The organism is Jiangella endophytica (genome assembly GCF_003427025.1).
Classification (GTDB): Bacteria; Actinomycetota; Actinomycetes; order Jiangellales; family Jiangellaceae; genus Jiangella; species Jiangella endophytica.
Genome location: NZ_QVAI01000025.1, coordinates 1 through 55,257, shown reverse-complemented (window position 1 = coordinate 55,257; position 55,257 = coordinate 1). Strand labels below are relative to the sequence as shown.

Genomic DNA, 55,257 nt, shown 5'->3' with positions numbered 1-55,257 from the left:
CGGCTCCCTCGGCGGGCTGCTGGGCGGCGGCAAGCGCTGACACCGTCGTAACCGCGCGTTCATCGACCCGGCCGACGCTGGACGGGTGAGTGGAATTCGACGGCACATCGCGCTCGTGGCGCACGACAACAAGAAGGTCGAGCTGCTGAGCTGGGCCGCGTTCAACCGCGACACGCTGGCCCGGCATCAGCTCTACGCGACCGGCACCACCGGCACCATGCTCGAGTATGAGCTCGGGCTGCCGGTGACGCGGTTCCTGTCCGGCCCGGTCGGCGGCGACCAGCAGATCGGCGCGAAGATCGCCGAGGGCGTCATCGACCTGCTGATCTTCTTCTGGGACCCGCTCGAGCCGCAGCCGCACGACCCGGACGTCCGGGCACTGCTCCGGCTGGCGGCGGTGTGGAACATCGGAGTGGCCTGCAACGTCACCAGCGCCGACCTGATGATCTCGTCGCCGCTGCTGTCCGGCTTCTACCAGCGGCACCGGCCCGACTTCGGCGACCGCGAGTGGCAGGCGGCGAAGGCCGGCTGACGGTTGGTCAGCCGGCCTCCGCCGCGAGCCCGGGCCGTCAGCCCGACGACCCGCGCGGCGCCGACGCGATCACCAACTGGCCGGTGGCGGTCAGCGACGTACCCGCGCCGACCCCGGTGACGGCGAGGTAGCGGCTGCCCACGATGGCGGGGACGGCGACGGGGTGGGCCACGGCCCCGGCTGCGTCGGCCACGACGTCGACGGGCGTCATGCCCTCGACAGTGATCGTCACCGCCTCGCCGGCCCGGAAGCCGGCCGCCGTGACCAGTGCCTCGGCACCCGGCCGGACGACGCCGCGGGCGCCGATGCGCACGCCCGCCTGCACCCGCGCCAGCTCGTCGCAGGCCGAGCCGGGGGTCCCGTACGACGGCAGCGACGCGCCGCCGTCGAGCACCCCGTCGTCCTCGCGCAGCCAGGTGAACCCGATGGCCCGGCTGCCCATCACCGCGCCGGACGTGTTGATCACGCTCGCCTTGACCTGGGTTCCCGCGCTCGCGCTCGGCGCGGTGTCGCCCTGCCGGGACGCGCTGACCACCTTGCAGGTCTCGCCCGGCCCGAACGTGACCTCCTGCATGGTCGCGCCCGCCCGGCTGGTGGCCGAGCCGAGCACGGAGACGTAGCCGGTCACCGGCACCGGCGACGGACGGTCGAGGTAGACCGCGACCTCGGTGCTGCCGGGGCCGTCGCCCTCGTCGGTGTTCGGCGCGTAGACGTCGATCGTCCGCCAGGTGCGCGCACGGGCCCGGCCGACCGCCGACGACTCGAACGCCAGGTCCGACACGTACGCCGCGCCGGGCGCCGTGCCCGTCAGCCGGATCGCGGCCAGCCGGGCGACATCCAGACCGGCGGCGGCCAGCTCCGCGATCGGCACGTCGACCTGCTGCAGCACGATCTTCTTCAGCGTGCTGGCGGCCGCGGCCGTGTCCGACGTCGGCATCCTCACCAGCGCGTACGGGTTCAGCTCGCCGACCGGCGCGGACCAGGCCGCGCCCGACCGGTCCGTCACCGACAGGACCAGATCGGTGCCGGCGGAGACGGTCTCGTCGGCCGCCAGCTTGACCGAGAGCCGCTCGAACCGGCTCGCGTCGCGCTGCGCGGCCGGCACCGCGACGGACAGCCCTTCACCGGCCGCGGCCCAGCTCAGCCGGGTGAGCGGCGTCGCAGGGACGTTGCCGCCGTTGGAAGCGGGCGTCCAGTGCGGGGCCACCGCGCTCGGCGTCGACGCGCACGGCGGCAGCTGCTGCGGCACGGTGCGCTCGCTGAGGCTGGCGCACACCTGCGCCGTCGCCCCGCCGACGGTCGTCACCAGCGGCGACGTCTCCTCGAAGGTCGCCAGCGTCGACCGCGACCCGGCCGGCGCCGTCGACACGCTGCGGACGTCGGCCCCGCCGAGCGACGCCGGCACCGCGCCGGACCCGTCGAACATCGGCAGGAACTGCTCCTCGCCGCCCATGGTGAGCCGGAACCAGGCCGACATGTAGGCGGTGCCGACGTCGTACTGCGCCGCGGGCGAGAGCCGGATCGAGGTGTCCGCGACCGACGGGTCGGTCCCGCACGTGGGCTCGACCCGGCGGGCCGCGCTGCCCCAGTCGTCGCTGACGCTGAACGAGAACAGGCCCGGCGTCCAGACGGTGTTGAAGAAGTTGTGGTTGGCGCCCATGACCCACACGCCGCTGCGCAGCACGTCGTCGTCGAACGCGTACCGCGAGTCGTCCAGCAGGTGCTGGCCCTGCTGGTTGGAGACGTCGCCGTCGCAGTACGGCAGGACCACGTTCATCGGGACGTCGGGCACGGTCATGCGGCCGAAGTCGACCGGCGCGAGCGGGAGGATCGACTCGATCGCCCACGGCTTCGGCAGCGCCTGGTTGAGCACGGCCGCCGACGTCACGCCCTCACCGCCGCGCGAGTGCCCCATCAGCCCGATGTGCCCGAGGTCGAACCGGCCGCGCAGGTCGGCGGCGGAGACGGTGTCGAGTTCGTCGACGCCGCCGGGGAAGGCGCCGGCACGCGCGGAGAGGGCTGCGGTCCCCGCCGCGAGTGCCTGGTTCAGGGTGACCTCGCGATCGGTCCAGGCGTCGTGGTAGGCCACCCGGCGGCCCTTCGTCGCCTGGTCCAGCATCGCCAGCGTGTCGAGGATCAGCCGGCCGCGCGCCTGGGCGCCCTGGTCGGCGGCGAGCTGGTTGTCGTTCGCGTTGACCGCGTTGGCCGAGATCGAGACGACCGCGTAGCCGTGGCTGGCCAGGGCCCGCGCGGTGCCGTCGTACCCGAGGTAGCTGGGGATCGACAACCGGGCCGGGCTCGCGTCCGGCGACGGCGCGCACGGCCAGCGGTTCGGGTTGGCCGCGCCGTCGCCGTAGCAGGAGCCGTGCCGGCCGTGCAGCAGGATCACCGTGGGCCGGGCGCCGCCGGTCGTGGGCAGGTAGAGCTTGCCCTCGAGCTCGCCGCGGAGGCCGCCGATGGCCGCGAGCGGGACGGCCTGGTCGCCGAACGCGTAGATCGACTCGCTCCAGTCGTACGGCCCCGGCTCCAGCGGGTTCGCCGCGATCTCCGCGGCGGACACGACCGGCACCTCGGTGGCTTCGGTGGCCACGGCCGGCGCCGCGGCGGACTCGCTGGACCAGCCGGGCTCGACGGTGCCGGCCGCCGCGACCGCGGGGTCGGCCGTGTAGACCGTGAGCGACTGGCCGTCGCCGGACTCGGTGGCGAGGCCGATCGACTCGCCGTCGACGACGATCGTCGGGGCGTCGCCGCGGATCGGCAGCGCCTCGTCCAGCTCGACGGTGACCTGGTACCCGCCGGGTGCGCGTTCGACGGACCAGTCCGGGCCGGACGCGACCTCGGCCGGCTCTTCCGGCCCGGGTGCCGCGGTGGCCGGGGACGGCCCCGTGACCAGCGCGGCGAGCAGCACGGACGACAGCACGGCCGTCGCCCCGGGGACGATGCCCCGGCGAGCGAATGTGCCCACAGATGGCTCCTCAGGAGTAGGGGAGCCACAGTCTGACCGCGCGAGCTTTCCGTCCCATTTCGGTGATTTCGCAGTGATATTTCGCCGTTCACCCGAGTCGGGCCAACTGCTCCTCGACGACCTCGTGCCGCAGCGGCTCGCCGGCGAGGAACCGGGCGATCTCCTCGGCGACGAGGCGGCCGCCGCGCACCCGCGCCTCCAGCGTGCCGCCGGCCTCGTGCGGCGTGAGCAGGACGTTCGGCAGCGACCGCAGCGGGTGGCCGACGGGCAGCGGCTGCTCGTCGTAGACGTCGATCGCCGCGTCGATCCGGCCGGTGCGCAGCTCGGCCAGCAGCGCGTCACCGTCGACGAGGGCGGACCGGGCCGTGTTGACCAGCAGTGCCCCGTCGGGCAGCAGGGCCAGCTCGCGCGCGCCGATCATCCGCCGCGTCCGCGGCAGCACCGGCGCATGCAGCGCCAGCACCCGCGAGGTCCGCAGAACGGTGTCGAGGTCGGCGACGGCGACCCCGAGCGCGTCGGCCTCGGCGGCCGGCAGGAACGGGTCGGCGACGGTGACGACGCCCCCGAGCGCGCGCACCAGCTCGACGTACGCCCGGCCGGTCCGCGACGCCCCGACGACGCCGACCGAGCTGCCGGCCAGCTCGTGCCGTGGCGGCGCCACCTTGGCCTCCGTCCACGGCGTGCCCGAGCGAAGGGCAAAGTCGAACCGGTGCACTCGATGCAGTAGGGCAAGTGTCAGGGCAACCGCCTGCTCCCCGACGGCACGGGCCATCGCGGCGCCGGCCTGCGTGACGCGGACGCCGCGGGCGAACGCGTCGGCGCCGATGTACGGCTTCACCGACGCTCCGGTGTGCGCGACCAGCCGCAGCCGCGGCGCCGCGTCGAGCACGGGGCCGGTGACGGACGCGCACGGCCAGCTGGTCACCAGCACGTCGGCCGGTCCGGCGAGCGCCGCCAGCCCCTCGGCGGAGCCCAGCGCGGCGCCGTCGGCCGCCACGCGCAGCTCCCCCAGGCCGCCGAGCGCGACGCCCGTCCCGTCCGGGAAGAACAGCGCCCGCAGGTCCGCGGGCACCGCGACCGCGATGACCACGCTCATCCCTTGACCCCGGTCATCGTGACGCCCTCGGTGAAGTACCGCTGCCCGACCAGGTAGGCCATGAAGATCGGCACGAACGCCACCACCGACCCGGCCAGCACGACGTTCAACGGCGCGTTCTCGGCGTTCAACGACGCCAGGCCGGTCGTCAGCGTGCGCATGTCGGTGCTCTGCCCCACGATCAGCGGCCAGAGGAAGTCGTTCCAGTGCCACAGGAACACGAACACGCCGAGCGTCGCCATGATCGGCTTGATCAGCGGCAGCACCATCGACACGTACATCCGCCACTCCGAGCAGCCGTCCAGCATGGCCGCCTCGAACAGCTCGTCGGGCAGCGACTTGATGAACTGCCGCATGAGGAAGACGGCCTGCGCGTTGGCCAGCGTCGGCAGGATCAGCCCCCAGTACGTGTTCACGCCGCCGGCCTCGGAGATGACGATGAAGCTGGGGATCAGCGTGACGTGGTAGGGCACCATGATCATCGCGATGAACGACCAGAACATCACCTCCTTGCCCGGGAACCGCTTGCGGGCGAACGCGTACCCGGCCAGCGACGCGAGGAACAACACCGCGACCACCGACACCACCGAGTAGACGGCCGTGTTGAAGGTCCAGCGCAGCACCGACTCCGCGCTCAGCACCCGCTCGTACGCCTCCGTCGAGATCGGCCACGGCAGCAGGCTGTCCGGCATGACGATCGCGCCCGCCGGCTTCAGCGACAACACGACCATCGCGTAGAACGGGAACAGCGTCACGACGGCGGCGAGGAACAGCAGCACCGCCCGCACCGCCGTCCCGGCCCGGCTGGGCTGCAGCGCCCGGTAGGGCCGGCGCCTCGGCGACCCGCCACCCGCGCCGGTGTCGGCGTCCAGTGCGGCCGGCGTGCTCAGCGCGGTCATCGGTCCCTCCCCAGGGTCAGCCGCTGGATCAGCGCGACCACCAGCGTCATCACGAACAGCGCCAGCCCGATCGCGCTCGCGTACCCGAAGTCGAAGTACCGGAACGCCTGGTCGTAGAGCTGGAAGACGAGCATGTAGCTGGACTGCGCCGGCCCGCCGCCGGTCATCACGTAGACCGTGTCGAACACCTGGAACGACACCGTCGTCTCGATGACCGCGAGGAAGAACAGCGCGGGCCGCAACTCCGGCAGCACGATGTAGCGGAACCGGTGCCAGGCGCCGGCGCCGTCGGTGAGCGCCGCCTCCTCCAGCTCGCGCGGGATGTCCTGCAGCCGCGCCAGCAGGATCAGCATGCCGAACCCGAACCGCGTCCACACCGCGACGATGACCAGCGCCGGCACCACCAGCGCGGTGTCGGACAGCCACGACCGGTCCGGCAGGCCGACGGCGCCCAGGAGCGACGACCACGGCCCGCCCTGGGAGAAGATCCAGGTGAACACGATGCCGGCCAGCACCAGGCTGGTCACGACCGGCAGGAAGAAGATCGACCGGAACAGCCGGACGCCGCGGAACGACCGCCGCACCAGCAGCGCCATGCCCAGGGCGGCCAGGATCGACAGCGGCACCGCGAGCACCGAGTAGACCAGCGTCGTGCGCAGCGCCCGCCAGAACAGCGGGTCGTCGACCATGCGCCGCAGGTTGTCCAGGCCGGTCCAGCTGGTCTCCGCGCCGATCGTGTAGTCGGTGAACGCGAGCACGCCGCCCGCGAGCGCCGGCCCGAACCGGAACGCGAGGAAGAACAGCAGGACCGGCAGGACGAACAGCAACCCGACGCGGGCCTCCCGCCGGCGCAGCGACCGGCGGGAGGCGACCGCGATGCCGCTCACCGTCATCCGAGGAGCGCGTTCGCCGCCGCGGCGGCGTCGTCGAGCGCCTGCCGCGGGTCCTTGTCGCCGACGAGGACCGCCTGGATCTCCGGCGCCAGCACGCCCATGACCTCGCGTGCGTGCGCGTTCAGCGGGCCGACGGTGGTCAGGCCGGCGTACTGCTCCAGCTCACCCAGGATCGGGTCGCCGTCGTAGAGCGTCCCGACCGACTCCTTCGTGGAGAAGAACCGGCCGGCGGTGTCGTACTCGGCGGCACGGTCGGCGGCGGTGACGAAGTCGATCCACGCACCGGCGGCGTCCTTGTTCTCCGACGTGCGCAGCATCGACAGCGAGCCGACGGTGCCGTACTGGATCTGCTCGGCGTCGCTCAGCGGCGGCCGGACGACGACGTTCTCGGCGCCCCAGAAGTCGACCAGGTACTGCGGCTCCATGTCCCAGATGCAGGCGACCTTGTTCTGCGCGATGCGGGTCTGCTCCAGCGGCGGCTCGGTGGTCAGCGGCGCCGAGTCGACGTAGCCGTCCTCGACCAGCTGCTGGACGAACTCCAGCGCGCGCACGCCCTCGTCGCTGTTGAACGCCACCTCGGTGCCGTCGTCGTTGAAGACGTCGCCGCCGGCCTGCCAGAGCAACGGGTAGAAGGACAGGTTGAGCGAGTTGGCGACGTCGCCCCGGTAGGCGGTCATGTCGTAGCCGGCCGCCTGGAACGCCGGCGCCATCGTCAGCAGGTCGTCCCACGTCTCCGGGTACTCCGTCTGCCCGACGGCGTCGAAGACCTGCTTGTTGCAGACCAGCGCGAGGACGCTCTGCAGGATCGGCGCGCCCATCATCTGCCCGTCGATGCTGACGGAGTCGACGACGTTCTGCCGGTAGTCGGCCTTCTCGTCCTCGCTGAGGTAGTCGTCGATCGGCTCGATGTTGCGTGCGTAGGCCGGCAGCTGGTCCGGGATCAGGTAGACGACGTCCGGGGCGCTGTTGCCGGCGATGGCCGTCGTCAGCGCCTGGTCGCGGTCGGCCCATGGGAAGATCTCGACCGTCACGTCGACGTCCGGGTACTCCTCGTTGAACGCCGCGATGGTGTCGTCCCAGAACGCCCGGTGGGTGGGCTCGTCGGCGATCGCCGGGTAGGTCCACATGGTGACCTCGCCCGAGACGCCGCCTTCGCCGCCCGCGTCGTCGGTGTCGTCGCCGCCGCAGGCGGTGGCGAGCAGTCCGATGCCCAGGGCGAGCACGGCTGCGGTCGGAGCGTTGCGGGTGCGCATCTCTCCGTCTCCTTCTCTGTCGCTGTCTTCGTGTGGGGTCAGAGCACGGCCGCGCCGTCGGCCAGCCGGTCCCGCAGGACCGCCGCGTCCAGCGCGCCGGCGGCACCGTCCGGTGCCAGTGCCGCCGCGGTGCCGGCCGCCTGTCCGAGCGCCATGCACTGGGCCATCGAGCGCACGGAGGCGTGCGCGTCGTGCGTGGCGGACAGGCAACGGCCGGCGACGGCCAGGTTGTCCAGTTCTCCAGGTAGCAGGCAGCGGTAGGGCACGCCGTAGGTGCGTCCGGACCGGTGCCCGCCGACGTACTCCCAGATGGTCGACTCCCCGCCGTCGTGGTCCTCGACGGGTGCGCCGCAGCGGGCGACGGCGTCCGGGAAGTCGCGTGCCTCCAGGACGTCGTCGCGGGTGAGCACGTACCGCCCGATCAGCCGGCGGGTCTCGCGCACGCCGATGCGCACCGACGTCGACAACAGGTAGGCATCCTCGTACCCCGGCACCTCCTCGGTGAGGAAGCGGACGTACTCGGCCACCTGGGCCCGTCCCTCGGCCTCCGCCGCCGAGAGCTGCCACGGGTCGGTCGGATCCACTCCGCCGACCCGGGTCAGGTTCGTGTGCACGACGCCGGGCAGCACCGTCCGGTGCACCGAGCCCTCGCGCCGCGGCAGCCGGTAGCGACCGGACTCGGCCGCCTTCGCCAGCCGCTCGTGCAGCTCTTTCGTCGTGATGACGTTCGTGTCGACGCCGCCGAGCCGGAAGGTCGCGGTGAGCGGCTGCAGCTTCTGGTCGTCCGCCGGACGCTCGAGGGCGGCGCCGGCCCGCCACGCCACCTCGGCGTCGCCGCTGGCGTCGACGACGGTTCTCGCCGTGACGGTGCGAGTGCCGGCCCTGGTGACGACGGTGAGGCCGTCGACCCGCCGGTCCTTGGTGGTGACACCGGTCAACGTGGTGTGGAGGAGGGTGGCGACGCCGGCCTCGTGCGTCAGGCGGTCCCAGGTGCGCTTGAGCGCCTCGGGCTCGTAGGTGACGCCGGTGCCGGCGCCGTAGCTGTTCGGCCGCTCGAACGCCTGCCCGTCCGCCAGCAGCGACGCGGCGACCTCCCAGCCGATGCCGCCGACCACCCGGCCCTTCGGGGCGTCGTCGCCGCCCGGTGCGTAGAAGCCGTAGAACGTGTCGAGGACCGCGGCGCCGGTGCCTCCGAGGAACCCGGCCGCCTCGATCAGCAGCGTGCTCGCTCCGGCTCGCGCCGCCGCCACCGCGGCGGCGCATCCCGCCGACCCGCCGCCGACCACGACGACATCGCCCTCCCACAGCGGCGGCGGCGCGCTCATCGCAGACTCCAGCCACCGTCGGCGGGCAGCACCGCGCCGGTCACCTGCGCCGACGCCGGCGAGAGCAGCCACGCGACCGCCACCGCGACGTCGTCCGGCGATCCGGCCCGGCCGCCGAGCGGCATGAGGTCCGGCAGCCGGCCGCCGATCGCCGGGTCCGTCAGAGCACGAGCCGCCATCGGGGTGTCCACCAGCCCGGGCGCCACGACGTTGACCCGGACGCCGTCGGGGGCGCCCTCGAAGGCGGCCGCCCGGACCAGCGTCTCGACGGCACTCTTGCTGGTCAGGTAGGCGGCGGTGAGGAAGTCGCGGTCCAGGGTCCGGGCCAGCGCCGACCCGATCACCACGGCCGAGCCGCCGCCGTCGTTGCCGCGCAGCACCGGCAGCGCCGCGCGGAGCAGCCAGAACACCGAGTCGAGGTTGACCCGGTGCACCTCGTGCCAGGCTTCGTCGGTGCACCCGCTCACCGGACCGTCGCCGAGCCGCCGGCCGGACCGGCCGACCGCGTGCACGACACCGTCCAGTCCGCCGAGCTCGTCGAGCGCCCGCGCGACCGCCTTCTCCGCGCCGCCGGGCCGGGTGATGTCGGCGGTGTCGCGGTCGGCGGCGACGACGTGCGCGCCGGCGGCGGTCAGGGTGGCGACGCACGCCGACCCGATGCCGCCGGAGCCGCCGCAGACCAGGACCCTCATGGCGTCCCCCGCAGGACCGCGGCGGCCCGGCGGCCGTGGTCGAGGTAGGCGGCCTCGAACCGGGCGGCCGACTCCTCCGGGCCGACCAGCGCCTTGCTGGTGAGCACCGGCGGCATCGTTCCGGCGGCCGTCAGCAGCTCGGCGACCCGCACCTTGATCTCGTTGACGATCGCGACCGCGGCCAGCGTGCTGCCCGGCCCGACCGGCACGTCCAGTCCGTCGACCCCGCACAGGGCGTCGCCGGGCGGGGTGCACAGATCGATGACGACGTCGGCGTGGTCGGCCAGCCGCGTGCCCGAGCTGTGCCGGGCCGGGGCGGAGCGGGACTCCGCGAGCGCCGTCACCGCGATGACCTTGAGGCCGGCCTTGCGGACCTGCTGGGCGATCTCGATCGGGACGGCGTTCAGGCCACTGGCGCTGAACACGATCATCGCGTCGGTCTCGCGCAGCGTGAAGTTGGCCAGAATCTGCTCGGCGAGCCCTTCGACCCGCTCGATGAACATCGCCTGCCGCTGCCCGTTCGCGCCCACGACCTGGGTGTGGAACGTCATCGACAGCTCGACGATCGGGTGGTAGCCGGGATACGAGCCGTAGCGCGGGAAGAGCTCCTCCACCGGGATGCGCGAGTGGCCGGTGCCGAAGGTGTGCACCACCCCGCCGCCGCCGATCGAGTCCGCGCAGAACCGGCTGGCCGTCTCGATGGCCTCGCCCTGCGTCCGCGCGATCGTGTCGAGCACCTCATGCGCTCGCCTGATCCAGCTCACGCGCACCTCCGTCCGTCGTGGTCGAATCCAGGGCTGCCAGGGCGGCGCCGACGGCTCCCGCGTCGGGTCCCAGCCCGGCCGCGACGACGTCGACCACGCCGATGAAGTCGCGTCGTTCGGCGAGTGCGGCCTCGATGGACGGGCGCAGCCGCGGCAGGCCGGCCGCCACTCCGCCGCCGACGACCAGCAGATCGGCCGGCAGGACCGCACACAGGCTGGCGACGGTCTCACCGATGGCCCGGCCCGCGGCGGCGACGGCCGTCTGGGCCCGCGGGTCGGCGGGCGCGAGGAAGACGTCGGCGGCGCTGATGCGGCCGGCGGCGCGGGCGATCGCCGTCGCGCTGGCGTAGGTCTCGAGGCAGCCGCGGTGGCCGCAGCCGCAGGGCGGGCCGCCGCGGTCGTAGACGAGGTGGCCGATCTCGCCCAGCCGGTCGTCCGGGCCGGTCAGCAGCGTGCCGCCGCTGACGACGCCGCCACCGACCCCCGTGCCGAGTGTCAGGAACAGCACGTCGTCGTAGCCGCGGGCCGCTCCCAGCCGCCATTCGGCGAGGCAGAACGCGCGGGCGTCGTTGACGACGGTGACCGGGCGGCCGGTGGCGCCGCGCAGGGTGGCGGCGAGCGGGAAGCCCGGCCAGTCGCCGGGAACGTTCGGCAGGAACCGGACGACGCCGGTCGCCCGGTCGACGTGGCCCGGCACGCCGACACCGATCGCCGAGATCCGGGCGCCGCGCGCCGCGTCCCCCGGCGCGTATCCGACGGCGGCATCGGCGGCGGCCAGTGCGGCGAGGTCGGCGGCGGCGGCCAGTGCGGAGAGGTCGGCGGCGACGGCCGCGGGGTCGCCGGCAGTCGGGATCGCACCCCGGACCAGCACCCGGCCGGTCCGCACGTCGAACACGACCCACTTGACCGTGGTGCCGCCGACGTCGATGCCCAGGACCCTCTCGTGCACGCCACTCCCTCGAAGAAAGCAACCTGACTGGCTGTCTAGATAGGCAGAGTATCTATACTGCTAGTGAGTTCGTCAACCACTCAAATGACGGGGACTGGATGAAGTCGACCACACCGCCCGCGTACGTGATCATCGAGAGCGAGCTGCGCAAGATGATCGCGAAGGCGCAGCCGGGCGACCCGCTGCCGTCCGACGCGGAGTTGTGCCGGCGCTTCGGCGTCAGCCGCATGACCGCGCGCCAGGCCGTCCAGCGGCTGGCCGCCGACGGACTGCTGTACCGGGTCTCCGGCCGCGGCACGTTCGTCGCGCAGACGCCGGTGCACCGGCGCATCAACACGCTGCTCTCGTTCACCGAGGAGATGCGCCGCCGCGGGCTGAAGGCGGGCTCGCGCCTGCTGCAGTCGGGCGTCCGGGCCGGCACCGACCACGAGGTCGTGGCGCTGCAGCTGCCGGTCGGCGGGCTGGTGGTCGCGATCCAGCGGCTCCGGCTGGCCGACGGCGTCCCGATGGCGGTCGAGAACGTCCGGCTGCCGGCCGTCTGCGCCGGCGTGCTCGAAGCGAACCTGGAGGAGACGTCGCTGTTCGTGGCGCTGGAGGCGATCGGGCGCACGCCCACCCGCGCGCACGGAACGCTCACCGCGGCCGCGGCGGACGTCCAGGAGGCGCAGTGGCTGAACGTTCCGCCCGGCGCGCCGCTGCTGATCGAGCAGCGCACGATCCACGACCAGGCCGACGCGCCGCTGGAGTTCACCGAGTCCCGCTACGTCGGCGGCCGCTACCTGTTCGACATCGAACTGCTCCGCCAACCCGGCTAGACGACCGCCCAGGTCAACGCCGACCACGCGTTCGCCCGCAGGATCGCGTCGACGGCGTCGTGTCCGACCTGGGCACGCAGCCGCGGGACGAACGTCTCCCCCAGCACCGCCATGCCAGGCCCGCCGCCGATCGCGCGCAGCTGCGAGCGCCGCCCGACGTCGGTCCCCAGCAGCACGCGATCGCCGTGGCCCGCGACGACCATCCGCTCGACGAGGTCGAGCAGCACGGAGTCGGGGCGGTACTTGATCCGCCCGACGGTGTCGTAGAGCAGGTACGCACCCCGCGACGCCAGCTCGGCGTGCAGCCCGGGGTCGGGGTTGCGGTCCAGGTGCGCCAGCAGCACCCGATGCGCCGGGACGCCGCCGGCCGCCAGCAGGTCGAGCAGCTCCGGCCCCAGCGTCCCGATCTCGCAATGGACGGCGACCGGCGCACCCGTGCGCCGCGCGGCCGCGGCACCCGCGCCCAGCCGGGTCCGCTCGGCCGCGGACGCCCGCTGGTAGGACGCGCCGAGCTTGACGATCCCGGCCCGGTGCTCGGTCGGCGCCGGCGTCGGGCCCTGCCAGTCGCGCGCGTCGACGCCGCCGGTCAGGTCCGCGACGAGCACCTCCTCCAGCACCGACGCCGGCTCGCGGTACACCCAGTGCCCGGCCGGGTAGTGCGCGTCGCGGTGGTAGCCCGTCGCGGCGACGACGTGCACACCGGTCCGCCGGCTCACCTCCGCCAGCCCCGGAACCGAGCGGCCGAGACCGACCGGGGTCAGGTCGACGATCGTGTCGATGCCGGCGGCCCGCACCGTCTCGACCTCGGCGACCATCGAGTCGACGTCGCCGAAGTCGTCGCCGGGCAGCGCCGGCGAGCACAGGAACAGATGCTCGTGCGCGTCGACGGCGCCCAGCCCGGCCGGGTCGGCCGGGCCGAGCACCGTCATGACGAACCCGCTCACGGCACCAGCCGATGCAGCACGGCGCCCTTGGACAGGTACAGCGCACCGTCGTCGCCGAGCACGACGGCCGACACCCCGGACGTCACGACGGAGACCGCACCAGCGGCGACGTCGGCGCGCAGCAGCTGCCCGCCGACGACGGCGTACACCGTGCCGTCGGGCAGCACCGCGAGCCGCTGCCCCTCGGACCAGACGTGGTCGACGTTCGTCCAGTCCTCCGCCGGGACGGAGATCTCGCGCACGACCTGCCGCGTCGACGGGTCAAGCTCGAACAGCCGCCCTTGGGTCAGCCCCCACAGAGTCCCGGACGGCGACACCGCCAGCTCCGTGACCGCGGGCAGGCCGGGGTACGGGACGACCTCCCAGAGCTTGGTCCGGGTCACCGGGTCGTACGCGAACACCCTGCCGTCGTCGCCGGGCGGGACGATGCCCAGGCCCGCCCACTTCGACGTGCTCGCGTAGACGACGTCGCCGATCGCGACCGCGGACACGACGCTGCCGCTCCCGGCCACCCCGCGATCCACCGCGACCGACCCGGTCGCCGGGTCGTAGACGCTGATCGCGCCGGCGAGCTGCCCGTAGTTCGGCACCGTCCCGATGACCAGGCGACCGGCCGCCCACGCCAGCGCCATCGGCCGATCCTGGCCCTGTGCGGACAGGTTCGCGACGGGGCCCGGGTTGCCGCCCCACGCGAACGGCGCGCCCGGGTCGTACCGCAGCACCGTCCCCGCGGGGTAGGTCCCGAGGTAGAGGTCGGAGCCGACGCGCAGCATCTCGTCGGTCTGCCCGACCGTCCCGCGCGGCACCTGCGCCATTCCACCGGTGGCCGGGTCGTACCACGAGAGCCCGCCGGAGCCGAGCCCGCCCGCCCAGATCCGGCCGTCCGGCCCGACACCCAGCGCCCGGATGTGCACCGGCTCGCCGGTGATCTCCAGCTGGTCGACCCGCGACTCGCCGGTGCGCGGGTTGTGCACCCACAGCCGGCCGATGTAGTCCGTCATGACCAGCGACTCGCCCGGGTAGCCGGGCTCGTCCAGGTCGATCCAGGCGAAGCCGCGCGAGGTGAACATCGACGGGAACGCGCCGGTCTCGCGGATGCGCCCGGTCAGCGTGCTGAACGCGTTCAGCCGGCCGTTGGTGCCGACGAAGTAGACCTCCTTGCGCATCGGCGCCACCGGCGAGACGTCCAGCCCGCCGGCCGGCCCGAGCGGTGCGAGCCACCGCTGCGCCCGCAGATCGTAGCGCAGCATCGTCCGCGACGCGGTCAGGTGCACGTAGGCGACGTCGCCGCGGACGGTGACCTGGTTGACCTCGTGCTCGGCGTCGTACGGCGCCGGCAGCGGGATCGGCGTGACGGCGCCGGAGGCGATGTCCACGCGGACGAGGCGCGCCCGCTGGGTGCCGAGGCCGGCGTAGACCGCGTCGCCCCAGACGACGGCGCTGCGCAGGTACTGCGAGTCCGGCGACAGGTTGCCGTAGTCGCGGAACGTGCCGTCGTCGGGGTCGTACGCGAACAGTTGCCCGGTCGGGTAGCCGCCGAAGAACACCGTCCCGTCCGGGTGGATGCCCAGCCCGTAGAGGTACGTGACGGCGCTCGACGGGCGGCCGAGGTCGGTCAGCGTATTCGTCGCGTAGTCGTAGGAGTAGAGGCGGCCCTGCTGGAACGTCGCGATGTACAGCGTGCCGTCCGGCGCGACGGCGAGGTCGCGCGAGCCGATGGCGCCGTCCAGCCGGACGGACCGGATCGACCGGCGTTCGCGCAGGTCGATGACGTGCAGGCTGGTGGTGCCGGAGCCGAGCAGCACCGTGTAGATGACCGGCGTGCCGTCGGGCAGCGTGCCGTAGGCGACCTTGTCGATGGCGACGTTCGTGATGGGCGTGCCGACCTCGGTGAGGTCGGCGACCGGTTCGGCAGGGGCACTCGCCGCGCCGCCGACCACGAGGGCGACGGCGGCGGCGAGGGTGGCGAGCCGGCTGGCGAGACGTGGCATGAGCGGGGTTCTCCTCGGACTCAGGTGAAGACGAAGTGCCGGCCCTCGAGCGACTCCGAGACGCCGACCTGGGCGATCACGTCGTTGGTGGCGACCGCCTCGGCGGTGGTCTTGAGGATGATCTGGGCGTTGCTGGGCTGAATGGCCGAACCCGCCGCGACGCCGGCGACGGTGGGCGCGCCGGACCCGGCGGCGGGGCACTCGATCAGCTTCACCGTGTACCGCTGGCTGCCGGCACCGGTCGCGATCAGCACGATCTCGACCTGCCAGGCGCCGGCCTGGTTCGGCGTCAGCGACTTCGTCATGACCAGCGCCGTGCCGACGTACACCCGCAGCGTCTTCGGGTTGGCGTTGTTCGTCGTCGCGCCGGTGAACGTCGTGCGGACGGCCGCGCCGGCGGTGTTCAGGTTGAACGCCGGGATCGCGTGGGTGTGCAGGTTGTCCTCGCCGGTGATGACGTTGCCGACGTCGGCCGTGGTGAACAGCGGCCGCAGCTGGTGGCCCTGGTTCTGGTAGAGCGCGACATTCGTGCCGCCCGTCCGCACCGGCGTCGTGCCCGCGGGCGCCCGGTTGTTGCGGGCGAAGCCGGACGCGTCGACGTTGAGCAGGTCGATGAAGACCGCCGCGTGCGTCGTGTTCTCCGGCACGAGCACGTTGTTCTCGATCCGCATCACCCGGAGCAGCGTGTTGTCGTCGATCTCCAGGTTGCTGAAGTTGTCGATCCGGGCGCAGCGCGGCTGCACCGACATCGCCCCCGGCGTACGGGTGTAGACCTTGTTGCCGGACAGCTCGAGGAAGTCCCTGGGTAATGAGCTGCCGCCCTGGAACCACAGTTCCGCCGGGTCCTCGATGGTGTTGCCGACGACGCGGTTGCGCTGGCCCTGCACGACGATCGCCCGGGAGAAGCCCTTGACGACGCAGTCGCGGATCTCGCTCTCGTTCTCCGACGGCGCGGCGAAGAAGCCCATCGTCTGGATGTCCTGCGCGGCGTGCGGCGGCTCGGGGTTGTTCCGGATCGCGTGCCGGCGCCCGCCGACGATCGTCGTGTTCTCGACGATCACCTTCCCGAGCGGCCCGACGGTGTGCGAGACGCCGACGACGTAGCCGGTCGCGTCGATGAAGCTGCCGGAGAGCCGGACGGTGCCGGCCAGCGAGCCGGCGAAGTCGACGCAGTTGAGGTTCTGCTCGCCGACGTCGGTGTCCGGGCCGGCCGCGACGAAGTCCGGGCCCGGGTAGCAGTGGATGTCGCGCAGGCTCCAGTTGCCGCCCTGGAACTTCATGCACCGGCGGGTCTGGCCGTTGTACAGGAAGTGGCAGCTCTCGAACGTGCCGTGCATCGTCGGCGTGGCCCGCTGGTCCAGCACGTGCACGAAGTCGTTGTCCTCCCCCTCGCCGCCCGACGCGGTGACGTTGCGCACCGTCACGCGCTCGCAGTCGAAGACGAACAGGTGGTTGACCTTGCCGGCCTGGTTGGCGAAGACGTCGTCCTTGCGCCCGACGAAGTCGCGGCCCACGTAGCCGTCGACGATCACCTCCTGGACGCCCTTGACGGTGATGCCGTACGTGCCCAGCGACGTCGAGTTGCCCGGCAGGTCGAGGAAGCCGAGGTTCGCCATCCGGGTGTCGTACATGCGCAGCTCGCCGCCGTCGGAGCGCCAGGCGCCCTCCGGGATGTTCTGCCCGTCGACGACCAGCCCGTACAGCCGGGTGTCGCAGTTCGTGGCCTGGAACCAGCGGCCGGCCGGGCCGACGGCGTGCAGGCTCGCGTCCGGCACCAGCAGCGCGCCCGGCATGAAGCGGACGTCGATCGTCGCACCGGTGATCGCCACCTGCCCGACGGTGTACGTCCCCGGCGGCACGACGATCTGCCGGCCGTCCGCCGCCGCGACGTCGGCCGCGAAGGCCGCCGCGTTGGCCGGGCCGGTGGCGGCCGGGTCCATGGTGCTCTCGACCTCGCCCGCGGAGAGCAGGCCCAGTTTCGGGCCGGCGGCGGCCGTCGCGGGGGTGAGGGCGGTGGCCGCGGCTCCGGCGGTGGCGGCGCTCGCCGCGGTGACCAGGGCGCGGCGGGTGAAGGTGCTCATCGTGCCTCCCGGTTGTCTAGCGGTATAGACAGATAGACACTTGTGGGCGCACAGTAGCCGCACGCCGGGAGACGGGTCAATGTCCGATTCGTCCGGCGATCACCGGGCCGCGTGCAGGGTCAGGCGGCGACGAGTGCCGCGACGGCGCGCACGATGACCGCGCGGCGGCGTTACGTGAACGCACCTTGGCGGCGTTGCTCTCGAGCACGATCTCCAGCGGCCGGGCGCCGGCCCACTCCAGCCGGAACCAGGTGGCCAGCCGCTGCGCCCAAGGGCCGCTCCCGGTAGGAGTCGAACAGGCCGTCCTTGCTGCCGAAGTAGTGGTAGATCTGCGCCTGTTGCTGGCTGGGCACGGGGTCCCGGCGGTAGTACCCGGTTATACTCGGGGTGTGAAGACCGCGATCTCGCTCCCCGACGCCACGTTCGAGCGCGCCACCCGCCGAGCCGCGGAGCTGGGCATGAGCCGCTCGGAGTTCTTCGCGCGCGCCGCCGAGCAGTACCTGCGCCAGCTCGACGACGCCTCGCTCACGGCCCAGATCGACCAGGTCCTCGACCGCACCGGCGACGACGACTCCGCGGGCGTCGCCGTGGCGGCCGGCCGGCACACGCTCGCCGCCGACGAGTCCGACTGGTGATCGCCCGGGGCGACCTCTACTGGGCCGACCTCGGCGCACCGCGCGGCAGCCGCCCGGCCAAGCGGCGCCCGGTGCTGATCGTCCAGGCCGACCCCTACAACGCCAGCCGCCTCGCCACCACGCTCGCCGTCGTCGTCACCTCGAACACCGCCCGGGCCGAACTGCCCGGCAACGTGTTCCTCCCGGCCGCCGCCACCGGCCTCCCCCGCGACTCCGTCGTCAACGTCACCGCCCTGGTGACGGTCGACAAGCGGGACCTGCGCGACCGCGCCGGCCGCGTCCCACCCCACCTCATGCCCGCCGTCGACGACGGCCTGCGCCGCATCCTCGGCCTCTGAATGCTCAGTCCGGTGCGATCAGCCGCAGCCGCGGGAAGTACGTGCGGTAGCGCGTCGTATCACGGGTGAGCAAACGATACGATCGCACGGCGGCGTGGGCGCCGACGAGCGCTCGCTCCAGCGCCTTCCCGGACCACTCCGCCCACTGCGGATCGGCGGTGGCGACGTCGAGCAGGACGCAGGAGTCGGCGACATCGGCCTCGTCCCCTTCGCGCCGGCCGAACTGCCGACGCAGCTCAGCGGGGACGGTGACCTGACCCTTGCTGTTGAGTCGCACGTCGCCTCCCTGTGACACCTAGTACGTGTACAACGTATCGCGCATGGGACCAGCGCTCCCGCCGTCAGCGGCGGTACAGCGACGCCCGGCCGGCCTGGCCGAACAGCACCATCCGCTCCTCCAGCAGCCGCTGCGCCGACTCGCGGCCCGCGGCGAGATAGGTCGCCGGGTCGACGGAGGCGGGGTCGGCGGCCAGCGCCTCTCGGACGCCGGCGGTGAAGGCGAGGTAGTGGTCCATCCCCTGGTTGATCTTGCGGACCCCCAGCTCGATGGCCGCCACCTTCTCCTCGTCCGCGACGCCCCAGGACGACGGCACCCGCCCGCCGGCGGCGTTCACGCGCGCACGCAGCGAGTCCGGCAGCGACGACGACCCGTGCAGGACGAGGTGGGTGGTGGGGACGAGCGCGGCGATCTCGGCGACGAGGTCCAGCCGCAGCACCGAGCCGTCCGGCGGGGTGTCGAACTTGTAGGCGCCGTGCGACGTGCCGATGGCGACGGCGAGCGCGTCGACCCCGGTGGACGAGACGAAGGCCGCGGCCTCCGCCGGGTCGGCCAGCACGATCTCGGCCCGCGCCGTCCCGTCCTTCGAGCCGCCGATCGTGCCCAGCTCCCCCTCGACCGACACCCCTCGCTCGTGCGCGTACGCGACGACCCGCCGCGTCACCTCGACGTTGCGCTCGAACGACGCCGGCCGGCCGGCCGCGTCCAGCGAGCCGTCGATCATCACGCTCGTGAACCCGGCCGAGATCGCCCGCACGCAGGTCTCGTACGACGGCCCGTGGTCGAGGTGCAGTGCGACGGGCACCTCCGGGTACTCCTCGATCAGCCGGAGCAACGCCGCCCAGAACACCGTGTCCGGCCCGTGCGGGTGGGCGCCGGCGAGGGTCTCGACGATCACCGGCGAGTCGGTCGCGCGGGCGGCGTCGAGGACGGCCTGGGCCATGGTGAGGTCAGCGACGTTGAAGGCGCCCACGCCGAATCCGGCGCCGGCGGCGACGTCGAGCAGGGTACGGTTCGTGACGAGCGTCATGGCAGCTCCGGTGGCATCATTCGGGAGAAGACGGGGGCGGTGCAGTGGACGGTCCGCACGTGACGGGAGCCGGCGGGCGCACCCTGCGCCTGGCCGACATCGCGACCCGCGCCGGCGTGTCCGTCAAGACGGTGTCGCGCGTCATCAACGCCGAGCCGCACGTCGCCGCCGCCACCCGGCAGGCGGTCGAGGACGCCATCGAAGAGCTCGGCGCCGGCGGCGAGGGCCGGCCGCGCGGACGCAAGCGGCGCACGGGCGTCGTCGGGCTGATCTTCCCGGACGTCCGCAACGACTACTTCGCCGCGGTCAGCCGGGCGTTGCAGGAGCGGCTGGCCACCGTCAGCCCGACGCTGGTGTCCAGCGACTCCGACGACGACCTGCACATCGAGGACGAGATCCTGCAGGCCTACCGCCGGCTCGAGGTCGACGGCCTGGTGATCTTCCCGACCGGAGCTCCGGGCCTGCCGGAGTTCGCCCAGCAGATCCCCACCGTCGTCGTCGACCGGACGGTGCCGTCGGTGCGCGGGCTGGTCGACCACGTGCTGCCGGACAGCCGCAGGGCGGCCGAGTCGCTGACCCTGCACATGATCGAGCAGCACCACGTGCAGCGGGTCTGCCTGGTGGCCGGCAACCTCGGGGTGTCGACGCTGCGCAACCGGCACACCGCGTTCCACCGGGTGGTCGGCCGCACGGGGACCGAGAACCACGTCCTGGCCGGCCTGACCACCGCCGAGGAGGCCGAGACCGCGGCGTACGCGCTGTTCCGCACGCTGGAGCCGCCGTTCGGGGTGCTGTCGACGAACAGCCTGATGTTCTGGGGCGTGCTGTCGGCGGCGCTCCGGCTCGGGCTGAAGATCCCGTCCGACATCGTGCTGACCACGTTCGACCAGATCCCCGGCGTCGGGACGACGGGCATCGTCCCGACCAACGCGGTGGCGCCGGCGACGACCCTGGCCGCGCGGGTGGTGCAGCTGCTCACCGAGCGCATCAACAACCCGGGTCTGCCGCCGCGGCTGCTCGAGATCGACTACGACATCGCCTACGGCACCACCTGTGGCTGCATCCCGCTCGACGCCGCCCGCAACGTGCTCGGCTGAGGGCGCCGCCGTCACAGGGTGTGGGTGATGCCGAGCGAGGCGTAGTCCAGCACGATCGGGTCGTCCGTGATCGCCCGGGCGTGCGTCAGCACCTTCGCCGCGCTCTCCACCGCGACCGTCGTCTTGAACGCGTCGCGCAGGTTCGGCCCGACGGTGAGCAGCCCGTGGTTGGCCCACACGACGGCGTTGCGGTCGGTCAGGTACTCCGCCATCCGGGCGCCGAACTCGGTGGAGTTGCTCAGCGCGAACGGCATGATCGGCACGTCGCCCTTGGTGTAGATCACCATGTTGACCAGTGCGCCGCGGATCGGCTCGCCGAGCACGCCGAAGACGTTGGCGAACGTCGGCTCGGTGTGCACGATCGCCTGCACGTCCGGCCGCGCGGCGTACACCGCCAGGTGCACCGTCACCTCCGACGACGGCTGCAGGCGTCCGTCGACGACGTTGGCGTCGGTGTCGACGACCACGAGGTCGTCCGGGCTCATCCGGTCGTACTCGAGGTCGGTCGGGGTGATGAGGAACGTCTCCGTCCCGGGGATGCGGATGCTGATGTTGCCCTGCGTGTTGAAGTTCAGGCCCAGCTGGACCGACTCCAGGCAGTAGGCGAGCACGCTCTCCCGGGCGGCCTGCAGGTCGAAGGTGTCGAGCGTGGTCATGCGGTGTCCTCCAGAGCAGTGAACGAATCGTTGACGGTCCGCAGCAGCGGGTAGAGGCTGCCGAAGGTCTCGCGCTGGCGGGTGTACCAGGCGGCGTGCTCGGGTTCGGGCCGGGCGTCGTGCAGGACGGGCGGCGCCGGCAGGGCGCCGACCCCCTCGTGGACACCCACGCCGACGGCGGCCAGCAGCGCGGCCCCGCGGCTGGACGCCTCCAAGGTGGCGGCGCGCAGCCGCAGGCCGGCGGCGTCGGCCCGGGCCTGCAGGGCGCTGGGATTGGCCGAGCCGCCACCGACGGCGTACACGTCGGTGCCGGCGATGCCGCGCTCGGCCAGCGCGGCCCGGATCTTCGCCAACTCGTACCCGGACGCCTCGACGAACGCCCGCGCGACCTGCGCCGTCGTCGTCTCCAGCGTGAGTCCGAGCAGGGCGCCCCGGGCCCGCGGGTCGTTGTCGAGCGTGCCGGACCCGGCCAGGTACGGCAGCACCAGCAGCGCCGGCGGAGGCGTGGCCGTCAGGTCGAACAGCGACGCCCACGGGTCGACGCGGTCGTGGTGCACCAGCGAGGCGAACCAGTCCAGCGCCCACCCGCCCGCCGCGGTCCCGGCCAGCGTCGCCCACAGGCCCGGCCCGACGGGGTACGTCGCGAGCCCGGTGCCCAGCAGCGTCTCCGGCCGTTCGACGGTCCCGACGGTGAGGCAGTCGCTGGAGCCGAAGGAGAACACCGACCGCTCCCCCGCCCGCCCACCGCCACCGAGGAACGCGGCGGCCTGGTCGTGCACCCCGGCGACGACCGGTACGCCGGCGCGCAGCCCGGTCGCTGCGGCCGCGTCGGCCGTGACCGTGCCGATCACCGTCCCGGCCGCGACCGGCTCGGACAGCAGCGCCGCGGGCACGTCCAGCGCGCCGAGGATCTCGTCGGACCACCGCCCGCCGCCCACGTCGTACGCGCCGGTCCGGGCCGCCATCGTCAGGTCGATCGCCGGCGCCGCGCCGAACCAGCCGGCGACGTGGTCGTCGACCGTCCGCACGGCAGCGGGAAGCGCGCCGCCGGGCAGCAGCTCGCGGACCTTGTGCACGGAGAACATCGGGTGCAGCGGCTGGCCGGTGAGCCGCTGCACGCGGTCCTCGCCGAGCGCGGCCGCCAGCTTCTCCGCCGAAGCCACGCCGCGCAGGTCCATGCTCAGCGGCGCCGGCCCGAGCGCGGCACCGTCCGGCCCGACCGGCACGACCGCCTCGCCCAGCGTGGAGAACGAGAGCGCCTCGACCGGGTCGGCGACGACCGCCGGGTGCGCGACGACCTCGCCGACCAGCCGGACCACGGCGGCCCGGACGGCGTCGGCGTCGATCTCCGCGCGGCCCTGCGCCGGCCGCACGACGGCCGTGCGCTGCGAGCGCGCCGCCAGCTCGTGCCCGTCCGCGTCGTACGCCGCGACCCGCGACCCGGTGGTGCCGAGGTCGATGCCCAGGAAGCTCACTTGACCGACCCCGCCAGCCCGTTGACCAGGTAGCGCTGCACCGACAGGTACACCACCACGATCGGCACGGAGATCAGCACCAGCACGGCGAACAGCGCGCCCGGCTGGCTCAGGTAGATGCCGCGGTAGGCCAGCGGCACCAGCGTGAGCGGCTTGAGGTCGTTGTCGCCGATCGCGACCAGCGGCAGCAGGAAGTCGTTCCAGCTCATCATCAGCTGCCACACCACGACGACGGCGGCGGCCGCCTTCCCGAGCGGGAAGTAGATGCGCCAGAAGATCGTCCACGTCGACGAGCCGTCCACCAGCGCCGCCTCGTACGTCTCGTCCGGGATGGCGAGGTAGGTGGTGCGGATCATGATGACGGCGAACGGCAGGCCCAGCGCGGTGTAGGCGAGCACGAGGCCGAACAGGTTGTCGTAGAGCCCCAGCCGCTGCAGGATCTTGAACATCGCCGTGACGACACCGGCCATCGGCAGCACCAGCGCGAGGATCAGCCCGACGAACACCACGCCCTTGAACGGCACCCGCAGCCGGGCCAGCGCGAACGCCGTCATCGACCCGAGCAGCAGCACCAGCACGATCGACGGCACCGACACCAGCAGGCTGTTCAGCAGATGCCGGCCGATCGGGTTGGTCTCGAAGATCGTCACGTAGTTGCGCAGCGTCGGCTCCTCGGGCACCAGCCCGAGCCCGGTCGTCGACGGGTTGGACGTCGGCAGCAGCGAGATGCCGATGACCATGACGACGGGGATCATCCACAGCACCGCGAGCGGGCCGAGCACCCAGTGCGCCCAGCGCGGCGGCGCGTCCACGTCCCGTATGCGCCGACTCATGACCGATCTCCCGTGATGAAGCCGGAGCCGAACGTGCGCAGCATCGCCAGCGACGAGCCGACCGCGACGACCAGCAGGACGACCGCGATGGTGGCTCCGTAGCCGAACGACTGCAGCTGGAACGCCTGCTTGAACAGGTACGTCGGCATCAGCTCGGACGCGTGGTTGGGGCCGCCCTCGGTGAGCACCCACACCAGCTCGAAGGTCTTCAGCGAGCCGATGATGCCGAGCAGCAGCAGCGCCAGGTGGGTCGGCTTGAGCAGCGGCAGCACGATCCGCCGGATCAGCTGCCAGCCGGTCGCGCCGTCGATGCGGGCCGCCTCGACGACGCTGTGGTCGACCAGCTGCAGCCCGGCGAGGTAGAAGAGCATCGAGAAGCCGGTCCACATCCAGACGTTGACCACGATCACCGCGAAGATCGCCGTCGACGGGTCGGACAGGTACGAGCGCGTCAGCACGTCGATGCCGGTGGCCCGGCCGAGCTGGGCGAGCACGCCGTTGAACGGGTCCAGCAGGCGCTGCCAGACGATGCCGACCACCACCGGCGACAGCACCGCCGGCAGGAAGAACAGCGTCCGGTACACCGTCCGGCCGCGCAGCCGGGTGTTGAGCAGCCAGGCCAGCGTGAAGCCGAGCGCGGCCTGCGGCACGATCGTCAGCACGATCCAGAACGCCGAGTTCCGCAGCGTCGTGTGGAACACCGGGTCGGAGAACAGCTCGCGGTAGTTGTCCAGGCCGACCGGGGTGCCGGCGCTGACCCCGTCCCAGTCGAGCAGGCTGGACTGGACGTTGAAGACGATGGGGTACACCACGAAGACGGCGAACAGCGCGACCGCCGGCGCGATGAAGCCCAGCGCGACCAGGCGCTCGCGGGTCAGCCGGCGGGCCGGGCGGCGCGGGCCGGTCCCGGCGACCCGGGTGTTCCGGGTCGCCGGGACGGGCGGGGTGAAGGCCGTCATCAGCCCTGCTGGTCCTGCACGGCCTGGACCGACTCGGCGGCCTGCTGCGGGGTGAGCTGACCGGCGGCGACACCCGCGAGCGCGTCGGCGACGGCGGTGTCGATCTCAGGGCTCAGGAAGTACCGCGACCACTGCACCTTCGGCATCCAGTCCTGGGTGAGCTGGTTCCAGATCTGCTCCTGCTTGTCGCTGGTGAACTCCTCCGGGTCCAGGCCGGTCACCGCGGGCAGGTCGTTGAACGTGTTGATCAGCACCTGGCCGCCGTCGCCGGCGATCCAGTCGGTGAGCACCTCGCAGGCGAGGTCCGGGTTGGCCGCGTCGGCGGAGATGCCCAGCGCGACGTCGATGCCGCCGACCAGCTGCGACTCGGCCGCGCCGCCGGGCAGCGTCGGGAACAGGAACGGCTCGTAGCCGGCCATGCCCTCGGACAGCGGCGCGATCTCCGTCTTCGACGGGTCGGACTGCTGGATCCACCAGGCGCCGAGCGGGATCATCGCGGCGTTGCCGGCCTCGAACTGGTTGACGCCGTTGGGGTACGCGTCGAGCGCCAGCGCGCCGTCCTGGGCGATGCCCTCCGTGAACAGCTTGCTCCAGTAGTCGAACGCCTCGACGATGCGCGCGTCCGTCCACGGGACCTCGCCGTTCTCGGCCTGGTAGACGCGGCCCGGCTCGAGGTTGTTGGCGATCTGCAGGAACACGACGTTGCGCAGCCAGGCGTCCTTCGCCGGCAGCAGGAACGGCGCCGCGTCACCGGCGTCGCCGAGCGTGGCGACCGCCGCCTGCAGGTCCGCCCAGGTGGCCGGCGGCTCGACCCCGGCCGCGTCGAGCAGCTCCGAGTTCGCCCACAGGTTCACCGTCTGCACCAGCAGCGGCAGCGCGTAGTAGTGCTCGTCGCCCTCGGGGTTGCCCATGCGGGCCTGCTCGAGGCCGACCGGGTGGAACTTGCTCTCCCAGTCGTCGCCCCAGGTATCGGCCGCGCACTGCTCCAGCGGCATCAGCTTCTCGCGGTACTGCTGGGTCAGCGCGCCCGGCTGCAGCCCGACGATGTCCGGCATCGTGCCCGACGACGCCCGCGTCTGCAGGTCGACGATGTACTCGGGGTAGTTGAAGATCGTCGAGTCGATCGTCACGTCCGGGTTGGACTCGGTGAACGAGTCGATCATCTGCCGGGTGGTCTGCTCGATCGGGCTCCAGGAGCGGAACGTGACGGTCTGCTCGTCCCCGCCTCCGCCGGCGGCGGACTCGTCGGGGTCGGCGCTGCCGGCGCAGGCCGCCAGCGTGGCGCCCAGGCAGAGCGCCAGGCCGGCCTGGATGCCGCGGCGGGCCGCGAGGCGGCGGGCCGTGGGTGGGAGCGTCATTGCTTCCGTCCTCTCTGTGGGTCTGCTCTGGGGCGGGCTGCTGTGGGGCGGCGAGCTGGCCGTCAGTAGAGGCCGGGCCGCTGACCAGTGTCAACGCCGCCCCTCACTGCTCGCCGCGGCGCTCGGATCGATGTCGGCCGATGTGCCGGCGGCGCGGGCGGACAGGGCCTGTCCGCTGTCGCGTTGATCGTTGTCCGATCGCTGACAACGCCGCGGGCCGTGTCAGACACGGCCGGGCCGGCACGCTGCGGCGGGCGCGGTTCGCAGGGCTCCGGCGGGCGCCTGACACCGCGGGCGGCCGCCGCTGTCCGGGACCGGCTCGCTGCCACGACGAGCACCGGCGAACGGCGCGGGACGGTCCGGTCACGATTTCGTTAATGTGAGCTGGCTCTCACCATGCGAGACGTTCTGTCCGGGCACGTCCCTACGCTCGCCGCCATCGGGCCCACGAGGAGGCAGTCGCCTTGAGACGTCACCCTCACACCAGGCGGCGTGCCGCCACGTCGCTCACCGCCGTCGTCTCGGCGGCGCTGCTCACGGCCGCCTGCACCGGGTCCGACGAGCCGACCGGGCCGATCGTCGCGCAGGGACGCGTCGTCGACGGTGACGGCGCCGCGGTCTCGGGTGCCCAGGTGCTGCTCGTGCTGTTGCCCAGCTCGGAGGAGTGGGAAGCGGCAGGTGACGTCATCGAGGTCAACACCGTCGCCCAGGCGGCCTCGGCCGAGGACGGACGGTTCGAGCTGCGGATCGCCGAGTCCGAACGCGACGAGCTGCCCTCGGATCCGTCGGCCGTCGTCGACTTCGAGATCCACGTGAACGCGCCCGAGGGCTGGATGTCGTACGCATGGTCGGCCCGGCCGGCGAGCGCCGACGCGCCGGGCGTGTTCGTCCGCGCCGATGCCGAGCCGCCGGCCGACCCCGCCGCGGCCGAACCGGTGACCGTCGAGCTCGACGTCACCGAGCACACCTACGACGACGGCAGCTGACCGGCCCGGTCAGCGGGGCGGCGTGAGCAGCCGGTCGAACAGCAGGGCCAGCCGGTCGGCGTCGATCGGCCGGTCGGAGAGCAGCGCCAGCAGACCGGCGCCGTCGAGGGCGCTGACGAACGCGTCGACCGCGACCGGGTCGTCGGTGTAGCGGCGGGCCAGCCGCGCCGTCCACCGCGACCACGCCAGCGCGGCCTCGCGCAGCGACGGCCGGCGCGCGGCGTGCAGCAGCAGCTCGTACGAGCCCAGCCACGCCTCGCGATCGGCGTTGAACGACGCCGCGAGGTAGCCGGCCAGTTCGGCGGGGGTCGCGGTGTCGGGCAGCGACTCCGCGAGGTCCTGGGCGTACTCCTCGGTGCACTCGACCAGGGCGGCCACCAGCAGCTCGTCGATGGTCGCGAAGTGGTACGTGGCCAGCGACTTCGCCACTCCCGCCTCGGCGGCGACCGCGCGGTGCGTCACGCCCTCCGGGCCGTCGCGGCCGACCACCCGCATGGCCGCGTCGAGCAGGCGACGCCGGGTCTGCTGTCCGCGCGTGCGCCGGCCGTCCGCCGTCGCACGCGCGGGCTCAGTGGGCACCGCCGAGCTCCAGCGCGAGGACTCCGCCGATGATCAGCACGATGCCGCCCACCTGCACCGTCGTCAGCGGCTCGCTGAGGAACGCCGCGCCGATCAGGGCCACCAGCGCCACCCCGGCCGCCGCCCACACGCCGTAGGCGACGCCGATGCGCATGCCGCGCTCGAGGGCGAACGACAGCATTGCGAACGCGGTGAGGTAGCCGACCACCAGCACGATGCTGGGCACCAGCTTGGTGAACCCCTCGGAGGCCCGCAGCGCGAGCGTCGCGGTCACCTCCGCCCCGATGGCCAGCGCCAGAAACACCCAGGTCATGCTGCACGTCCTCACGGCCAGAAACTATCTGGACGTTTGTCCAGATACTCATCGTAGCGCACTACACTCGACCGCATGGCGTACCGGACGCCCGTCGTCGTCGCGGCCGTGCTGCTCGCCGGTTGCTCCGGCGCGGAGCCCGGCGCGGAGCCCGCCGCCACGCCCGCTCCCCCACCCGCGCCCACATCCGCCGCCACGCTGCTGCCCGGCATCACGGACTCCGGGCAGCTCTCCGAGCCGGTCGTCGTCCAGGGCTGGGTCAGCCGCACCGACGGGACCGCGGTGGCCGACGCGCTGGTGCTGCTCGCCGCCCATCCCACCGGGGCGGACGTCGCCGCCACCGGCACCGGCGGCTCTCCGCTCACCCCGGTCGCCGCGGCCAGGTCCGGGCCGGACGGCCGCTACGAGTTGCGCATCGCCGCGCACCTGCGGGCGGAGCTGCCGGCCGACGAGGACGGCCTGGTCGGGTTCGTCGTCTCCGTCGACTCCCCCGACGGCCGCGACCAGCCCTCGTCCTCCTGGACCGCGCCGGCCGAGCCGACTCATCCGCACACCGTCGACCTCGACGTCTCGGCAGCCGGCTGATCGGTGTCGGGAACGGCGCCGCCCGTTCGACGACAGAGCGAGAGAATGACGACGGAGGGAGTCAGCATGCGTTTCATGTCGTTCATCCGGTCCGAGGAACCGAACCCGGCCGGCCCGCCGCCGCCGGAGCTGTTCGCGGCGGTCGGTGAGTTCGCCCAGGAGGTCGGCGTGTCCGGCGCGCTGGTCGACATGGGCGGGCTGCTGCCCAGCTCGGCCGGTGCCGTCGTGTCGCTGGTCGACGGCCGCATCAACGCGGTCGACGGGCCGTTCACCGAGGCCAAGGAGCTGATCGGCGGGTACGCCGTGCTCGAGGTGCGCTCCCGCGAAGAGGCCGTCGAGCTGGCCCGGCGACTGTTGCTGGTGCACCAGCGGCACTGGCCGGGCTGGCAGGGGTCGTGCGAGCTGCGCCAGCTCGAGGACGCCGACCATCCGCACCCGGACCTGCCCCGCCCCTAGCGATCGCGGGTTTGCCCGGCCGGGCCGCCGGTGGTCTCATCGACGAGTGAGCGACGAGACCACCCGGGCCGCGGTCGAGGCCGTCTGGCGGCTGGAGTCGACGCGGCTGGTGGCCGGGCTGGTGCGCATCGTGCGCGACGTCGGCCTGGCCGAGGACCTCGCGCAGGACGCCCTGGTCGCCGCGCTCGACACCTGGCCGCGGTCGGGCATCCCGGACCGACCGGCGGCGTGGCTGATGACGATCGCCAAACGGCGCGCCGTCGACCTCTACCGCCGGCACGAGCGCCGGGACGTGCTCTACGCGACCATCGCCCGCGACCACGGCCCCTACGTCGTCGAGCCGGACTTCGCCGTGGCGGTCGACCACGTCGAGGACGACGTGCTGCGGCTGATGTTCGTCTGCTGCCACCCGTCGCTGACGCCCGAGGCGCAGACGACGCTGACGCTCAAACTCGTCGGCGGGCTGAGCAGCCGCGAGATCGCCCGCGCCTACCTGACGTCGGAGGCGACCATCACCCAGCGCGTCGGCCGGGCCAAGCGGACGCTCACCGAGGCGCGCGCCGCCCTGGACGAACCGTCCGGCGCGGACCGCGCGACCCGGCTGACCACCGTCCTGGGCGTCGTGTACCTGCTGTTCAACGAGGGGTACTCGGCCACCGAGGGCACCGACTGGACGCGTCCCGACCTCTGCGCCGAGGCGGTCCGGCTGGGCCGCATCCTGGCGACCCTGGTGCCGGACGACGCCGAGGTGCACGGCCTGTCCGCGCTGATGGAGCTGCAGTCGTCACGGCTGCGCGCCCGGGTGGGACCGGACGGCGAGCCGGTGCTGCTGCTCGACCAGGACCGCGGCCGCTGGGACCACGCCCGCATCCGCCGCGGCCTCGCGGCGCTGGACCGGGCCGAGTCGCTGACGCCGGAGCCCGGGCCCTACGTGCTGCAGGCCGCGATCGCCGCCTGCCACGCCCGCGCCGTCCGGGCCGAGGACACCGACTGGGCCGCCATCGCCGCGCTGTACGAGCGGCTCGGCCGGGTCAACGGCACGGCAGTCGTCGAGCTGAACCGGGCCGTCGCGCTGAGCATGGCCTACGGGCCGAGGGCGGGACTGGAGCTGCTCGACCAGATCGCCGACGCCCCGGCCATGCGCGGCTACCACCTGCTCCCGAGCGTGCGCGGCGACCTGCTGGAACGGCTCGGCCGGCGCGACGAGGCGCGGGCGGAGTTCGAGCGGGCGGCCGAGCTGACCCGCAACGACCGCGAGCGCCGGCTGCTGCTCGACCGCGCCCGGCGACTCGGCGGCTGATCAGGCCCGGGACCGGTTGACGGCGTCGAGCTCGGCACGAGTGGGCGGGTTCGCGCCGGCCCGCGACACTGTGACGGCGGCGGCCAGCGTGGCCCGGCGCACGACCCGCTCGACGACGTCGGTGCGCACTGCGTGCAGCCGCGGCCGGGCGGCACCGCCGAGCAGGTCCTCGTCCCAGAGCCCGTCGAGCAGGCCGGCGGTGAACGAGTCGCCGGCGCCCACGGTGTCCGCGACGGTGACCGGCGCGGCCGGGACGTGCACCTCTCCTCCGGCGGTGACGGCGACGGCGCCGTCGCCGCCCAGCGTGACGACGACCAGCGCCGGGCCGAGCCGCAGCCAGTCGCGCGCGACGTCGATCGCGGCGCGGCCGGGCGCGAGCCACGCGGTGTCCTGGTCGCTGGCCTTGACGACGTCGCTGCCGGCGACCAACCGCTCGACCCGTGCCCGCGGGTCGCCGGCGCCGACCATGAGATCGGGCCGGATGTTGGGGTCGTAGCTGACGGTGCTGTCGCGGCGCACCTCGCCGACCAGCCGCTCGACCGCCGCCGCGCCCGGCGCGACCGTCGTCGCCAGCGAGCCGGTGTGCAGCACCAGCGGTGGCTCGGGCACCGCGACCGGGCCGAGACCCCAGGTCAGCTCGAACCGGTAGTCCGCCGACCCGTCCGACCCGATGCGGGCGATCGCCGACGACGTCCGCACGGCGGCGCCCTGGGTGCGGACCTCGACGCCGGCCAAGGCCAGATGTGCCCTGATCGCGTCGCCGTCGGCGTCGGCGCCCAGCTCGGTGACGAGGGCGGTCCGCCGGCCCAGCCGCCCGAGTCCGTACGCGACGTTCGCCGGGCTGCCGCCCGGGTGCCGGGCCTCGGCGCCGTCGCGCTCGACGATGACGTCGGTGAGCGCCTCGCCCACGACGACTGCCAGGCCGCCCGCGCCGCCGCCCGCCGTCACGGGCGCTCCGGCGCGATCTCGCCCGAGCCGCGCGGCACGGTCGTCGTCGGGAGCAGGAGTCGCCGCGGCCGGCCGCGCTCGCCGTCGAGGCGCTGGAACAGCAGCTCCGCGGCGGCCCGCCCCATCGCGGCCGGGTCCTGCGCGATGACGCTGACCCGCGGCTTGAGCAGATCGGCCAGCGGGAAGTCGTCGAATCCGATCAGCGCGACGCGGTTCTCCAGGCCGAGCTCCTGCAGCGCGGTGATGGCGCCGATGGTGACCAGGTTCTGGCTGGCGAACAGCGCCGTCGGCGCATCGGCGGAGCGCAGCAGCGCCGTCGTCGCGCGCGCGGCGTCGTCGACGGTGTGCAGGTCGTGGACGACGTGCGCGTGGTCCAGCGGCAGCCCGCGCTCGAGCAGCCCCCGCTGGTAGCCGGCGAAGCGCTGCCGGGCGGTCGGGATGAGGGCGAGGTCGCCGAGGTAGGCGATGCGCCGGTGGCCGACGTCGGCGAGCTGGTGCACCGCCTCGCGCGCGCCGGCCTCGTTGTCCGACAGCACGCAGTCGGCGAGCAGGCCCTGCGGCTGGCGGTCGACGAACACCAGCGGCGTACCGGCCTCCATCTCCGCGCGCAGGTAGCCCTGGTCCTCACCGACCGGCGCGATGATCAGGCCGTCGACCCGGCGCTCGGTGAACGCCCGGACCAGGGTCTGCTCGCGCTGCTGGTCCTCGTCGACGCTGCCGGCGAGGATGAGCACGCGCCGCTCGTTGGCGACGTCTTCGACGGCGCGCAGCAGGACGCTGGAGAACGGGTTGGCGAGGTCCTCGAGCACGGTGCCGATGGCGGCGGTGCGCCGGCTGGACCGGCGCAGCGCGCTGGCCGACAGGTTCGGCCGGTAGTCGAGCCGGCTGATCGCCAGCCGCACGGCGTCGACCTTCGGCGCCGTGACGCCGGCCTCGCCGTTGACCACCCGCGACACCGTCTTCATGCTGACGCCCGCCATGGCTGCGACGTCGCGCAGCGTCGCCCGCGGCCGGTACGGCGTGGTCACCGGATCGGCGTGTTCGGTCATGGACCCCCTCCGATCGACACACAGTACCGGCACGTACAGGTACGGCTCACCCGTGGCTCCGCCAGCCTCCCGACCGCGCTTGACAACATTGTCAGACCGTTCCGACGGGCGGAATCATCTCCCCGTAACACTGCAGAAAGCAAGTATTGACACGTACGCCATAAGCCTCCAAACTCCCCTGACAAGGTTGTCAGGCAGTCGATCGCGACGACCTCCATCTCCGGTTTCACGATCACTGGCAAGGGAGCTGGGACGTATGCGCAGGAGAGTGCGGACCGCCGTGGCGACGCTCGCCGCGGCCGCCGGCATCGCGGGAGTGATGGTCCAGTCCGGGTCAGCCGGGACCGTGCAGGACTACCCGGAGTTCCCCTACCCCGTCACCAACTACCAGGAGGACAACCGCGGCCAGTTCCACTTCAGCTCGCGCGGCGGCTGGATCAACGACGTCAACGCGCCGCTCTACTACGACGGCGAGTACCACCTCTACTACCAGCACAACCCGCACGGCCTGCAGTGGGACACCATGCACTGGGGACACGCGACGAGCACCGACCTGGTGCACTGGAAGCAGCAGCCGATCGCGCTGGAGCCCGGCGTCCATCCGGGCGACCTGTGGTCCGGCGGCGGCGTGGTCGACACCGCGAACGTCAGCGGGCTGAAGGACGGCGAGGACGACCCGATCGTCGTCTACTCCGGCACCAACGGCGTCCAGATCTTCTACTCCACCGACGGCGGGTACACGTTCCGGACCTATGACGGCGGCCGGAAGGTCGTCGTCCCGCAGGGCACCAGCCGCGACCCGAAGGTCTTCTGGGACGAGGAGTCCGGCACCTGGGGCATGGTCGTCTGGTCCGACGGCGGCGGCAACGGAGCGGACTTCTACACCTCGGACGACCTGCTGAACTGGACGTTCGCCTCGCGCTACGGCGCCGACTGGCTGTTCGAGTGCCCCGACTTCTTCGCCGTGCCGCTCGACGGCGACCCGGCGAACGTCAAGTGGGTGCTCAACGACGGCAGCGGCGAGTACGTCGTCGGCGACTGGGACGGCACGACGTTCACCGCCGACGACCCCGCGCCGCAGAAGTTCAACCAGGTCGAGACGTACGCCGGCAGCAGCTACTACGCGGGCCTGACGTTCGAGAACCTGCCCGACGACCGGATCGTCTCGATGGCGTGGCAGGGCCAGAACGCCGGCACGGTCTGGACCGGCAACCACACGTTCCCCGTCGAGATGCGCCTCGAGACCGTCGACGGCCGCCCGACGGTGCTGAGCACGCCGATCGACGAGATCGCCGGGCTGCGCACGTCGACGCAGACCTGGAAGGCGCGCATGCTCGACCCCGGGCGGGCCCGCGAGCTGCTGGCCGGCGTCGAGGCCGACACCGTCGAGATCGAGGCCGAGTTCGAGGTCGTCGGCCGGACACCGGCCCGGTTCGGCTTCCGCCTCGGCACCGGCGAGGACGGCTGGTTCGACCACGAGGTCGTCTACGACTCCGCCACCCAGACGCTGGACGGCGTGCCGCTGCCGCTGGAGGACGGGAAGGTCCGGCTGCGCCTGCTGGTCGACCGCGGCCAGCTGGAGATCTTCGGCAACGACGGCCGGCTCTACCGCAGCCTCAACGTCAACTTCGACAGCATGCCCGGCGACGACGCCATGGAGCTCTACGTCGAGGGACGGGTGCGGCTGACGAACCTGGCCGTGCACCAGCTCGGCTCGATCTGGGGCGGCGAGTCGACGCTGGCCTCGAACCTCGGCGGCAAGTGGTACACCGACTCCGGGGTCTGGTCCGACGCGTCCGGCGGCAAGCAGGGCACCAGCGGCGGCGACGCGTTCTACCTCAACACGACCTCCGGCACCGACTTCACCTACGAGGCCGACGTGACGCTGCGCTCCGGCGTCGCCGCGGCCCTCACGTTCCGTTCCAACCGCGACGCCAGCCGGCACTACACCGCCAACGTCGACGCGCACGCGAACGTGATCAAGCTCTGGCGGCCCGGCCGCGACATCGCCACCTACCCGCTCGACGTCGAGTACGGGCGCACCTATCACCTGAAAGTGGTGGCCGTGGGCCCGCGCATCCAGGTATACCTCGACGACGCCGCGGAGCCGGTCATCGACGCCGTCGACGACACCATCACCAGCGGCCAGTTCGGCCTGAACGTGTACAACGGCACCGCCGTGATCGACGACGTGCAGGTGAGCGAACCGTGAGCCGCGTCAGCCGCGCCACACAGGAGGACATCGTCATGACCGCATCCCGACCGCGCAGGCGCCGGTTCGCCGGTGCCGTCGCCCTCACCGCCGCCACTCTGCTCACGGCGAGTGCCTGTGGCGGCGACGACGACGGCAGCGCCACGGCCGGCGAGGGCGACACCGTCGCCGTCACGCTGATCACCAAGGACTCCATCAACCCGTTCTTCGTCGCCATGCAGGAGGGCGCGAAGGAGGTCGCCGAGGAGGAGAACGTCGACCTCACCATCGCGGCGGGTGCCGAGGACGGCGACGAGGAGGGCCAGATCCAGGCCATCGAGAACGCCATCGCCGCAGGCGAGCAGGGCATCCTCATCGTGCCGAACGGCCCGGGCGTGAACCCGGCGATCGAGCGGGCCCGCGACGCCGGCCTGTTCGTCATCGCGCTGGACACCCCGCCGGACCCGGCCGACATCGTCGACATCACCTTCGCCACCGACAATTTCGAGGCCGGCGAGCTGATCGGCCAGTGGGCCGCGGCGCAGCTGGGCGGGCAGCCGGCCACCATCGCGCTGCTCGACCTGTTCAACGACAAGATCGTCTCGGTCGACTACAACCGCGACCAGGGCTTCCTGTCCGGCATGGGCATCGAGCTCGGCGACGACAAGCGCAACGGCGACGAGGCGCCCACCGGCCAGTACTCCGGCGGGACGTACGAGATCGTCTGCAACGAGCCGACCGGCGGCGCGGAGGACGGCGGCCGTACGGCGATGGAGAACTGCCTGACCCGCAACCCGGACATCAACGTCGTCTACACGATCAACGAGCCGTCCGCGGCCGGGGCGCACGCCGCACTGGAGGCGGCCGGCGTCGCCGACGACGTGCTGATCGTCTCCGTCGACGGCGGCTGCGACGGCGTCCAGGCGGTGAAGGACGGCCGCATCGGCGCCACGTCGCAGCAGTACCCGCTGCTCATGGCCTCCGAGGGGGTCAAGGCGATCGCCGACATCGCGCGCGGCGGCGAGCCCCCCACGCCCAGCGACGGCCTCGACTTCTTCAACACCGGCGTCGCGCTGGTCACCGACACGGCGGCCGACGGCGTCGAGAGCATCGACACGACCGAGGGCACGGACAAGTGCTGGGGCTGACCACCGAACCGGGCGGGGCGGCGGCGGAGCTGGAGCGCCGCCGCCGCTCCCCCGCCCAACGCGTCCAGCACCTGCTGCACACCCACCCGGCGCTCAGCCCGGCGATCATCCTGCTGCTGACGTGTGTCGCGTTCACGCTGCTCAACGACCGGTTCGCCGCGCCCGCCGCGCTGTCGCTGCTGATCCAGCAGACGGCGATCGTGGCGGCGCTGGCGATCGGGCAGACGCTGATCATCCTGACCGCCGGCATCGACCTCTCGGTCGGCGCCATCGCGGTCCTCTCGTCCATGCTGGCGGCCATGCTCGCCGCCGAGCACGGGGTGCCGGCGCCGCTCGCGCTGGTCGTCGGCGTCGCGACGGGGCTGGCTGCGGGCAGTCTCAACGGGCTGCTCGTCACACGGGTAGGGCTGCCCCCGTTCATCGTCACGCTGGGCACGCTGAGCGTGTTCACCGCGATCGTGCTGATCTACACCGGCGGGCAGAGCGTGCCCGGCGCCGACCTGCCCGACTGGCTGACCTGGACCGGGACGACGTTCCCGCTGGGCGACTTCCGGCTCACCTACGGCGTGGTCCTCGTCGCGCTGATGTACCTGGTGGTCGGATGGGCGCTGAGCCAGACCGCGTGGGGCCGGCACGTGTACGCCGTCGGCGACGACGCCGACGCGTCGCGGCTGGCCGGCATCCGGGTGAACCGGGTGCTGTTCAGCGTGTACGCCGTCGCCGGGCTCATCTACGGGCTCGCGGCGTGGGTGCTGATCGGCCGGGCCGGCGCGGCCAGCCCGAACGCGATCGCCGACGCCAACCTGGAGTCGATCACGGCGGTCGTCATCGGCGGTACCAGCCTGTTCGGCGGCCGCGGCGGCATCCTCGGGACGCTGCTCGGCGCGCTGATCGTCCAGTCGTTCGCCGTCGGGCTGTCGCTGGCCGGCGTCGACGACCAGTACCGCCTGCTCGCCGTCGGCGTCCTCGTCATCGCCGCGGTGTCGGTGGACCAGTGGATCAGGAGGGTGCGGGCATGACGACGACGCGGACCCCGGTGCTCGCCGCGCGCGGGCTGGTGAAGACGTTCGGCCGGGTGGTCGGCCTCGACGGCGTCGACGTCGACGTGTACGCGGGTGAGGTGCTGGCCGTCATCGGCGACAACGGCGCCGGCAAGTCGACGCTGATCAAGTGCCTCACCGGCGCGTTGATCCCGGACGCCGGCACGATCAGCTGCGACGGCCGCGAGGTGGCGTTCCGACGACCGCAGGACGCCCGCGAGGCCGGCATCGAGACCGTGTACCAGACGCTGGCCGTCGCACCGGCCCTGGACGTCGCGAGCAATCTCTACCTCGGCCGCGAGGAGCGCCGCCCCGGCCCGCTCGGCACCGTGTTCCGGATGCTCGACAAGCAGGGCATGCGCAAGCGTGCCGCCGACGCCGTCCGCGACCTCGGCATCAGCACCATCCAGAACATCACCCAGCCGGTCGAGTCGCTGTCGGGCGGGCAGCGGCAGGCCGTCGCCGTCGCGCGGGCGGCGGCGTTCGGCAGTCGCATCGTCGTACTGGACGAGCCGACCGCCGCTCTCGGCGTCAAGGAGTCGAACCAGGTGCTCGCGCTGATCGAGCGGCTCCGGGAGAACGGCCTCGGCGTCCTGCTGATCAGCCACAACATGCCGCACGTATGGCAGGTGGCCGACCGCATCCACGTCCAGCGGCTCGGCCGCTCGGCCGGTGTCATCACCCCGCAATCGCACACCATGGCCGAGGGGGTGGCGATCATGACCGGCGCCGCGGCCGCCTGACCGACGGGCCGTCCGGCCGGGCCGTTCGGCCCTGCCGCCGCGGCCGCCGCGGAGGCAGGCTGGATCTCGGAGGGCACCGCGTCCCCGGGGGCGCCCTCCGGGAGGTGAGCACGATGGGCTGGCACGACCACGATCCCGGCGGCTGGGACTGGCTCGCGATGGCCGCGACGATGGCGCTGATCTGGGCACTCATCATCGCCGTCGGCGTCGTCGTGGTGCAGCGTCTGCTCGACCGTCCGGACCGGCACGACCACGGAGACCGGCCGGGACGGCATCGATGAGCGACCGCTGGACCGTCGCCGACGTGATGACCGCGCACGTCGTCACCGCCGGCGAGGACGACTCGTTCAAAGACGTCGCCGCCCTGCTGTCCGAGCATCGGGTGACCGCCGTGCCGGTCGTCGACCCGTCCGGACGTGTCGTCGGCGTCGTGTCGGTGACCGACCTGCTGTGCAAGGAACGGTTCCAGATGCCGTGGCAGTCGCGCCGGGTGCGGCGCGACGGCCGGACACCGGCCCGGGCCAAGGCCGCCGCGACGACGGCGCAGGAGCTCATGACGGCGCCCGCGGTCACCATCGGGCCGGGCGCGTCCCTGCCGGCCGCGGCGCGCAGCCTGTCGCGGCACCGGGTCTCCCGCCTGGTGGTGGTCGGCGACGACGGCCGCCCGGTCGGCGTCGTCAGCCAGAGCGACCTGCTGCGGGCGTTCCTCACGCCCGACGAGGAACTGGCCGAGCAGGTGCTGCGCCGGCTGGTCCACTTCGCGCTGTGGGACGACCCGTTCGCGGTCCGCGTCGAGGTCGAGGACGGCGTCGCCGTCCTGACCGGCGAGGTCGAGCGCCGGTCGCTGGCCGTGCTGGCGGCGCGGCTGGCCCGCTCGGTCGACGGCGTGGTCGACGTCGACGACCGGCTCGTCTACGCCGTCGACGACACCGCCCTGCCGCCGCGCGACCAGCCGGGCTGACCGGGCCCGAGTCTCGGCCCTGGTCACGGGAGCGCGCCCCGAGCCGGGCGCACCTTACACTCTGCTCCGTGATGGCGGAGTCGGGCGGCCGGCTGCGGCGCCTCGGCCCCAGGGCCCCGCGCCAGCACCTGACGCTGGCGGGGAGCGCTGCGGGCGCGGTGGCGCTGGCCGTGCTGGTCGCCGGTGGCTTCGACCCGCTCGAGAAGCCGGAGGCCGACGTCGCGCCGCTGGCTGCCGGCGAGGCCGTCGACCTCGGCCCGTTCACCGTCACCGTCGACCGCATGAGGGTCGTCGACGAACTGCCCGGCATCTCCGAGGGCGACGACGACACCCGGGTGCTGGCGCTGGTCGCGACCGTGACGGCGACCGGGACGACGACGCAGTACGGCGCGATGCTCTCGGAGAGCGTCGCGCTGGAGCAGCTGCCGGGTGTGGCCGGCGACGGCGACGGTCCGGTGCCCGCCGACGACGTCTACGTCATGGCCGACGGCACCCGCCTCGACGCCGTCCAGCCGGGTCTGGAGTACGAGGTCGCGCTGGTGTGGGAGCAGGACGCCCGGGCCGACGTCCCCTCCGACGCGCGGCTGGTGCTGGTCGGGCGGACGCTGCGGGAGAGCTCGATCGACCGGTCGATGGAATGGCTGGACCCGCTGCCCGTCGTCGCCGGCGTTCTCGAGGTGACGGCACCCGCCGAGGAGGAGTCCTGATGGGCGGCCGCCGCGTGGCGCGTCCGCCGTCGAGCCGGCTCACCGGGCTGCCGCGGCAGGCGGCGTTCGCGGTCCTGCTGGTCGCGGCGCTGGCGACCGGGCGCGCCGTCGAGACCCTGATGCCGGTCGGCGACGAGGTGGCCGCGCCGTTCGAGCGGACCGGCGGTGTCGGCGACCGCATCGAGGCGCGCTGGGGCGACGTCGAGGTGACCTCCGTCGCCGGTTCCACCCGCATCGAGGACCCGTACGGCGCCACGCACGTGACCGGCGGCGTGTACGTCGTCGTCGACTGGACGTACACGGCGGCCGGGGAGCCGCAGGTCCCCGCGTGGGTGGCGATCCGCGACACCGAGGGCCGGGTGTTCCGCACCAGCCTCGAGCGCAACCCGTACAGCTCCGGCGGCGCGGCGCAGCCGGGCATCCCCCGCCGGGTGGCGGCGGCGATCGAAGTGCCCGCCGACGCCGTGGCCGGGGCGGAGCTGGTCATCACGCTGGAGCCGAACCCCGAGAACCACCGCCGCGACGACGTCGCCGTCGTCGACCTCGGGCTGACGCAGGACGACGCCGACGCCTGGGCCGCGTCGGAGGAGCCGCTGGAGGTGGCCGAGCCGGCCGACGGCCCCGGGGCCATGTCGTGAGGCCGCCGGGCTGGTGGCGGCGCAACCGCTGGGGGCTGATCGCGCTGCCGGTGACCGTGGTGGCGGCGCTGGCGGCCAGCTCGTACCGCGTCGAGACCTACTGGTGGGTGGAGAAGCCGCGCGACCTCGTGCACGCCGAACGCGGCGAGTGGGTGACGTTCTCCGCCAGCCAGTACGACCGCACGGGCGACGTGCCGTTCACCGTGCGGGTGCGGCTCGACGACGTGCGCCCGGCCGACACGCCGTTCGGCGAGGACGCCCCGCTCGAACTGCCCGCCGGCGTGCAGGCGGTCGCCGTCGACCTCGCCCTGGCCGCCGCGCCGGACGTGCCGCTGACCAGCTGCGATCTCGTCGTCCGCGACGCGTCCGGCACCGAGTACGCCTACCAGTCCTCGTCGCCGTCGATCAGCCAGGCGACGTCACCGTGCGTGCCTCCGGACGCCCGCGGGCCGGAACTCGATCTGTTCGAAGGGCTCGACCCCGACACCGGGCCGCCCCGCCCGGGCGAGTGGACCGTCAGCCCGGTCGTCCTGCTCCCCGACGGCGTCGAGGTGGCCGAGGTGCTGCTCAGCTGGGGTCCGCCGGACGGGCTGCTGATCAGCGCAGAGTGACGGTGCTGCGCGCGCCGCGGTCGAGGACGCGGTCGATGGCCGCGCCCAGCAGGCAGACCACCGCGACCGTGCCGACGACGTGCGACACCATGCCGGTGTGCGGGACGAACGCCAGGTAGGCGCCCAGCGGCAGCGGTCCCAGCAGTTCGCGCCAGATCAGCTCGACCGCGTACTCCAGCCGCTGCGCGACGACGAACGCGAGCGCGAACAGCAGCATCGGGGCCAGCCCGGCGACGGCGAGCCGGCGCAGGCCGCTGACCAGCGCGCCGAAGCGTTCGCCGAGGCCGCCGGTGAGCTCGTTGCCGACCTGGCGGGCGGGAGCGTGCATGCGGCGGACCAGCCCGCCGCGCGGCCGGCGGTGTGAGGCCTGGCGGCGCCGCTCCGGCTCGCGCAGCTGCTGCCCGTACACGACCGCGCCCACCGTCAGCCACGCGACCGGGATCACCAGCAGCGCATCGGCGTCGCTGAGCAGGTCGAACAGCCACCTGCCGCCGGCGTCGACCGCGCTGCCGACCGGGCCGAAGAACTCCAGCAGCGACTGCCATCCGCCGGCGATGGCCTGGGTGAGCGCCCGCTCCCGCAGCCACGTGAAGGCGGCCTCCTGGTGGGTGGCGAGCATGCGGGCGAGCGTCACCAGCCACAGCACCTCGACGTAGGCCGCCGCCCACGGGACCCACCGCATCGGCCGGCGCCGCGCCAGCACGCCCAGCCCGTACCGCAGCACGATCGCGATCGCCACCAGCGCCATCGCCAGCCAGCCGGTCGCCAGCGCCGTCCGGTTGTCGTCCACCTCGCCCGTGCCGAGCAGCAGGTCGGGGTCGTTGAACAGCTCGTCGGTGACCGCCGTGTTCACGAACCGGAACACGTCCTCGGAGAGGTAGCCGTAGGACGCGTAGATGGCGAGGAACGGGATCATCACGGCACCCAGGACGGTGACGACGCTCGCGTGCTCTCGCTCGGGGCCGTCGCCGGCCGCCGCCTGGTCGGCCGAGGCCTGCAGCGACGGGAGCGAGTGCCGCAGCGCGTAGAGGGCCGCGATCAGCGCGCACACCGCCGCCAGCGGACCCAGGACCAGGACGAGAACACCCAGCGTGCCGCTGAACTCACTCAGCTCGACCGCCGCCCACAGCGCGGCGTAGCGGCCGGCCTCGCCGGCGAACAGGATCGCCAGCAGCACCGGCCAGTGCCCGGCCAGCAGCCGGACCGCCCGGCCCACGACCGCGAACAGGTCGGCCGCCGCCGAACGCAGCGTCGCGCCCAGCCCACGCCGGGTCGGTCTCTCGGTCAAGGTCATCGCAGGTCATCCTGGGTCAGAGCGGACGACTCAGGATAGTGGCTGAGCGAGCGTCCCGAGGAGCGGCAGATGGTCGGCGCCAGCCGCGCCGTAGATTGGCGCCGTGACGCCCGACGGCCGCCTGATCCGCCCCGACGAACTGCGCGCATGGGACGGACCGGGCGAGCTGGTGCTGTTCCTCGGCGTCGCGACGGCCGGGTCGCGCAGCCACGACGTCTTCCCCGGCTGGGCCGCCACGCTGGGCCGGCCCGACTGGACGCTGCGCGGCGTCGATCTCCCGCTGACGGCGACCGACGCGGCGTACGCGGACCTCGCCGACGCCGTCGCGGCGAACCCGCGCATCGCCGGTGCCGTCGTCACCAGCCACAAGCTGCGTCTCTACCGTGCCGGCGCGACGCTGCTCCGGCGCACCGACGTCCTCGCCGGGCTCACGCACGAGGTCAACTCGCTGGTCCGCACGCCCGGCGGTGTCGAGGGGCACGCCCGTGACCCGCTCGCGCTCTCCGCCGTCCTCCGCGCCGGGCCCCGGCCCGGAGCCGACGTCGTCGTCTACGGGGCCGGCGGCGCGGGGACCGCCCTGCTGCTGGCGCTGACGCTGAACGTCGAGGCGACGCTCGCTGCCGGCCGGCCGGTCCCGGCCGACGCCACACAGGCCGGCACCCTCACCGTCCTCGACACCGACGCCGCCGCTCTCGCCGCGCTGCGCGCCACGGCCGAGCGGTGCGGCGTCCTCGACGACCGGCTCCGGCTGGCCGACGCCCGCACACCGCTACCCGTCCCGGAGCACGCGCTCGTCGTCAACGCGACCGGCCTCGGCAAGGACCGGCCCGGCTCGCCGCTTCCGCCCGGCACCGTCCTGCCTGCGACGGCGACCGCGTGGGACTTCAACTACCGCGGCGACCTCACGTTCCTCGCCGACGCCCGCGCACACGGCGCCGCCGTCGTCGACGGGTGGGACTACTTCGTGGCCGGGTGGGGCGCGGCGCTGACGGCGATCGCCGGCCGGCCGCTCACCGGCGACCTGCTGGCCGAGCTGGCCGCGACGGCCGCGCCGTTGCGGACCTGAGCGGCGGCGCCGGTCAGAGCGCCGACCGGTCCGCGAGCAGCGTCGCGTCCGGCACCGGCAGCGCGTCCGTCGCCGGCCGCTCCGGGGTGTCCGGGAGCGGGTCGGGGACGGCGGCGAGGTCGCCCTCGAGGCCCGGCTGCGGGCCGGGCAGCGTCACGTCGAGGAACGGCACCCCCGGCGGCGCCACCGGCACGTCCGTCAGCGCCACCCCGGAGATCGCCGGCGTCCCGGCCGGGCAGACCGCGGTCGCGATCGCCTCCGGCAGCACCGACGCGAACCCGTTGCCGTCCAGGCAGGTCCCGTTCGACGGAGCCCGCTCCGTCGAGACGTCGGCGATGTCGATGCGATTGGCGGAGAACGTGTTGGCCACGAACCGGTTGTCCAGCGACGGCACGTCCTCGGCGCTGCTGATCAGCGTGCCGGCGGTGGTGTTGCCGCCGATGAGGTTCCGCTCGATGACGTTCTGCTGCCCGCCGGCGATCCCGATGCCGACGCCGAACCCGCCCTCGGCCTGCGCCGGGGAGTCGGGCTGCACGTTGTCGGTGATGACGTTGCCGACGACGAGGTTGTCGCGCTGCGGGACGAACGCCTCCTGGTAGTCCGACGTCAGCGTCAGCCCGACCCGGTTCCCGGCGAACCGGTTGCCGGTGATCAGCACCCCGCCGGAGGCGTTGGCGTTCTCGAACCCGACGGCGTTGCGCTCGGCGACGTTGCCGGTGACGACGGCGTCGCAGTCGGTGCACTGGCCCAGGTAGAACCCGGAGTCGGCGCCGCCGGAGGCGTAGCTGTCGACGATCGCACCGTGCTGGGAGTGGAACGCGTAGATGCCGTACAGGCCGTTGTTGGTGGCGGTGACGTTGCGGACCTCGTAGCGCTGCAGCGGCTCGGCCTCGGGCGCCTCGCTCGTGTAACCGTCGCCGGGCACGTTGCCGGTCGCGTCGTGCACGCCGGAGATCAGCACACCGGCCAGCGTGTGCCGGGTCGCGGTGAGGTTCTGCACGCGGACGCCGTCGGCGATGCCGAGGATCCCGATCGCCCGCTCCCCCTCCCCGTCGACGACGACGGCGTCGCGGTCGGCGCCGCGGATCGTCACGTCGGCCTTGTCGACGACGACCGCCTCGGGATACGTGCCGGCGTCGACCAGGACCAGCCCGCCCTCGGCGACCGCGCCGACCGCCTCGGAGATCGTCGCCGCGTCCGCCGGGACCCGGACCAGGTCGGCGCCGCCACCCGTCGGGCCGGACTCGGAGGACGCGGAGTCGTCGTCGCCGCTGGAGCAGGACGCCACGAGCAGGGACACGAAGACAGCGGTCAGCAGACGTTTCACGGAAGACTTTCCCTCGACGGAAGCGGTACGCCCGCACGGTACCGACGGGCGGGAACGCCACGGGGCCGATTCGCCGCTTTCTGTGGAAACCACGGACGAGATGCCGTGTCCCCCGGGCCGGCTGTCAGGGCAGGCCGGCCAGCAGGCCGAACGCCTCCCGGGCGGCCGCGAGCACCCGCGGCGCGTACTGCTCCGGCGGCGCACCCGACAGCGTCGCCCGGCGGAACGCCCCGATGACGGTGCCGTGCGCGGCGATCAACGCCTCGGCGATCACCTGCGGCCGCAGATCGTCCTCGTCGTCGTCGACGCCCAGCTCGCGGGCGATGTGCTCGCGCAGCGTCGCGGCGTACCTGGCCAGGAGCTGCCGTTCCCGCGCCTGCAGCGCCGGACTGCCGGTGACCAGCCGGGCCAGGACGGCCTGCCGCGCCCGCCGCCGCGGGTCGTCGCCGAACCCCGCGTACCGGTCCAGCAGGAAGGCGCCGACCGCACCGGCGACGGGCGTCCCCGGCGGCCGGGCGTCGATCGCGTCGACGAGCGCCGTCTCGAACCGCTGGTCGCCGCTGTAGACGAGGTCCTCCTTGGTGGCGAAGTGGTTGAACACCGTCTTCTCGGTGACCCCCGCGGTCCGCGCGACCTCGGCGACGGAGACCGCCTCGAACCCGCGGTCGGCGAACAGCCGCAGCGCCGTCGCCGCGATCTGCTCGCGGGTCTGCTGCTTCCGCGCCTCGCGCACTCCGGCCACGTACCGACCTCCGGGAACTCGCCGTTCGTTACAGTCACTGTAAACAAGAGAGGAGCCCGCCGATGCCCGTCCTCCCCGAGCTGGAACCGATGGTGGCCCGGATCGCCCAGGCCCGCCAGTACCCGGCCGACCCCGCGCAGAGCGTCGCCGACCGGCGCGCCGCCATCCACCGCGGCATGGACCAGCGGGCCGCCACGGTCACGCTGCCCGCCCCGCCGCGGGTCACCCGCCGCGATCACACCGTCCAGGTGCCCGGCGGCGACCGCATCGCCGTCCGCAGCTACCACCCCGGCGACGCCCCCGCGCCGCGGCCCGGCCACGTCTACGTGCACGGCGGCGGCTGGTGGCTCGGCACGCTCGACCACCGCGACGCGCTCTGCGCCCGCCGCGCCGCGAACACCGGCGCCGTCGTCGTCTCCGTCGCGCACCGGCCGGCGCCGGAGCACCGCTATCCGGCACCGGTCGAGGACGTCCACGCCGCGCTGGTCTGGACGGCCGAGCGGTCCGGCGCGCTCGGCGTCGACCCGGCCCGGCTGACGATCGGCGGCGACTCGTCCGGCGCGAACCTCGCCGCGGCCGCCGCGCTGGTGGCCCGCGACCGTGGCGGGCCGGCGCTGGTGGCGCAGGCGCTGGAGATCCCGGCGCTGGACCTCACCCTCGGCCACGCCGAGCGCGAGCCGGACGCCGGCGCCGTCGTCCTCACCTACGACGAACTGGCCGCGAACATCGAACGCTACTGCGACGCGGAGCGCCGGGCCGAGCCGTACGCCTCCCCCGTCCTCGCCACCGACGTCGGCAGCCTCCCGCCGGCCCTGATCATGACGGCGGAGCACGACGTCCTCCGCGGCGACGGCCGTGCCTACGCCGAGCGGCTGGCCGCCGCCGGGGTCGCGGTCACCCTGCACGAGTGGCCCGGTCACGTGCACGGCTCGCACGACATGACCGCCGTCGTCCCGTCCGCCCGCGACTGGCAGGCCGAGGTGGACGCGTTCCTGCGGGCCGCCGTCAGCGGAACCACCCGGTGAGCTGGGCGGCGAGCGCGGCGTCGTCGAGGCCGTGCCAGTCGCCCGGAACCTCGCGATGCTCGCCCGCGGGCAGCCGCGACGCGACGTCGCGGGCGGCGCCGCGCAGGTAGTCGTCGCTGCCGGCACTGTTGAGCACCAGCACCGGCGCGTGCACCGCGGCGAGCAGCTCGGCCGTCATGGTCGAAGCCAGCGCGGTGTCGTAGAGCAGCGTGGGTGCGAGCGCCTCGACGCCGGCCCGGGCCGGGTGCGCGCGCAGGTGCTCGATCCACTCGTCCGGGACACCGATGGCCTGGTTGAAGAAGTCGACGGCGCCGCCGTGGTCGCCGCCCTCGATCAGGTCGCGCAGCCGGGCGGCGAACGCCTCGTCGGCCGGCTCGCCGACGACGAACGGCGGCTCGAGCAGCGCGACCCGCCGGATCGGCAGCCCGGCGGCGGCCGCCCGCAGCGCCACGGCGGCGCCGGAGCTGAACCCGTAGACGTCCGCCTCGCCGCCGGCCAGCTCGATCACCGCGGCGAGGTCGTCGGTCTCGCGCTCCGGAGCGAACGGCGCGGTGTCGCCGCTGTCGCCGCGGCCGCGCCGGTCGTAGGCGTGGACGGCGAAAGCTCCCGCCAGCGCCGTGATCGCGCCGGCCATCGGCCGCAGCCCGTGGAACGCGCCCGCGGGGTCGACCATGACGAGCGCCGGCCCCTCCCCGGTGCGGCTGACGGCGATGGGGGTGCCGTCGGCGGATCGAGCCTGCATGGCGACCACTCCTCAGATACTGAACTGTTCAGTACTTGTGTGGCAGTACTGTACAGTTCAGTTCATGGAGCGGGCAAGGGGTCGCGGCGCACCGAAGGAGCCACTCATCCTCGACGCCGCGCGGACGGTGTTCCTGCGCCGCGGCTTCGGCGCGGCCGGCGTCGACGAGATCGCCGCCCTCGCCGCCATCTCGAAGGTGACGCTCTACAAGTACTTCCCCAGCAAGGAGCTGCTGTTCAGCGCCGTCGTCCAGCGCGACATCGAGCGGGCCGAACGAGTCTCCGACGGCCACCTCGACACCCTTGCCGCCACGACGGACCTCCCCCGCGACCTGCGGGCGTTCGCCCGCGAGTTCGTCGCGACGGTCACCGGCCCGGACCTGTTGCGGATGCGCCGGTTGGTGGCCGCCGAGGCCGAACGCTTCCCCGACCTCGCCCGCACCTGGGACGAGCGCGGCCGCCGGCGCGGCCTCGACACGCTGCGGCGGCTCTTCGGCGACCTCGCCGAGCGCGGGCTGGTGGCCGGCGACCTCGACGTCGCGGCCGAGCAGTTCCTCTGGTTGTTGCTGGCGGCGCCGTTCAACGAGTCGTTGTTCACCCCGGCGGCGACACCCGCCCCACGCGACCTCGACGCGCACGCCGACGCCGCCGTCGCGACGTTCCTCGCCGCCTACGGCCGAAAGTAACCGATTTCTCCCCGATGTGGCGGATTCGATGGCCAGTCAGGGTGGTTGTCACATACCGTCGAAGTGACGCTGTCCGATGACGAGAGGACGACGATGTCCGACCGCCACGCTCTGGCGCCGCTGCGCCGCTGGCTCATCGACTCCGGCACACCGGCCAAGCTCACCGTTCTGCTGATCGTGGCCGTCCTGATGATCGCCACCTCGGTCATGCTGCTCAACAGCGCGACCGACGGCAGCGACTCCGGCCTGATCGAGATCGAGACTCCCGCCGCCGGTTAGATGAGTGCGTCCGATCGTCGGTGGTGGGGCGGCGCCGACCGGTGCTCGTGCCGGCCGGGCGCCAGTTCGACGGCGGCGCCGTGTGGCGGCTCGAGCACGCCGGTGGTGCCCACCGGCAGCTGCGTCGTCACGACCAGTTCCCCGGCCTCGACGCGCCACTCGATGGCCACCTCGCCGTACGGTGAGCGGTGCCTGGCCCGCGCCGAGGTCAACCCGCCGCCCGGCCGCGGGCGGAACCGCACCCGCCGGTAGCCCGGCTCGGCCGGGGCCAGCCCGGCGACGGTCCGGTGCAGCCAGTCGGCGACGGCGCCGAGCGCGTAGTGGTTGAACGACGTCATCGTCCCCGGGTTGACGGTGCCGTCGGGCAGCAGGCTGTCCCAGCGCTCCCAGATCGTCGTCGCGCCCTGCGTGACCGGGTACAGCCAGGACGGGCACTCGCGCTGCAGCAGCAGGTCATACGCGGTGTCCAGCTCACCGGCGTCGGTGAGCGCGTCGCTGACCAGCGGCGTCCCCACGAACCCGGTGGCGATGCGGTTGCCGTCGGCGCGGACCAGCTCGCCCAGCCGACGACCGGCCGCGGCCCGCAGATCGTCCGGGACCAGGCCGAACCGCAGCCCCAGCGCGTAGGCCGTCTGCGCGTCGCTGGTCATCCGGCCGTCCGGACCCACGTACGCGGCGGCGAACGCGGCATCGACGGCGTCGGCCAGCGCCGCGTAGCGGTCGCGCTCGGCGTCGCGCCCCAGGACGCCGGCCAGCCACGACACCCGCCGCGCCGACGCCGCGAAATAGGCCGTCGCGACCAGGTGGCGGTCGGTGCGCGCGTCGGCCGGGTCGTCCGGCGGCGCCGCCGGGTCGAGCCAGTCGCCCAGCTGGAAACCGTCGTCCCAGAGGTGATCGGGACCGGCCAGCCGCTCGACGAGGTCGACCCAGCGACGGGCGCTCTCGAACTGATCAGCCGCGACGCCGGCGTCGCCGTAGCGCTCGTACAGCGTCCAGGGCAGGAACGTCGCGACGTCGCCCCAGGCGGCGCCGGGCCGGATCGGCGTCCACGTCTTCTTCGCCGGGATGACCGGGACGTACCACGGCACCGTCCCGTCGGGCAGTTGCTCGCGCTCGACGTCGCGCAGCCAGCCGGCCAGCGTCCCGGAGACGTCGTAGAGGAACGCCGCCGTCGGGCCGAACACCTGGATGTCGCCGGTCCAGCCGACCCGCTCGTCGCGTTGGGGGCAGTCGGTCGGGATGTCGACCAGGTTGCCGCGCATGCTCCACACGACGTTCTCGTGCAGCCGGTTCACCAGCGGGTCGGAGCACTCGAACCAGCCGGTCCGCTCGACGTCGGTGTGGTAGACGCGGGCGACGACGGCGCCGGCGGCGACCGCGTCGTCGAGGTCGCCCGGCCAGCCGCTGACCTCGGCGTAGCGGAAGCCGTGGAAGGTGAACCGAGGCTCCCACTCCTCGCCGTCCGGGCGGCCGGCCAACGTGTAGCGGTCGGTGGAGCGCGCGCCGCGCAGCGGGCGGGCATAGAGCTCGCCGTCCTGCAGGACCTCGGCGGTGCGCAGCGTGACGGTGCCGCCCGCGGGCCCGGTGACGCGGATGCGGATGCGGCCGACGAGGTTCTGCCCGAAGTCGAGGACGCGCCGCCCGCTGGGCGTCGTGAGCACGGCGGCCGGCCGGAGCTCCTCGGTGCAGCGCACGGGCGGGCCGGTCGGGGCCTTCAGGGTGGTGACGTCGCGCTCGCGGACGGCGACCGGCGTCCACCCGGCGTCGTCGAAACCGGGCTCGGACCAGCCGGCCTGCTCGGCACGGGCGTCGTAGTCCTCGCCGTCGTAGTTGCCGGCGCGCAGGATCGGGCTCGGCGCGGCCCGCCAGCCGGCGTCGGTCGCGATCGTCTCGACCCGGCCGTCGGCGTAGGTCAGCTCCAACTGCGCGAGGAACGACAGGTCGGTCCCGTAGAGGTTGCGGAAGCCGCCGTTCCAGCCCAGCCGGCCGCGATACCAGCCGTCGCCGAGCCAGGCGCCGAGCGCGTTGCGGCCCGGCCGCAGCAGCGCGGTGACGTCGTAGGTGTAGTAGCGCAGGTGCTCCGGGTAGACGGTCCAGCCGGGCGACAGCGCGTCGTCGCCGACGCGCCGGCCGTTCAGCTCCGCCTCGTACAGGCCGTGCGCGGTCGCGTACAGCCGGGCCGCGACGAGGCCGTCGCCGGCGGTGAACTCGCGGCGCACCAGCGACGGGCGCCGGTCATCGGACTCCGGCTCCTCGTCCCAGGCGCCGCCGACCGGGACCGCCGTCCAGTCGGCCGGCTCCAGCAGCCCGGCCTCCAGCGTCGTCGGCGCGCTCCAGCCGGTCGTCGAGCCGTCGTCGCCGTGCAGCCGGACCCGGACGCTCACCCGCTCGCGCGACGTCAGCGGGTCGTCCGGCCAGGGCACCAGCACCTGCTCCGCCGACTCGACGGTGACGACCCGCGGCGCGCCCCTCCGCGTCAGTTCGACGTCGTAGCCGGCCTGCCGCCAGGGCCCCTCGGCGGTCACCGTCCAGGACAGCCGCGGCCGGCGCTCCCCGATGCCCAGCGGCTCGAGAGAAGCGGGCGCCGGCCACGGGGTCCGGCGCCGGTCTCCGGATGAGCAGTGCTCGACACGCGGGGCGGACGGCGTGGCGGTCATCGGCACTCCCTCGGCTCGGATGAGACGTTTCAAAGCGGCAGACTACCGGAGATTGACACGTTTCAACCCAGCCGCCACGATGGAGCGATGCGGATCGCGGTCACCGGCAGCTCCGGCCGGCTCGGCACGGCGACGGTCCGGCGGCTGCGCGCCGCCGGGCACGACGTCGCCGGATTCGACCTCGCCGGGGCGCCCGGACCGGGGTTCACCCGGGTCGACCTCGCCGACTACGGGCAGACGCTCGACGCCCTGCTCGGCGTGACGGCGCGGCACGACGGCGTCGATGCGCTCGTGCACCTGGCGGCGATCCCGGTGAACGGACTGGTCCCCGACGTCACCACGTTCCATGCCAACCTGACCGCGTCGTTCCACGTGCTGTTCGCCGCGCTGCGGGCCGGGGTGCGCACCGTCGTCTGCGCGTCCAGCATCACCGCGATGGGCTTCCCGTTCGCCGAGCCGCCGCCGTACCTCCCGCTCGACGAGGAGCACACCGCCGCCAACAACACGTACGGCCTGGTCAAGGTGCTGGAAGAGACCATGGCCGGGCAGCTGGTGCGGTGGGACCCCCGGTTGTCGGTGACGTCGCTGCGCTTCACCAACATCGTCACGCCGGACGACTACGCCACGTTCGCCCGCGCGGGCGACTCCGCGTACCGGCGCGATCTGCTCGGCTCCTACGTCGACGTGCGCGACGCGGCCGCGGCCGTCGAACTGGCGCTGGCGGCGGCCCGCCCCGGCGCGTCCGTCTACGACGTCGCCGCCGCCGACACCGGGCTGACGATCCCGTCGGCCGAGCTGGCCCGCCGCTGGTTCCCGGACGTGCCGCTGCGCCGCGAACTGGGCGAGTTCGAGACGCTGATCTCGATCGACCGGGCCCGTTCCCGCCTCGGGTACACACCCGCGCGCGACTGGCGCACGGAGTACGCCGCCGCTCAGGCGGTGCGGTGATGCGTCGCCGACCGCGTCGTGGTGCCGATCCGGTAGAGGCTGGTGCTGGCCGTCACGAAGAGTTCGGTGCCGTCGTCGCCGCCGAAACAGACGTTCGCGACGATCTCCGGCACCGGCACCACCGCGACCCGCTCGCCACCGGGCGTGAACACCTGCACGGAGTCCGCGCTGGAGGCCCACACCCGGCCTTCCTCGTCGACCCTGATGCCGTCGGCCGCGCCCGGGCGCACCGTCGCGAACACCCGGCCGTTCCCGCACCGGCCGTCCACCACGTCGTAGGCGCGGACCGACCGCGCGCCGGGGTCGGCCTGCAGGTAGCCGGTGTCGGCGACGTACAGCACCGACTCGTCCGGCGAGAAGGCCAGCCCGTTGGGGTGCACCATGTCGGTGACGACGGCGCTCAGCGCGCCGCTCGCCTCGTGGTAGCGGAACACGTGGCAGCCGCCGTACTCCTGCTCCCCCGGGTGCCCCTCGCGGCCGCTCTCGTGGATGCCGTACGGCGGGTCGGTGAACCAGATGGCGCCGTCGCCCGCCACGACCACGTCGTTGGGCGAGTTGAACCGGCGTCCGCCGACGGCGTCGACGATCGGCGTCACCACGCCGTCGACGTCGCGCTCCACCCGGCGCCGGCCGTGCGAGCACTGGACGACGTGGCCGTCGAGGTCGAGGGTGCGGCCGTTGGTGTACTCGACGCCGGTGCCGTAGACGGTGGTCGCACCGGTCGCGGCGTCCCACTCGAGGATGCGGTCGTTCGGGATGTCGCTCCAGCGCACCCGCCGGGTGCGGGGCAGCCAGACCGGGCCCTCGGCCCACTCCGTCCCGGTGTACAGCCGGTCCAGGGCGGCGCCGTCGGCGAGAGGGCTCGTCACGCGGACAGGATGCCATGACACCCGGATCGCCAGGGGCGCCACCCGAGCGCAAGGCGGGCATCCGCGAGGTCGCCGCGCGGGCCGGAGTGTCGAGCGGCACCGTCTCGCACTACCTCAACCACCCGGACCGGGTGTCGGCGGCGACGGCCGAGCGGATCCGGCGGGCGGTCGAGGCGCTCGGGTACGTGCCGAACAGCTCCGCCCGGCAACTGCGGCTGGGCCGCAGCGACGCCATCGCCTTCCTGGCGCCGGACGTCAGCAACCCCTACTTCTCCACCATCGCCGAGGGGGTCGAACGGCGCGCCGCCGAGGCCGGGCTGACGGTGTTCATCGCCAACACGCACGCCGACCGCGTCCGCGAGGACGCCTACCTGCGCAAGTTCGAGCAGCACCGGGTCCGCGGCCTGCTGGTCGCGTCGTTCGAGCCGATCGAACAGCGCCTCGCCCGGGTCCGCTCGCGCGGGACGCCGTCGGTGCTGTTCGGCCGGGCGACACCAGGCTCGGAGCAGCCGTCGGTGGCGGTCGACGACCTGCTCGGCGGGCGGCTCGCGGCTCGGCACCTGCTCGGGCTGGGACGGCGGCGACTGGCGTTCGCCGGTGGGCCGTTGCGGGTCAAGCAGGTCGCGGACCGGCTGCAGGGCGCCGGCGAGGAGGTCCGGGCCGTAGGCGCCGCGACGCTGGAGGTGCTCACCGCCGCCGAGCGGACCGTCGCCACCGGGCGGACGGTGGCCGCGCAACTGCTGCGGCGCCCGGCGGACCGGCGCCCGGACGCCGTCTTCGCCGTCAACGACCTGCTCGCGCTCGGGCTGCTCCAGGGCCTGGTGACGGCGGGCGTGCGGGTGCCGGACGACATCGCCGTGATCGGCTACGACGACATCGAGTTCGCGGCCGCGTCGCTGATCCCGCTCAGCTCCGTCCGCGCACCGCAGGAGGACTTCGGCGCGGCCGCCGTCGAGCTGCTCCTCGGCCTGCTGAACGGCACCACGAAGGACACCCACCCGTCGTTCCCGCCGGAGCTCGTCGTCCGGGCGAGCACCGCGGGCCCCGGCCACACCGACCCCTGGGAGAAGGCATGAGCGACCACCTGACCATCGCCGTCATCGGCGCCGGCGGCAAGATGGGGATGCGCGTCTCGGACAACCTGCAGCGCACCACGCACGCCGTCCGCTACGCCGAGACGTCACCGGCCGGCGTCGAGCGGGTGACCGCGGCGGGCCGGGCCGTCACGTCCAGCGCGGAGGCGGCCGACGGCGCCGACGTCGTCGTCCTGGCGGTGCCGGATCTCGCGCTCGCGACCGTCTCCGCCGAGGTCGTCCCGCTGCTGAAGCCCGGCGCGATCCTGCTGACGCTGGACCCGGCCGCCGCCTATGCCGGCCTGCTCGCCCGCCGCGACGACGTCGTCCAGGCGGTCGCGCACCCCTGCCACCCCTCGGTGTTCCTGCAGCGGACGACGCCCGAGGAGTACGCCGACACGTTCGGCGGGGTCGCCGCGCCGCAGGACGTCGTGGCCGCCGTCGAGTCCGGCGGGCCGGAGGCGCGGGCGGCCGCCGAGACGGTGATCCGGGCCATGTACGCGCCGGTGCTGGACGTCCACTGGGTGACGGTCAAGCAGCTGGCGCAGCTGGAGCCCACACTCGTCGAGACCGTCGCGTGCATGATCGGCGCGCTGCTGGCAGAGGCCCTGCGCGAGGCCGTCGGCACCATGGGCGTCCCCGAGCCGGCCGCCCGGGCGATGCTGCTCGGCCACACCCAGGTGGCGCTGGCCAACACACTGCGCGGCTCCAACCCGTTCTCCGACGCGTGCCTCATCGCGATGGACTACGGCCGCGAGTCGATCGTCCGCGACGACTGGAAGAAGATCTTCGACGACGCCGAACTCGATCGCGTCCTCGCGCGGATGCTGCACCTGGACCGGATCGAGCGCTAGCTCAGTAGAGGCGCACGCGGGTCGGCGTCACCCGGATCACCGCCGAGTAGCCGGCCAGCAGGTCGTCCGGCGTGGCGCCGGCCTGCTCGATGACCGCGCGGTACCTGTCGACGTATCGCGCGGCCTCGTCGCCGTCGAGCGGCCCCTCCTCGACGGCGGCCTCGCCCTCCAGCGTGAGGACGCCGCCGCCGGCGCCGTCGGTGCGGTCGGTGTCGAGGTGCAGCGACACCCGCGGGTTGGCCCGGAGGTTGCGCAGCTTCGCCGCGCCGGGCTGACTCAGCACGAGGACGCTGTCGCCGTCCCGGAGAAATCCGACCAGCGACGTCTGCGGCTGCCCGTCGACGCGGACCGTCGTGATCCAGATCTCCGTCTCGTCGTCGAGGCGTCGTCGTGCGGTCGCGGTGGCGGTGTCGTCAAGGCCCGGCAGCATCGTCGATCCCTTCGCTGTGTGGTGCCGGGCACAGCAGCGCATCGCGGCAAGGTATTCCAATGAGTTGACTATCTGTATAGTGGCTGCAGCTCTCACAATATAGGAGGAGACGTCGATGTCGCTGTCCCACCTGGCCGCCGCCGCCGTGCTGGCACTGCCGGCGCTCGCGCCGGCCACACCGGCCTCGCCGGCCGAGCCAGAGCCCGCGCCGCCCGTCCTCGGACTGACCGGCGAACAGCAGACGTTCCACGACAGCGAGCTGGGGCGGTGCGACTCCGGCCTCGTCCACATCGACAGCCCGCCGCGCGCCTTCACCGACGAGGACGGCGTCGTCCACCTGATCGTCGCCGGGCCGAACGGCCCGACCTACCAGTGGACCGGCTCCGCCGACGACTTCGCCGCCCACCCCACGACGGCCGAACTCGACTGCGACATGGTGATGAACGGCTACGTCGGCAACAACGACCCGGGCGTGTTCGACCAGAAGATGTTCGCGCAGGCGCTCTACTACCGGGCGCCGTACGTCTACGCCTACGGCCACCAGGACTACTTCGGCACCCGCACCGCCGAGCCCGGCTGCCACCGCTCCGGCGTCGTCGACGGGCTGCCGTACTGCTGGTACTCGGCGGTGTCGGTCTGGAAGGCGCGAGTGTCGCCGCCGGAGACGGGGCTGTCGTTCGGCATCGCCCGGCCCGGCCCGAACCACGTGGCGATCTTCCCGAACATCGCCTACCCCGGGCACGACCAGACGCCGAAGTCCGGCTGGATCGGCTACGGCAGCCCGTCGAACATGGTCGCCGGCCGCGACGCGCAGGGCCGGCCGGACGGCACGTACTACCTGTTCGCCTACACCAGCACCGGCAGTGGCGGCCAGCCGAAGGGCGTCTGCCTGTTCCGCTCCACCGACCCCACCCGCGTCAACAGCTGGCGCGCCTGGACCGGCACCGGCTTCACGCAGCAGATGCGCAACCCGTACCGCTTCGAGAACGAGCCCTGCACCGTCGTCAACCCGTCGGTCTTCCGGTCCGCCGTGCGCACGGTCGTCTACCACCCCGAGTCGCGCCACTACATCGCCTTCGTCACCGACGCCCAGGGCGTGCAGTACGCGACCTCGCGCGACCTGCTGACCTGGAACCCGCCGCAACTGCTCAGCG

At 73.4% G+C, this 55,257-nt stretch carries 57 protein-coding genes (1 of these 57 only partly in view); 27 read left to right on the top strand and 30 right to left on the bottom strand.

Features of this window, described 5'->3' with window-relative positions; all coding sequences use genetic code 11:
- A protein-coding gene (locus DZA62_RS32150) for a DUF937 domain-containing protein (protein WP_116953072.1) crosses the window boundary here: on the top strand, nucleotides 1-40 show its 3' portion. It extends 524 nt beyond the left edge of the window; 40 of the gene's 564 nt are visible here — the last part of the coding sequence; its start codon lies off the left edge, out of view; the stop codon is at nucleotides 38-40.
- Nucleotides 41-85: 45 nt separating this feature from the next.
- Complete coding sequence (locus DZA62_RS32145) at nucleotides 86-532, top strand: methylglyoxal synthase (RefSeq protein ID WP_116953057.1); 447 nt, start codon at nucleotides 86-88, stop codon at nucleotides 530-532.
- 37 nt (nucleotides 533-569) lie between these two features.
- Here the strand turns inward: DZA62_RS32145 and DZA62_RS32140 are convergent, their stop codons facing one another.
- From DZA62_RS32140 to DZA62_RS32100, 9 genes are all read right to left on the bottom strand, one after another.
- Nucleotides 570-3,497, bottom strand: a complete 2,928-nt coding sequence (locus DZA62_RS32140; RefSeq protein ID WP_116953056.1) for an alpha/beta hydrolase — start codon at nucleotides 3,495-3,497, stop codon at nucleotides 570-572.
- A gap of 88 nt (nucleotides 3,498-3,585) precedes the next feature.
- Entirely contained in the window at nucleotides 3,586-4,593 is a 1,008-nt protein-coding gene (locus DZA62_RS32135; RefSeq protein WP_116953055.1) for a hydroxyacid dehydrogenase, read from the bottom strand.
- Nucleotides 4,590-5,492 (bottom strand): carbohydrate ABC transporter permease, encoded by a 903-nt coding sequence (locus DZA62_RS32130; RefSeq protein ID WP_116953054.1) that lies wholly within the window; start codon nucleotides 5,490-5,492, stop codon nucleotides 4,590-4,592. The genes DZA62_RS32135 and DZA62_RS32130 overlap by 4 nt, the downstream gene beginning before the upstream one ends.
- Nucleotides 5,489-6,385, bottom strand: coding sequence for a carbohydrate ABC transporter permease (locus tag DZA62_RS32125; RefSeq protein WP_116953053.1), 897 nt, complete (start codon nucleotides 6,383-6,385; stop codon nucleotides 5,489-5,491). The genes DZA62_RS32130 and DZA62_RS32125 overlap by 4 nt, the downstream gene beginning before the upstream one ends.
- Complete coding sequence (locus DZA62_RS32120; protein WP_116953052.1) at nucleotides 6,382-7,638, bottom strand: ABC transporter substrate-binding protein; 1,257 nt, start codon at nucleotides 7,636-7,638, stop codon at nucleotides 6,382-6,384. The genes DZA62_RS32125 and DZA62_RS32120 overlap by 4 nt, the downstream gene beginning before the upstream one ends.
- Before the next feature lie 38 nt (nucleotides 7,639-7,676).
- Nucleotides 7,677-8,963, bottom strand: coding sequence for an FAD-dependent oxidoreductase (locus tag DZA62_RS32115; RefSeq protein ID WP_116953051.1), 1,287 nt, complete (start codon nucleotides 8,961-8,963; stop codon nucleotides 7,677-7,679).
- A complete protein-coding gene (locus tag DZA62_RS32110; protein WP_116953050.1) occupies nucleotides 8,960-9,655 on the bottom strand; it encodes an SDR family NAD(P)-dependent oxidoreductase in 696 nt (231 codons plus the stop codon). Before DZA62_RS32110 ends, DZA62_RS32115 begins: the two co-directional genes overlap by 4 nt.
- Nucleotides 9,652-10,419 (bottom strand): sugar isomerase domain-containing protein, encoded by a 768-nt coding sequence (locus tag DZA62_RS32105; RefSeq protein WP_198664424.1) that lies wholly within the window; start codon nucleotides 10,417-10,419, stop codon nucleotides 9,652-9,654. Before DZA62_RS32105 ends, DZA62_RS32110 begins: the two co-directional genes overlap by 4 nt.
- Nucleotides 10,394-11,368 (bottom strand): ROK family protein, encoded by a 975-nt coding sequence (locus tag DZA62_RS32100; RefSeq protein WP_116953049.1) that lies wholly within the window; start codon nucleotides 11,366-11,368, stop codon nucleotides 10,394-10,396. Before DZA62_RS32100 ends, DZA62_RS32105 begins: the two co-directional genes overlap by 26 nt.
- 98 nt (nucleotides 11,369-11,466) lie before the next feature.
- On the opposite strand from DZA62_RS32100, the gene DZA62_RS32095 reads away from it, so the two are divergent.
- Nucleotides 11,467-12,183 carry a GntR family transcriptional regulator gene (locus tag DZA62_RS32095; protein ID WP_116953048.1) on the top strand — a complete coding sequence of 239 codons (717 nt, stop codon included), beginning with the start codon at nucleotides 11,467-11,469 and terminating at the stop codon, nucleotides 12,181-12,183.
- Here DZA62_RS32095 and DZA62_RS32090 read toward each other — a convergent pair.
- Genes DZA62_RS32090 through DZA62_RS32080 form a run of 3 tightly spaced genes read right to left on the bottom strand, consistent with a single transcriptional unit; the run spans nucleotide 12,180 to nucleotide 17,199 of the window.
- A complete protein-coding gene (locus DZA62_RS32090; RefSeq protein WP_198664423.1) occupies nucleotides 12,180-13,127 on the bottom strand; it encodes a phosphotriesterase family protein in 948 nt (315 codons plus the stop codon). The genes DZA62_RS32095 and DZA62_RS32090 overlap by 4 nt on opposite strands.
- Complete coding sequence (locus DZA62_RS32085) at nucleotides 13,124-15,118, bottom strand: PQQ-binding-like beta-propeller repeat protein (RefSeq protein WP_116953047.1); 1,995 nt, start codon at nucleotides 15,116-15,118, stop codon at nucleotides 13,124-13,126. The genes DZA62_RS32090 and DZA62_RS32085 overlap by 4 nt, the downstream gene beginning before the upstream one ends.
- Nucleotides 15,119-15,138: 20 nt before the next feature.
- Entirely contained in the window at nucleotides 15,139-17,199 is a 2,061-nt protein-coding gene (locus tag DZA62_RS32080; RefSeq protein WP_116953046.1) for a hypothetical protein, read from the bottom strand.
- A gap of 389 nt (nucleotides 17,200-17,588) precedes the next feature.
- Here DZA62_RS32080 and DZA62_RS32075 point away from each other — a divergent pair, with 389 nt between their 5' ends.
- Nucleotides 17,589-17,834 (top strand): ribbon-helix-helix domain-containing protein, encoded by a 246-nt coding sequence (locus DZA62_RS32075; protein WP_116953045.1) that lies wholly within the window; start codon nucleotides 17,589-17,591, stop codon nucleotides 17,832-17,834.
- Nucleotides 17,828-18,172 carry a type II toxin-antitoxin system PemK/MazF family toxin gene (locus tag DZA62_RS32070; protein ID WP_116953044.1) on the top strand — a complete coding sequence of 115 codons (345 nt, stop codon included), beginning with the start codon at nucleotides 17,828-17,830 and terminating at the stop codon, nucleotides 18,170-18,172. Before DZA62_RS32075 ends, DZA62_RS32070 begins: the two co-directional genes overlap by 7 nt.
- A 4-nt stretch (nucleotides 18,173-18,176) precedes the next feature.
- Here the strand turns inward: DZA62_RS32070 and DZA62_RS32065 are convergent, their stop codons facing one another.
- Both DZA62_RS32065 and DZA62_RS32060 read right to left on the bottom strand, forming a co-directional pair.
- Nucleotides 18,177-18,449 (bottom strand): AbrB/MazE/SpoVT family DNA-binding domain-containing protein, encoded by a 273-nt coding sequence (locus DZA62_RS32065; RefSeq protein WP_116953043.1) that lies wholly within the window; start codon nucleotides 18,447-18,449, stop codon nucleotides 18,177-18,179.
- A gap of 64 nt (nucleotides 18,450-18,513) precedes the next feature.
- On the bottom strand, nucleotides 18,514-19,479 hold the full coding sequence (locus DZA62_RS32060) for a ketose-bisphosphate aldolase (RefSeq protein ID WP_116953042.1): 966 nt from the start codon (nucleotides 19,477-19,479) through the stop codon (nucleotides 18,514-18,516).
- 59 nt (nucleotides 19,480-19,538) lie between these two features.
- Between DZA62_RS32060 and DZA62_RS32055 the strand changes: the two genes are divergently transcribed.
- A complete protein-coding gene (locus tag DZA62_RS32055) occupies nucleotides 19,539-20,576 on the top strand; it encodes a LacI family DNA-binding transcriptional regulator (protein WP_198664422.1) in 1,038 nt (345 codons plus the stop codon).
- 11 nt (nucleotides 20,577-20,587) lie between these two features.
- On the opposite strand, the gene DZA62_RS32050 is transcribed toward DZA62_RS32055, so the two are convergent.
- Genes DZA62_RS32050 through DZA62_RS32030 form a run of 5 tightly spaced genes read right to left on the bottom strand, consistent with a single transcriptional unit; the run spans nucleotide 20,588 to nucleotide 25,857 of the window.
- Entirely contained in the window at nucleotides 20,588-21,232 is a 645-nt protein-coding gene (locus DZA62_RS32050) for a class II aldolase/adducin family protein (protein WP_116953040.1), read from the bottom strand.
- Nucleotides 21,229-22,707, bottom strand: a complete 1,479-nt coding sequence (locus DZA62_RS32045; RefSeq protein ID WP_116953039.1) for an FGGY-family carbohydrate kinase — start codon at nucleotides 22,705-22,707, stop codon at nucleotides 21,229-21,231. Before DZA62_RS32045 ends, DZA62_RS32050 begins: the two co-directional genes overlap by 4 nt.
- A complete protein-coding gene (locus DZA62_RS32040; protein WP_116953038.1) occupies nucleotides 22,704-23,540 on the bottom strand; it encodes a carbohydrate ABC transporter permease in 837 nt (278 codons plus the stop codon). The genes DZA62_RS32045 and DZA62_RS32040 overlap by 4 nt, the downstream gene beginning before the upstream one ends.
- Nucleotides 23,537-24,499: a carbohydrate ABC transporter permease gene (locus DZA62_RS32035; RefSeq protein ID WP_116953037.1), complete on the bottom strand. Its 963-nt coding sequence runs from the start codon at nucleotides 24,497-24,499 to the stop codon at nucleotides 23,537-23,539. Before DZA62_RS32035 ends, DZA62_RS32040 begins: the two co-directional genes overlap by 4 nt.
- Entirely contained in the window at nucleotides 24,499-25,857 is a 1,359-nt protein-coding gene (locus DZA62_RS32030; protein ID WP_116953036.1) for an ABC transporter substrate-binding protein, read from the bottom strand. Before DZA62_RS32030 ends, DZA62_RS32035 begins: the two co-directional genes overlap by 1 nt.
- A 464-nt stretch (nucleotides 25,858-26,321) precedes the next feature.
- On the opposite strand from DZA62_RS32030, the gene DZA62_RS32025 reads away from it, so the two are divergent.
- Complete coding sequence (locus DZA62_RS32025; RefSeq protein WP_116953035.1) at nucleotides 26,322-26,843, top strand: hypothetical protein; 522 nt, start codon at nucleotides 26,322-26,324, stop codon at nucleotides 26,841-26,843.
- Nucleotides 26,844-26,852: 9 nt separating this feature from the next.
- Here DZA62_RS32025 and DZA62_RS32020 read toward each other — a convergent pair whose 3' ends face one another.
- Both DZA62_RS32020 and DZA62_RS32015 read right to left on the bottom strand, forming a co-directional pair.
- Complete coding sequence (locus DZA62_RS32020) at nucleotides 26,853-27,422, bottom strand: TetR/AcrR family transcriptional regulator (RefSeq protein WP_116953034.1); 570 nt, start codon at nucleotides 27,420-27,422, stop codon at nucleotides 26,853-26,855.
- A complete protein-coding gene (locus DZA62_RS32015; RefSeq protein WP_116953033.1) occupies nucleotides 27,412-27,735 on the bottom strand; it encodes a DMT family transporter in 324 nt (107 codons plus the stop codon). The genes DZA62_RS32020 and DZA62_RS32015 overlap by 11 nt, the downstream gene beginning before the upstream one ends.
- 75 nt (nucleotides 27,736-27,810) lie before the next feature.
- Here DZA62_RS32015 and DZA62_RS32010 point away from each other — a divergent pair, with 75 nt between their 5' ends.
- From DZA62_RS32010 to DZA62_RS32000, 3 genes are all read left to right on the top strand, one after another.
- Nucleotides 27,811-28,320, top strand: coding sequence for a hypothetical protein (locus tag DZA62_RS32010; protein WP_116953032.1), 510 nt, complete (start codon nucleotides 27,811-27,813; stop codon nucleotides 28,318-28,320).
- Nucleotides 28,321-28,395: 75 nt separating this feature from the next.
- Nucleotides 28,396-28,776 (top strand): YciI family protein, encoded by a 381-nt coding sequence (locus DZA62_RS32005; protein ID WP_198664421.1) that lies wholly within the window; start codon nucleotides 28,396-28,398, stop codon nucleotides 28,774-28,776.
- A gap of 46 nt (nucleotides 28,777-28,822) precedes the next feature.
- Complete coding sequence (locus DZA62_RS32000; RefSeq protein ID WP_116953031.1) at nucleotides 28,823-30,076, top strand: RNA polymerase sigma factor; 1,254 nt, start codon at nucleotides 28,823-28,825, stop codon at nucleotides 30,074-30,076.
- Here DZA62_RS32000 and DZA62_RS31995 read toward each other — a convergent pair whose 3' ends face one another.
- The gene (locus DZA62_RS31995; RefSeq protein WP_116953030.1) at nucleotides 30,077-31,024 is read right to left on the bottom strand and encodes a carbohydrate kinase family protein; all 948 of its coding nucleotides are present in this window, start codon (nucleotides 31,022-31,024) and stop codon (nucleotides 30,077-30,079) included.
- Nucleotides 31,021-32,073, bottom strand: a complete 1,053-nt coding sequence (locus DZA62_RS31990) for a LacI family DNA-binding transcriptional regulator (RefSeq protein WP_116953029.1) — start codon at nucleotides 32,071-32,073, stop codon at nucleotides 31,021-31,023. Before DZA62_RS31990 ends, DZA62_RS31995 begins: the two co-directional genes overlap by 4 nt.
- A gap of 256 nt (nucleotides 32,074-32,329) precedes the next feature.
- Between DZA62_RS31990 and DZA62_RS31985 the strand changes: the two genes are divergently transcribed.
- The 9 genes from DZA62_RS31985 to DZA62_RS31950 all read left to right on the top strand — a co-directional run bounded on the left by DZA62_RS31985 (nucleotide 32,330) and on the right by DZA62_RS31950 (nucleotide 40,112).
- Nucleotides 32,330-34,285: a GH32 C-terminal domain-containing protein gene (locus DZA62_RS31985; protein ID WP_116953028.1), complete on the top strand. Its 1,956-nt coding sequence runs from the start codon at nucleotides 32,330-32,332 to the stop codon at nucleotides 34,283-34,285.
- A gap of 35 nt (nucleotides 34,286-34,320) precedes the next feature.
- Nucleotides 34,321-35,412 carry a substrate-binding domain-containing protein gene (locus tag DZA62_RS31980; RefSeq protein ID WP_116953068.1) on the top strand — a complete coding sequence of 364 codons (1,092 nt, stop codon included), beginning with the start codon at nucleotides 34,321-34,323 and terminating at the stop codon, nucleotides 35,410-35,412.
- A complete protein-coding gene (locus DZA62_RS31975; protein ID WP_116953027.1) occupies nucleotides 35,400-36,431 on the top strand; it encodes an ABC transporter permease in 1,032 nt (343 codons plus the stop codon). The genes DZA62_RS31980 and DZA62_RS31975 overlap by 13 nt, the downstream gene beginning before the upstream one ends.
- Complete coding sequence (locus DZA62_RS31970) at nucleotides 36,428-37,195, top strand: ATP-binding cassette domain-containing protein (protein ID WP_116953026.1); 768 nt, start codon at nucleotides 36,428-36,430, stop codon at nucleotides 37,193-37,195. The genes DZA62_RS31975 and DZA62_RS31970 overlap by 4 nt, the downstream gene beginning before the upstream one ends.
- A gap of 113 nt (nucleotides 37,196-37,308) precedes the next feature.
- Nucleotides 37,309-37,476 carry a hypothetical protein gene (locus DZA62_RS36070; protein ID WP_157988039.1) on the top strand — a complete coding sequence of 56 codons (168 nt, stop codon included), beginning with the start codon at nucleotides 37,309-37,311 and terminating at the stop codon, nucleotides 37,474-37,476.
- Complete coding sequence (locus DZA62_RS31965) at nucleotides 37,473-38,156, top strand: CBS domain-containing protein (protein ID WP_116953025.1); 684 nt, start codon at nucleotides 37,473-37,475, stop codon at nucleotides 38,154-38,156. The genes DZA62_RS36070 and DZA62_RS31965 overlap by 4 nt, the downstream gene beginning before the upstream one ends.
- Nucleotides 38,157-38,224: 68 nt before the next feature.
- On the top strand, nucleotides 38,225-38,863 hold the full coding sequence (locus DZA62_RS31960; RefSeq protein WP_157988038.1) for a hypothetical protein: 639 nt from the start codon (nucleotides 38,225-38,227) through the stop codon (nucleotides 38,861-38,863).
- On the top strand, nucleotides 38,863-39,501 hold the full coding sequence (locus DZA62_RS31955; RefSeq protein ID WP_116953023.1) for a hypothetical protein: 639 nt from the start codon (nucleotides 38,863-38,865) through the stop codon (nucleotides 39,499-39,501). Before DZA62_RS31960 ends, DZA62_RS31955 begins: the two co-directional genes overlap by 1 nt.
- Nucleotides 39,498-40,112: a hypothetical protein gene (locus DZA62_RS31950; RefSeq protein ID WP_116953022.1), complete on the top strand. Its 615-nt coding sequence runs from the start codon at nucleotides 39,498-39,500 to the stop codon at nucleotides 40,110-40,112. Before DZA62_RS31955 ends, DZA62_RS31950 begins: the two co-directional genes overlap by 4 nt.
- Here DZA62_RS31950 and DZA62_RS31945 read toward each other — a convergent pair.
- Nucleotides 40,099-41,406 carry a hypothetical protein gene (locus tag DZA62_RS31945; protein ID WP_116953021.1) on the bottom strand — a complete coding sequence of 436 codons (1,308 nt, stop codon included), beginning with the start codon at nucleotides 41,404-41,406 and terminating at the stop codon, nucleotides 40,099-40,101. The two genes, DZA62_RS31950 and DZA62_RS31945, sit on opposite strands and share 14 nt — an antisense overlap.
- 103 nt (nucleotides 41,407-41,509) lie before the next feature.
- Here DZA62_RS31945 and DZA62_RS31940 point away from each other — a divergent pair, with 103 nt between their 5' ends.
- Nucleotides 41,510-42,472: a hypothetical protein gene (locus tag DZA62_RS31940; protein ID WP_116953020.1), complete on the top strand. Its 963-nt coding sequence runs from the start codon at nucleotides 41,510-41,512 to the stop codon at nucleotides 42,470-42,472.
- Between the two features lie 13 nt (nucleotides 42,473-42,485).
- Here the strand turns inward: DZA62_RS31940 and DZA62_RS31935 are convergent, their stop codons facing one another.
- On the bottom strand, nucleotides 42,486-43,799 hold the full coding sequence (locus tag DZA62_RS31935) for a right-handed parallel beta-helix repeat-containing protein (protein WP_116953019.1): 1,314 nt from the start codon (nucleotides 43,797-43,799) through the stop codon (nucleotides 42,486-42,488).
- Between the two features lie 124 nt (nucleotides 43,800-43,923).
- On the bottom strand, nucleotides 43,924-44,541 hold the full coding sequence (locus tag DZA62_RS31930) for a TetR/AcrR family transcriptional regulator (RefSeq protein ID WP_116953018.1): 618 nt from the start codon (nucleotides 44,539-44,541) through the stop codon (nucleotides 43,924-43,926).
- 62 nt (nucleotides 44,542-44,603) lie between these two features.
- Between DZA62_RS31930 and DZA62_RS31925 the strand changes: the two genes are divergently transcribed.
- Entirely contained in the window at nucleotides 44,604-45,566 is a 963-nt protein-coding gene (locus DZA62_RS31925; RefSeq protein WP_116953017.1) for an alpha/beta hydrolase, read from the top strand.
- Here DZA62_RS31925 and DZA62_RS31920 read toward each other — a convergent pair.
- Entirely contained in the window at nucleotides 45,547-46,308 is a 762-nt protein-coding gene (locus tag DZA62_RS31920; protein WP_116953016.1) for an alpha/beta fold hydrolase, read from the bottom strand. The genes DZA62_RS31925 and DZA62_RS31920 overlap by 20 nt on opposite strands.
- Before the next feature lie 64 nt (nucleotides 46,309-46,372).
- Between DZA62_RS31920 and DZA62_RS31915 the strand changes: the two genes are divergently transcribed.
- Entirely contained in the window at nucleotides 46,373-46,993 is a 621-nt protein-coding gene (locus DZA62_RS31915; protein WP_198664420.1) for a TetR/AcrR family transcriptional regulator, read from the top strand.
- 93 nt (nucleotides 46,994-47,086) lie between these two features.
- Complete coding sequence (locus tag DZA62_RS31910) at nucleotides 47,087-47,272, top strand: hypothetical protein (protein WP_198664419.1); 186 nt, start codon at nucleotides 47,087-47,089, stop codon at nucleotides 47,270-47,272.
- On the opposite strand, the gene DZA62_RS31905 is transcribed toward DZA62_RS31910, so the two are convergent.
- Nucleotides 47,269-49,929, bottom strand: coding sequence for a family 78 glycoside hydrolase catalytic domain (locus DZA62_RS31905; protein WP_116953013.1), 2,661 nt, complete (start codon nucleotides 49,927-49,929; stop codon nucleotides 47,269-47,271). The genes DZA62_RS31910 and DZA62_RS31905 overlap by 4 nt on opposite strands.
- An 87-nt stretch (nucleotides 49,930-50,016) precedes the next feature.
- Here DZA62_RS31905 and DZA62_RS31900 point away from each other — a divergent pair, with 87 nt between their 5' ends.
- On the top strand, nucleotides 50,017-50,877 hold the full coding sequence (locus tag DZA62_RS31900) for an NAD-dependent epimerase/dehydratase family protein (RefSeq protein ID WP_116953012.1): 861 nt from the start codon (nucleotides 50,017-50,019) through the stop codon (nucleotides 50,875-50,877).
- On the opposite strand, the gene DZA62_RS31895 is transcribed toward DZA62_RS31900, so the two are convergent.
- Entirely contained in the window at nucleotides 50,862-51,746 is an 885-nt protein-coding gene (locus DZA62_RS31895; protein ID WP_198664418.1) for an SMP-30/gluconolactonase/LRE family protein, read from the bottom strand. The two genes, DZA62_RS31900 and DZA62_RS31895, sit on opposite strands and share 16 nt — an antisense overlap.
- Before the next feature lie 14 nt (nucleotides 51,747-51,760).
- Between DZA62_RS31895 and DZA62_RS31890 the strand changes: the two genes are divergently transcribed.
- Nucleotides 51,761-52,822, top strand: coding sequence for a LacI family DNA-binding transcriptional regulator (locus tag DZA62_RS31890; RefSeq protein ID WP_116953011.1), 1,062 nt, complete (start codon nucleotides 51,761-51,763; stop codon nucleotides 52,820-52,822).
- Nucleotides 52,819-53,673 (top strand): phosphogluconate dehydrogenase C-terminal domain-containing protein, encoded by an 855-nt coding sequence (locus DZA62_RS31885; protein ID WP_116953010.1) that lies wholly within the window; start codon nucleotides 52,819-52,821, stop codon nucleotides 53,671-53,673. The genes DZA62_RS31890 and DZA62_RS31885 overlap by 4 nt, the downstream gene beginning before the upstream one ends.
- 1 nt (nucleotide 53,674) lies before the next feature.
- Here DZA62_RS31885 and DZA62_RS36065 read toward each other — a convergent pair whose 3' ends face one another.
- Nucleotides 53,675-54,103 carry a nitroreductase/quinone reductase family protein gene (locus DZA62_RS36065; protein ID WP_157988037.1) on the bottom strand — a complete coding sequence of 143 codons (429 nt, stop codon included), beginning with the start codon at nucleotides 54,101-54,103 and terminating at the stop codon, nucleotides 53,675-53,677.
- Between the two features lie 115 nt (nucleotides 54,104-54,218).
- Between DZA62_RS36065 and DZA62_RS31875 the strand changes: the two genes are divergently transcribed.
- Nucleotides 54,219-55,257: hypothetical protein (locus DZA62_RS31875; protein WP_157988036.1), on the top strand; the 1,039-nt coding region annotated here is incomplete at its 3' end.

Coding starts and splice junctions, on each gene's coding strand:
- DZA62_RS32085 (WP_116953047.1), bottom strand. CDS start 15,118: ATGCCACGTCTCGCCAGCCGGCTCGCCACCCTCGCCGCCGCCGTCGCC.
- DZA62_RS31890 (WP_116953011.1), top strand. CDS start 51,761: ATGACACCCGGATCGCCAGGGGCGCCACCCGAGCGCAAGGCGGGCATC.
- DZA62_RS32030 (WP_116953036.1), bottom strand. CDS start 25,857: ATGACGCTCCCACCCACGGCCCGCCGCCTCGCGGCCCGCCGCGGCATC.
- DZA62_RS31915 (WP_198664420.1), top strand. CDS start 46,373: ATGGAGCGGGCAAGGGGTCGCGGCGCACCGAAGGAGCCACTCATCCTC.
- DZA62_RS31945 (WP_116953021.1), bottom strand. CDS start 41,406: ATGACCTTGACCGAGAGACCGACCCGGCGTGGGCTGGGCGCGACGCTG.
- DZA62_RS32110 (WP_116953050.1), bottom strand. CDS start 9,655: ATGAGGGTCCTGGTCTGCGGCGGCTCCGGCGGCATCGGGTCGGCGTGC.
- DZA62_RS32010 (WP_116953032.1), top strand. CDS start 27,811: ATGGCGTACCGGACGCCCGTCGTCGTCGCGGCCGTGCTGCTCGCCGGT.
- DZA62_RS32095 (WP_116953048.1), top strand. CDS start 11,467: ATGAAGTCGACCACACCGCCCGCGTACGTGATCATCGAGAGCGAGCTG.
- DZA62_RS32035 (WP_116953037.1), bottom strand. CDS start 24,499: ATGACGGCCTTCACCCCGCCCGTCCCGGCGACCCGGAACACCCGGGTC.
- DZA62_RS31910 (WP_198664419.1), top strand. CDS start 47,087: ATGTCCGACCGCCACGCTCTGGCGCCGCTGCGCCGCTGGCTCATCGAC.
- DZA62_RS31885 (WP_116953010.1), top strand. CDS start 52,819: ATGAGCGACCACCTGACCATCGCCGTCATCGGCGCCGGCGGCAAGATG.
- DZA62_RS31920 (WP_116953016.1), bottom strand. CDS start 46,308: ATGCAGGCTCGATCCGCCGACGGCACCCCCATCGCCGTCAGCCGCACC.
- DZA62_RS32080 (WP_116953046.1), bottom strand. CDS start 17,199: ATGAGCACCTTCACCCGCCGCGCCCTGGTCACCGCGGCGAGCGCCGCC.
- DZA62_RS31900 (WP_116953012.1), top strand. CDS start 50,017: ATGCGGATCGCGGTCACCGGCAGCTCCGGCCGGCTCGGCACGGCGACG.
- DZA62_RS32135 (WP_116953055.1), bottom strand. CDS start 4,593: ATGAGCGTGGTCATCGCGGTCGCGGTGCCCGCGGACCTGCGGGCGCTG.
- DZA62_RS32120 (WP_116953052.1), bottom strand. CDS start 7,638: ATGCGCACCCGCAACGCTCCGACCGCAGCCGTGCTCGCCCTGGGCATC.
- DZA62_RS31985 (WP_116953028.1), top strand. CDS start 32,330: ATGCGCAGGAGAGTGCGGACCGCCGTGGCGACGCTCGCCGCGGCCGCC.
- DZA62_RS36065 (WP_157988037.1), bottom strand. CDS start 54,103: ATGCTGCCGGGCCTTGACGACACCGCCACCGCGACCGCACGACGACGC.
- DZA62_RS32050 (WP_116953040.1), bottom strand. CDS start 21,232: ATGACCACGCTCGACACCTTCGACCTGCAGGCCGCCCGGGAGAGCGTG.
- DZA62_RS31980 (WP_116953068.1), top strand. CDS start 34,321: ATGACCGCATCCCGACCGCGCAGGCGCCGGTTCGCCGGTGCCGTCGCC.
- DZA62_RS32005 (WP_198664421.1), top strand. CDS start 28,396: ATGTCGTTCATCCGGTCCGAGGAACCGAACCCGGCCGGCCCGCCGCCG.
- DZA62_RS31925 (WP_116953017.1), top strand. CDS start 44,604: ATGCCCGTCCTCCCCGAGCTGGAACCGATGGTGGCCCGGATCGCCCAG.
- DZA62_RS32130 (WP_116953054.1), bottom strand. CDS start 5,492: ATGACCGCGCTGAGCACGCCGGCCGCACTGGACGCCGACACCGGCGCG.
- DZA62_RS32125 (WP_116953053.1), bottom strand. CDS start 6,385: ATGACGGTGAGCGGCATCGCGGTCGCCTCCCGCCGGTCGCTGCGCCGG.
- DZA62_RS36070 (WP_157988039.1), top strand. CDS start 37,309: ATGGGCTGGCACGACCACGATCCCGGCGGCTGGGACTGGCTCGCGATG.
- DZA62_RS31905 (WP_116953013.1), bottom strand. CDS start 49,929: ATGACCGCCACGCCGTCCGCCCCGCGTGTCGAGCACTGCTCATCCGGA.
- DZA62_RS32060 (WP_116953042.1), bottom strand. CDS start 19,479: ATGACGCTCGTCACGAACCGTACCCTGCTCGACGTCGCCGCCGGCGCC.
- DZA62_RS32015 (WP_116953033.1), bottom strand. CDS start 27,735: ATGACCTGGGTGTTTCTGGCGCTGGCCATCGGGGCGGAGGTGACCGCG.
- DZA62_RS31965 (WP_116953025.1), top strand. CDS start 37,473: ATGAGCGACCGCTGGACCGTCGCCGACGTGATGACCGCGCACGTCGTC.
- DZA62_RS32115 (WP_116953051.1), bottom strand. CDS start 8,963: ATGAGCGCGCCGCCGCCGCTGTGGGAGGGCGATGTCGTCGTGGTCGGC.
- DZA62_RS32040 (WP_116953038.1), bottom strand. CDS start 23,540: ATGAGTCGGCGCATACGGGACGTGGACGCGCCGCCGCGCTGGGCGCAC.
- DZA62_RS31970 (WP_116953026.1), top strand. CDS start 36,428: ATGACGACGACGCGGACCCCGGTGCTCGCCGCGCGCGGGCTGGTGAAG.
- DZA62_RS31990 (WP_116953029.1), bottom strand. CDS start 32,073: ATGACCGAACACGCCGATCCGGTGACCACGCCGTACCGGCCGCGGGCG.
- DZA62_RS31955 (WP_116953023.1), top strand. CDS start 38,863: ATGGGCGGCCGCCGCGTGGCGCGTCCGCCGTCGAGCCGGCTCACCGGG.